The 50,268-nt window shown below is 59.5% G+C and carries 59 protein-coding genes, 2 tRNA genes and 2 pseudogenes; 47 read left to right on the forward strand and 16 right to left on the reverse strand.

Going from position 1 to position 50,268, the window contains the following annotated elements:
- The first annotated feature begins 137 nt into the window (after positions 1-137).
- The 32 genes and pseudogenes from rpsJ (at position 138) to mazG (ending at position 18,438) form a co-directional block, all read left to right on the forward strand.
- Positions 138-446 carry a 30S ribosomal protein S10 gene (gene rpsJ, locus V7116_RS10755; RefSeq protein ID WP_324391925.1) on the forward strand — a complete coding sequence of 103 codons (309 nt, stop codon included), beginning with the start codon at positions 138-140 and terminating at the stop codon, positions 444-446.
- A 149-nt stretch (positions 447-595) separates the two neighbouring features.
- Entirely contained in the window at positions 596-1,249 is a 654-nt protein-coding gene (rplC, locus tag V7116_RS10760; protein WP_324391926.1) for a 50S ribosomal protein L3, read from the forward strand.
- Between the two features lie 30 nt (positions 1,250-1,279).
- Positions 1,280-1,930, forward strand: a complete 651-nt coding sequence (rplD, locus tag V7116_RS10765; RefSeq protein ID WP_324391927.1) for a 50S ribosomal protein L4 — start codon at positions 1,280-1,282, stop codon at positions 1,928-1,930.
- A complete protein-coding gene (rplW, locus tag V7116_RS10770) occupies positions 1,927-2,226 on the forward strand; it encodes a 50S ribosomal protein L23 (protein ID WP_324391928.1) in 300 nt (99 codons plus the stop codon). Before rplD ends, rplW begins: the two co-directional genes overlap by 4 nt.
- An 81-nt stretch (positions 2,227-2,307) precedes the next feature.
- Complete coding sequence (rplB, locus tag V7116_RS10775; protein ID WP_324391929.1) at positions 2,308-3,141, forward strand: 50S ribosomal protein L2; 834 nt, start codon at positions 2,308-2,310, stop codon at positions 3,139-3,141.
- A gap of 17 nt (positions 3,142-3,158) precedes the next feature.
- On the forward strand, positions 3,159-3,434 hold the full coding sequence (rpsS, locus tag V7116_RS10780; protein WP_324391930.1) for a 30S ribosomal protein S19: 276 nt from the start codon (positions 3,159-3,161) through the stop codon (positions 3,432-3,434).
- Positions 3,435-3,458: 24 nt separating this feature from the next.
- Positions 3,459-3,806, forward strand: coding sequence for a 50S ribosomal protein L22 (gene rplV / locus V7116_RS10785; RefSeq protein WP_324391931.1), 348 nt, complete (start codon positions 3,459-3,461; stop codon positions 3,804-3,806).
- Positions 3,806-4,480: a 30S ribosomal protein S3 gene (gene rpsC, locus V7116_RS10790; RefSeq protein WP_324391932.1), complete on the forward strand. Its 675-nt coding sequence runs from the start codon at positions 3,806-3,808 to the stop codon at positions 4,478-4,480. Before rplV ends, rpsC begins: the two co-directional genes overlap by 1 nt.
- A gap of 63 nt (positions 4,481-4,543) precedes the next feature.
- Positions 4,544-4,978 (forward strand): 50S ribosomal protein L16, encoded by a 435-nt coding sequence (gene rplP / locus V7116_RS10795; protein WP_324391933.1) that lies wholly within the window; start codon positions 4,544-4,546, stop codon positions 4,976-4,978.
- 3 nt (positions 4,979-4,981) lie between these two features.
- Complete coding sequence (gene rpmC, locus V7116_RS10800) at positions 4,982-5,212, forward strand: 50S ribosomal protein L29 (protein ID WP_324391934.1); 231 nt, start codon at positions 4,982-4,984, stop codon at positions 5,210-5,212.
- Complete coding sequence (gene rpsQ / locus V7116_RS10805; RefSeq protein ID WP_324391935.1) at positions 5,205-5,465, forward strand: 30S ribosomal protein S17; 261 nt, start codon at positions 5,205-5,207, stop codon at positions 5,463-5,465. Before rpmC ends, rpsQ begins: the two co-directional genes overlap by 8 nt.
- A 32-nt stretch (positions 5,466-5,497) precedes the next feature.
- The gene (gene rplN, locus V7116_RS10810) at positions 5,498-5,869 is read left to right on the forward strand and encodes a 50S ribosomal protein L14 (RefSeq protein ID WP_324391936.1); all 372 of its coding nucleotides are present in this window, start codon (positions 5,498-5,500) and stop codon (positions 5,867-5,869) included.
- A 37-nt stretch (positions 5,870-5,906) separates the two neighbouring features.
- The gene (rplX, locus tag V7116_RS10815; RefSeq protein WP_324391937.1) at positions 5,907-6,230 is read left to right on the forward strand and encodes a 50S ribosomal protein L24; all 324 of its coding nucleotides are present in this window, start codon (positions 5,907-5,909) and stop codon (positions 6,228-6,230) included.
- A gap of 28 nt (positions 6,231-6,258) precedes the next feature.
- Positions 6,259-6,807 carry a 50S ribosomal protein L5 gene (gene rplE / locus V7116_RS10820; protein ID WP_349258499.1) on the forward strand — a complete coding sequence of 183 codons (549 nt, stop codon included), beginning with the start codon at positions 6,259-6,261 and terminating at the stop codon, positions 6,805-6,807.
- 43 nt (positions 6,808-6,850) lie between these two features.
- The gene (locus V7116_RS10825; RefSeq protein ID WP_324391938.1) at positions 6,851-7,057 is read left to right on the forward strand and encodes a type Z 30S ribosomal protein S14; all 207 of its coding nucleotides are present in this window, start codon (positions 6,851-6,853) and stop codon (positions 7,055-7,057) included.
- A gap of 16 nt (positions 7,058-7,073) precedes the next feature.
- A complete protein-coding gene (gene rpsH, locus V7116_RS10830) occupies positions 7,074-7,478 on the forward strand; it encodes a 30S ribosomal protein S8 (protein ID WP_442891826.1) in 405 nt (134 codons plus the stop codon).
- A 191-nt stretch (positions 7,479-7,669) separates the two neighbouring features.
- Positions 7,670-8,212 (forward strand): 50S ribosomal protein L6, encoded by a 543-nt coding sequence (gene rplF, locus V7116_RS10835; RefSeq protein ID WP_324391939.1) that lies wholly within the window; start codon positions 7,670-7,672, stop codon positions 8,210-8,212.
- 25 nt (positions 8,213-8,237) lie between these two features.
- Entirely contained in the window at positions 8,238-8,600 is a 363-nt protein-coding gene (rplR, locus tag V7116_RS10840) for a 50S ribosomal protein L18 (RefSeq protein ID WP_324391940.1), read from the forward strand.
- Positions 8,601-8,683: 83 nt separating this feature from the next.
- Positions 8,684-9,226, forward strand: a complete 543-nt coding sequence (gene rpsE / locus V7116_RS10845; protein WP_324391941.1) for a 30S ribosomal protein S5 — start codon at positions 8,684-8,686, stop codon at positions 9,224-9,226.
- The gene (gene rpmD / locus V7116_RS10850; RefSeq protein ID WP_324391942.1) at positions 9,219-9,404 is read left to right on the forward strand and encodes a 50S ribosomal protein L30; all 186 of its coding nucleotides are present in this window, start codon (positions 9,219-9,221) and stop codon (positions 9,402-9,404) included. The genes rpsE and rpmD overlap by 8 nt, the downstream gene beginning before the upstream one ends.
- Positions 9,405-9,842, forward strand: a pseudogene (rplO, locus tag V7116_RS10855) (50S ribosomal protein L15); the annotation flags it as partial.
- Between the two features lie 190 nt (positions 9,843-10,032).
- A complete protein-coding gene (gene secY, locus V7116_RS10860; protein ID WP_324391943.1) occupies positions 10,033-11,358 on the forward strand; it encodes a preprotein translocase subunit SecY in 1,326 nt (441 codons plus the stop codon).
- A 135-nt stretch (positions 11,359-11,493) separates the two neighbouring features.
- Entirely contained in the window at positions 11,494-12,294 is an 801-nt protein-coding gene (gene map / locus V7116_RS10865; protein WP_324391944.1) for a type I methionyl aminopeptidase, read from the forward strand.
- A gap of 139 nt (positions 12,295-12,433) precedes the next feature.
- Positions 12,434-12,820: a 30S ribosomal protein S13 gene (gene rpsM, locus V7116_RS10870; RefSeq protein WP_324391945.1), complete on the forward strand. Its 387-nt coding sequence runs from the start codon at positions 12,434-12,436 to the stop codon at positions 12,818-12,820.
- Positions 12,821-12,989: 169 nt separating this feature from the next.
- Positions 12,990-13,391 carry a 30S ribosomal protein S11 gene (gene rpsK / locus V7116_RS10875; protein WP_324391946.1) on the forward strand — a complete coding sequence of 134 codons (402 nt, stop codon included), beginning with the start codon at positions 12,990-12,992 and terminating at the stop codon, positions 13,389-13,391.
- A 67-nt stretch (positions 13,392-13,458) separates the two neighbouring features.
- Positions 13,459-14,100, forward strand: a complete 642-nt coding sequence (gene rpsD, locus V7116_RS10880; RefSeq protein ID WP_324391947.1) for a 30S ribosomal protein S4 — start codon at positions 13,459-13,461, stop codon at positions 14,098-14,100.
- Positions 14,101-14,154: 54 nt separating this feature from the next.
- A complete protein-coding gene (locus tag V7116_RS10885) occupies positions 14,155-15,129 on the forward strand; it encodes a DNA-directed RNA polymerase subunit alpha (RefSeq protein WP_324391948.1) in 975 nt (324 codons plus the stop codon).
- Positions 15,130-15,158: 29 nt separating this feature from the next.
- Complete coding sequence (gene rplQ, locus V7116_RS10890) at positions 15,159-15,548, forward strand: 50S ribosomal protein L17 (RefSeq protein WP_324391949.1); 390 nt, start codon at positions 15,159-15,161, stop codon at positions 15,546-15,548.
- A 6-nt stretch (positions 15,549-15,554) separates the two neighbouring features.
- The gene (gene truA, locus V7116_RS10895) at positions 15,555-16,316 is read left to right on the forward strand and encodes a tRNA pseudouridine(38-40) synthase TruA (protein ID WP_324391982.1); all 762 of its coding nucleotides are present in this window, start codon (positions 15,555-15,557) and stop codon (positions 16,314-16,316) included.
- 40 nt (positions 16,317-16,356) lie between these two features.
- Entirely contained in the window at positions 16,357-16,785 is a 429-nt protein-coding gene (gene rplM / locus V7116_RS10900; protein ID WP_349258503.1) for a 50S ribosomal protein L13, read from the forward strand.
- 23 nt (positions 16,786-16,808) lie between these two features.
- Complete coding sequence (gene rpsI / locus V7116_RS10905) at positions 16,809-17,204, forward strand: 30S ribosomal protein S9 (RefSeq protein WP_324391951.1); 396 nt, start codon at positions 16,809-16,811, stop codon at positions 17,202-17,204.
- Positions 17,205-17,328: 124 nt separating this feature from the next.
- Positions 17,329-18,438 (forward strand): nucleoside triphosphate pyrophosphohydrolase, encoded by a 1,110-nt coding sequence (mazG, locus tag V7116_RS10910; RefSeq protein WP_324391952.1) that lies wholly within the window; start codon positions 17,329-17,331, stop codon positions 18,436-18,438.
- Between the two features lie 35 nt (positions 18,439-18,473).
- On the opposite strand, the gene V7116_RS10915 is transcribed toward mazG, so the two are convergent.
- A tRNA-Pro gene (locus V7116_RS10915) sits at positions 18,474-18,548 on the reverse strand.
- 92 nt (positions 18,549-18,640) lie between these two features.
- Between V7116_RS10915 and V7116_RS10920 the strand changes: the two genes are divergently transcribed.
- The 9 genes from V7116_RS10920 to V7116_RS10960 all read left to right on the forward strand — a co-directional run bounded on the left by V7116_RS10920 (position 18,641) and on the right by V7116_RS10960 (position 29,089).
- Positions 18,641-19,267 (forward strand): CDP-alcohol phosphatidyltransferase family protein, encoded by a 627-nt coding sequence (locus V7116_RS10920; RefSeq protein ID WP_324391953.1) that lies wholly within the window; start codon positions 18,641-18,643, stop codon positions 19,265-19,267.
- Positions 19,264-20,157, forward strand: coding sequence for a prolipoprotein diacylglyceryl transferase (gene lgt, locus V7116_RS10925; RefSeq protein WP_324391954.1), 894 nt, complete (start codon positions 19,264-19,266; stop codon positions 20,155-20,157). The genes V7116_RS10920 and lgt overlap by 4 nt, the downstream gene beginning before the upstream one ends.
- 86 nt (positions 20,158-20,243) lie before the next feature.
- Positions 20,244-21,188 carry an ABC transporter ATP-binding protein gene (locus V7116_RS10930; RefSeq protein ID WP_324391955.1) on the forward strand — a complete coding sequence of 315 codons (945 nt, stop codon included), beginning with the start codon at positions 20,244-20,246 and terminating at the stop codon, positions 21,186-21,188.
- Complete coding sequence (locus V7116_RS10935) at positions 21,172-22,689, forward strand: stage II sporulation protein M (protein WP_324391956.1); 1,518 nt, start codon at positions 21,172-21,174, stop codon at positions 22,687-22,689. The genes V7116_RS10930 and V7116_RS10935 overlap by 17 nt, the downstream gene beginning before the upstream one ends.
- A 67-nt stretch (positions 22,690-22,756) precedes the next feature.
- Positions 22,757-23,518, forward strand: a complete 762-nt coding sequence (locus V7116_RS10940) for an MBL fold metallo-hydrolase (protein WP_324391957.1) — start codon at positions 22,757-22,759, stop codon at positions 23,516-23,518.
- Between the two features lie 240 nt (positions 23,519-23,758).
- The gene (locus tag V7116_RS10945) at positions 23,759-24,175 is read left to right on the forward strand and encodes an Hsp20/alpha crystallin family protein (RefSeq protein WP_324391958.1); all 417 of its coding nucleotides are present in this window, start codon (positions 23,759-23,761) and stop codon (positions 24,173-24,175) included.
- Between the two features lie 13 nt (positions 24,176-24,188).
- Positions 24,189-26,807, forward strand: coding sequence for an endopeptidase La (lon, locus tag V7116_RS10950; protein ID WP_324391959.1), 2,619 nt, complete (start codon positions 24,189-24,191; stop codon positions 26,805-26,807).
- A 63-nt stretch (positions 26,808-26,870) separates the two neighbouring features.
- On the forward strand, positions 26,871-27,224 hold the full coding sequence (locus V7116_RS10955; RefSeq protein WP_324391960.1) for a response regulator: 354 nt from the start codon (positions 26,871-26,873) through the stop codon (positions 27,222-27,224).
- Between the two features lie 170 nt (positions 27,225-27,394).
- The gene (locus V7116_RS10960; RefSeq protein ID WP_324391961.1) at positions 27,395-29,089 is read left to right on the forward strand and encodes an RNA-binding domain-containing protein; all 1,695 of its coding nucleotides are present in this window, start codon (positions 27,395-27,397) and stop codon (positions 29,087-29,089) included.
- A 36-nt stretch (positions 29,090-29,125) separates the two neighbouring features.
- Here V7116_RS10960 and V7116_RS10965 read toward each other — a convergent pair whose 3' ends face one another.
- From V7116_RS10965 to V7116_RS11005, 9 genes are all read right to left on the reverse strand, one after another.
- Positions 29,126-29,683: a hypothetical protein gene (locus V7116_RS10965; RefSeq protein WP_324391962.1), complete on the reverse strand. Its 558-nt coding sequence runs from the start codon at positions 29,681-29,683 to the stop codon at positions 29,126-29,128.
- A gap of 15 nt (positions 29,684-29,698) precedes the next feature.
- The gene (locus tag V7116_RS10970; RefSeq protein ID WP_324391963.1) at positions 29,699-30,535 is read right to left on the reverse strand and encodes a hypothetical protein; all 837 of its coding nucleotides are present in this window, start codon (positions 30,533-30,535) and stop codon (positions 29,699-29,701) included.
- 13 nt (positions 30,536-30,548) lie between these two features.
- Complete coding sequence (locus V7116_RS10975) at positions 30,549-31,454, reverse strand: isoaspartyl peptidase/L-asparaginase (RefSeq protein WP_324391964.1); 906 nt, start codon at positions 31,452-31,454, stop codon at positions 30,549-30,551.
- Between the two features lie 221 nt (positions 31,455-31,675).
- Positions 31,676-33,004: a cyclic 2,3-diphosphoglycerate synthase gene (locus V7116_RS10980; RefSeq protein WP_324391965.1), complete on the reverse strand. Its 1,329-nt coding sequence runs from the start codon at positions 33,002-33,004 to the stop codon at positions 31,676-31,678.
- Positions 33,005-33,061: 57 nt separating this feature from the next.
- The gene (gene tatC / locus V7116_RS10985; RefSeq protein ID WP_324391966.1) at positions 33,062-33,853 is read right to left on the reverse strand and encodes a twin-arginine translocase subunit TatC; all 792 of its coding nucleotides are present in this window, start codon (positions 33,851-33,853) and stop codon (positions 33,062-33,064) included.
- A gap of 25 nt (positions 33,854-33,878) precedes the next feature.
- Positions 33,879-34,349 (reverse strand): transcription antitermination factor NusB, encoded by a 471-nt coding sequence (nusB, locus tag V7116_RS10990; RefSeq protein ID WP_324391967.1) that lies wholly within the window; start codon positions 34,347-34,349, stop codon positions 33,879-33,881.
- Between the two features lie 12 nt (positions 34,350-34,361).
- Entirely contained in the window at positions 34,362-34,730 is a 369-nt protein-coding gene (locus V7116_RS10995) for an Asp23/Gls24 family envelope stress response protein (RefSeq protein ID WP_324391968.1), read from the reverse strand.
- Between the two features lie 47 nt (positions 34,731-34,777).
- The gene (gene fabG, locus V7116_RS11000; RefSeq protein ID WP_324391969.1) at positions 34,778-35,524 is read right to left on the reverse strand and encodes a 3-oxoacyl-[acyl-carrier-protein] reductase; all 747 of its coding nucleotides are present in this window, start codon (positions 35,522-35,524) and stop codon (positions 34,778-34,780) included.
- 84 nt (positions 35,525-35,608) lie between these two features.
- The gene (locus V7116_RS11005; RefSeq protein ID WP_324391970.1) at positions 35,609-36,037 is read right to left on the reverse strand and encodes a MaoC family dehydratase; all 429 of its coding nucleotides are present in this window, start codon (positions 36,035-36,037) and stop codon (positions 35,609-35,611) included.
- 302 nt (positions 36,038-36,339) lie between these two features.
- Here V7116_RS11005 and pyrF point away from each other — a divergent pair, with 302 nt between their 5' ends.
- Positions 36,340-37,158, forward strand: a complete 819-nt coding sequence (gene pyrF / locus V7116_RS11010) for an orotidine-5'-phosphate decarboxylase (protein ID WP_324391971.1) — start codon at positions 36,340-36,342, stop codon at positions 37,156-37,158.
- Between the two features lie 19 nt (positions 37,159-37,177).
- Here the strand turns inward: pyrF and V7116_RS11015 are convergent, their stop codons facing one another.
- Complete coding sequence (locus V7116_RS11015; protein WP_324391972.1) at positions 37,178-39,043, reverse strand: sensor histidine kinase; 1,866 nt, start codon at positions 39,041-39,043, stop codon at positions 37,178-37,180.
- 257 nt (positions 39,044-39,300) lie between these two features.
- Here V7116_RS11015 and V7116_RS11020 point away from each other — a divergent pair.
- Positions 39,301-39,373, forward strand: a tRNA-Glu gene (locus V7116_RS11020).
- A gap of 369 nt (positions 39,374-39,742) precedes the next feature.
- Positions 39,743-40,096, forward strand: coding sequence for a hypothetical protein (locus V7116_RS11025; RefSeq protein WP_324391973.1), 354 nt, complete (start codon positions 39,743-39,745; stop codon positions 40,094-40,096).
- 603 nt (positions 40,097-40,699) lie between these two features.
- Here V7116_RS11025 and V7116_RS25775 read toward each other — a convergent pair.
- From V7116_RS25775 to V7116_RS11040, 4 genes and pseudogenes are all read right to left on the reverse strand, one after another.
- Positions 40,700-41,182, reverse strand: a pseudogene (locus V7116_RS25775) (recombinase family protein); the annotation flags it as partial.
- Between the two features lie 165 nt (positions 41,183-41,347).
- Positions 41,348-41,548 carry a hypothetical protein gene (locus V7116_RS11030; protein WP_324391974.1) on the reverse strand — a complete coding sequence of 67 codons (201 nt, stop codon included), beginning with the start codon at positions 41,546-41,548 and terminating at the stop codon, positions 41,348-41,350.
- The gene (locus V7116_RS11035; protein ID WP_324391975.1) at positions 41,541-42,758 is read right to left on the reverse strand and encodes a hypothetical protein; all 1,218 of its coding nucleotides are present in this window, start codon (positions 42,756-42,758) and stop codon (positions 41,541-41,543) included. Before V7116_RS11035 ends, V7116_RS11030 begins: the two co-directional genes overlap by 8 nt.
- A gap of 130 nt (positions 42,759-42,888) precedes the next feature.
- A complete protein-coding gene (locus V7116_RS11040) occupies positions 42,889-43,158 on the reverse strand; it encodes a hypothetical protein (RefSeq protein WP_324391976.1) in 270 nt (89 codons plus the stop codon).
- Between the two features lie 420 nt (positions 43,159-43,578).
- Between V7116_RS11040 and V7116_RS11045 the strand changes: the two genes are divergently transcribed.
- The 3 genes from V7116_RS11045 (at position 43,579) to V7116_RS11055 (ending at position 49,878) form a co-directional block, all read left to right on the forward strand.
- Positions 43,579-44,013, forward strand: a complete 435-nt coding sequence (locus tag V7116_RS11045; protein WP_324391977.1) for a helix-turn-helix domain-containing protein — start codon at positions 43,579-43,581, stop codon at positions 44,011-44,013.
- 205 nt (positions 44,014-44,218) lie between these two features.
- Positions 44,219-48,739, forward strand: a complete 4,521-nt coding sequence (locus tag V7116_RS11050) for an NB-ARC domain-containing protein (protein ID WP_324391978.1) — start codon at positions 44,219-44,221, stop codon at positions 48,737-48,739.
- 44 nt (positions 48,740-48,783) lie between these two features.
- The gene (locus V7116_RS11055) at positions 48,784-49,878 is read left to right on the forward strand and encodes a toll/interleukin-1 receptor domain-containing protein (protein WP_324391979.1); all 1,095 of its coding nucleotides are present in this window, start codon (positions 48,784-48,786) and stop codon (positions 49,876-49,878) included.
- Position 49,879: 1 nt separating this feature from the next.
- On the opposite strand, the gene V7116_RS25780 is transcribed toward V7116_RS11055, so the two are convergent.
- On the reverse strand, positions 49,880-50,176 hold the full coding sequence (locus V7116_RS25780) for a sigma factor-like helix-turn-helix DNA-binding protein (RefSeq protein ID WP_442891829.1): 297 nt from the start codon (positions 50,174-50,176) through the stop codon (positions 49,880-49,882).
- Positions 50,177-50,268: the final 92 nt, after the last annotated feature.

A 50,268-nucleotide genomic window follows, 5' to 3' on the forward strand; every position in this document is an offset into this window, starting at 1 on the left:
CCGTGAAGGCGGCCTGACCGTCGGCGCGGGTGTCATCACCGAAATCCTGGAATAAAGGAAACGATTGGTGGGCTGGTCGAACGTTGACCAGCCCCCATAGTGACTTCCTTGTAATTACTGAAGTCTGAGGAATCTATATGGCGAAGCAAAAGATCCGCATCCGGCTCAAGGCGTACGACCATCGCGTGCTGGACCAGTCGGCCCAACGCATTGTCGAGACGGCAGAACGTACCGGCGCTCGCGTTGTTGGCCCGGTTCCACTGCCTACCCGCATCGAGCGTTTTACTGTGCGGCGGTCTCCCTTCATCGATAAGGACTCGCAGGAACACTTCGAGATCCGCACGCACAAGCGTCTTATCGATGTGCTGGACCCCGATGCAAAGACCATTGACACGCTGATGCGGTTGAACCTGCCGGCTGGCGTGGACATCGAGATCAAAATCTGACCGCTGCACATCCGGGACGCCGTAGAGGACATCCGTCCAGGGCGCGGTAGACCGGGGCTGTCTGGTCAACTCTATAACAGACAAGTCAGGCGAAGCAGGGATGATGCGTGGCGTGCGGTTCTTGCACGTACCAGTCCCTTGGAGGCAGTATGAAGGGCATCATTGGGAAAAAGGTTGGCATGACCCAGATATTTGACACGGATGGCAAAGTCATTCCGGTGACTGTCATCCAGGCTGGGCCCTGCTATGTGACTCAAATTCGGACGGCGGAGAACGACGGTTACACTGCTGTTCAGCTTGGCTTCGACGAGCTGCCGCCCAAGCGGAACGGCTCGTCGCGGCTGAATAAGCCGAAGCAGGGACACCTCAAGCGTAGCGGCTTGAACCTGCCCGATCTTCGCGTCCTGCGCGAGTTCCGCGTCAAGACTCTTGACGTGGAAGAAGGCCAGCAGTTGAATGCTGCTATTTTTGAGCGCGGCGACCGCATTGACGTGATTGGTACGTCCAAGGGTCGTGGGTTTGCCGGTACGATTAAGCGTCACAACTTCAATCGTGGACCGAAGACCCACGGCCAGTCCGACCGCGAGCGCGCGCCGGGTTCGATTGGCTCGACGACAACCCCCGGTCGTGTCCTGAAGGGCACGCGCATGGGTGGCCGTATGGGTGGCGATCGTGTTACCGTCCAAAATCTCGAAGTGGTCGAAGTGGATGCGGATAAGAATCTGCTTGCCGTGCGCGGGTCTGTGCCGGGCGCTCGGGGGGGCATCCTCCTGATCAGAGAAGCGCGCAAGACCCACCGCTAGAGCGGGTCCGCACCAGAGGAGTCGTGAATCATGGAAGTCCCTATTCGAAACATGGCCGGTGACCAGGTCGGCACGCTTGAACTGCCCGCCGATATCTTCGAGGTTGAGGTCAATACCGGTCTGATGCACCAGGCCTACGTTCGCCAGATGGCGAATGGCCGCCTGGGTACGCATAACACCAAGGACCGCAGCGATATCGATCGCACCAAAGCGAAGTGGTATCGCCAAAAGGGAACCGGTCGCGCCCGTCACGGTGCTCGCTCGGCCCCCATTTTTGTCGGCGGCGGCGTGGCCCACGGCCCGCACCCGCGCAGGTACACCCAGTCCATGCCGCGCAAGATGCGGCGCCAGGCCCTGCGTTCGGCTCTGTCGGCGCTGGCGGCGGACCAGCAGATCGTCGTTGTGGACGAGCTGGCGATGGATGCACCCAAGACCCAGGCCATGCGCGACACGCTGCGCCAGCTGGTAGGCGAAAGCACTGCCCTGGTGCTGGTGGCGGACCGCAACGAGCCGGTGGAACGCAGCATTCGTAATCTGTCGAACGCGCGCTCGCTTCGGGCGTCCTACCTGAACATCCGCGATCTGCTGGCGTACGATTACGTCATCATCCCGCAGGCCGCCCTGGACGTGATCGTGAGCCTGCTGGGCAACCAGAAGGCCGCCGAAGGAGCGGAAGCATGAGCAACGAACTGCACCTGTATGACATTCTCCGTCGCCCGGTGATCACTGAGAAGTCGCAGAACATGGCCGACCGGAGCAACCAGTACGTCTTCGAAGTCGATATGCGCGCCAACAAGATCCAGGTCAAGGACGCGATTGAGCGCATCTTCGATGTGGACGTGCTGAAGGTCAGTACGATGGTGATGCCCGCCAAGCGGGGACAGCGTGGCCGCGTGAAATACACCCGCCGTTCGGGGTGGAAGAAGGCCGTTGTAACGGTTGCTCCTGGTCAGGAAATCAGCCTGTTTAATGCCTAGTAAGCTGTTGGGGCCGGGTTCAGAAATCCGCACCTCACGGGGCTAATGAACACCGGACCGCGTTTAGATTGAGGTTAACCAATGCCAGTCAAGAAGTATAAGCCTACATCGCCCGGTCGCCGGGACATGACAGGCAACTCCTTTGAGGAGATCACCCGTTCGACCCCGGAGCGGTCGCTGCTGGGCGAACGGCGTGGCCGTGGCGGTCGCAATAATGCGGGCCGCGTTACCGTTCGCCATCGTGGCGGCGGGCACAAGCGTCGTTACCGTCTGATTGACTTCAAGCGGGATAAGGCCGGGATCGCTGCGCGCGTGGATTCGATCGAGTACGATCCGAACCGCTCCGCGCGTATCGCCTTGCTGATCTACGCTGACGGTGAGAAGCGCTATATCATCGCGCCGCTGGATCTGCGCGTGGGTGACACCGTCGTGAGCGGCCCGACCGCCGACGTGCGCACCGGTAACACGCTGCCGATCCGCAACATCCCGGTCGGCTCGCTGATCCACAACGTCGAGCTGGAGCCCGGTCGTGGCGGCCAGCTGGCGCGCGCTGCCGGTACGTCGGCGCAGTTGTTGGGCCGTGAAGGCAAGTATGCCACCGTCCGTCTGCCCAGTGGTGAAGTTCGCCGCATTCACGAAGATTGCATGGCGACCATCGGTCAGGTTGGCAACACGGATCACGGTAACGTAAAGCTTGGCAAGGCTGGTCGCAAGCGCTGGATGGGCTGGCGGCCTACGGTGCGCGGTACCGCGATGGATCCCAACAGCCACCCGCACGGTGGTGGTGAAGGTCGTTCGCCGGTCGGCATGGCCGGGCCTAAGACACCCTGGGGGAAGCCGGCGCTGGGCAAGAAGACCCGCCGTAATAAGCGCACGGATCGCTATATTGTGCGTCGTCGCGGTAAGCGTCGGTAGTTTGTTCGGAGGCAGGAATGTCACGTTCGCTTAAGAAGGGGCCCTATATCGAGCCCAAACTGCTGCGCAAGGTCGAAGGTATGTCCGAGCGCGGCGAAAAGAAGGTTATCCGCACGTGGAGCCGGGCCTCGACGATCTTCCCGCAGATGGTCGGGTTTACGATTGCCGTCCACGATGGCCGTCGCCACGTGCCGATTTACGTCACCGAAAATATGGTTGGCCACAAGCTCGGTGAATTTGCGCCTACGCGCACGTACCGCGGCCACCTCGTCGAACGCAAGAAGAAGAAGTAGGCCGGGACGGGAAGGAATTAAGCCATGGAAGTTCGTGCAGTTGCCCGTTACTTGCCGATCTCTGCTCAGAAGATCCGGTTGGTGTGTGACCAGGTTCGCGGTATGGACGCCGACCAGGCGCTGACCGTGCTGCGGTTCATGCCGCACAAGGGAGCCGAGTTCGCATACAAGCTGATCGAGTCCGCCGTTGCGAACGGCGAAATGAACCTGGAACTGAACCGCCAGGACCTGTACATTTCATCGTTGATGGCAGACGAGGGGCCGAGCCTAAAGCGAGTGAAGGCCGGCGCGCGTGGGCGGTACAAGCCACGCACGAAGCGTACGTCTCACCTCACCGTCGTTCTGCGTGAGCGTGAGGAGGAGAGAGTTTAATGGGACGGAAGATTCATCCTGTCGGTTTCCGCCTCAAGATCAACCGCGACTGGTCTGCGCGGTGGTTCGCTGAGGGCGATCGTTACCGCAGCTTGCTTCAGGAAGACTTCGAAATCCGCCGCTTCGTTGAGAAGGAAGCGGATCGCGCTGGTATCGCGAGCGTCGAGATCGAACGTTATCCGAACCAGGTCCAGGTCACGCTGTTCACCGCCAAGCCCGGCATCGTCATTGGGCGCAAAGGTGAAAGCGTCAAGAAGCTGCGCCAGGGTCTCGAAGAAGTCACCGGCAAGAAGGTGAAGGTCGAGGTCGAGGAAGTTGACAAGCCGGACCTCAGCGCCCGTCTGGTGGCTCTGAACATCGCCGGGCAGCTTGAGCGCCGTATCGGCCACAGCCGCGCCATGAAGCGCGCGATCAGCCAGGCCATGCGCCAGGGCGCCAAGGGCATCAAGATCCAGGTCAGCGGTCGTCTGGCCGGTGCCGAAATGGCTCGTCGCGAATGGCAGATGGAAGGCCAGGTCCCGCGTAACACGCTGCGCTCGGTGATCGACTATGGCACGGCTGAAGCGCTGACTACCTTCGGGCGGATCGGCATCAAGGTCTGGATCTACAAGGGCGAAGCGGCTCACGAAGAGACGCGCCCCGTGGAGCAGACTGACGTCTACGTGAGCCAGTAACAGCGGGCCTTTTCTCCCTCTTCGATCGAAGAGGGTGGGCCTGGCTTTTAGGAGTGAACCATTATGTTGATGCCAAAGCGGGTTAAATACCGCAAAACGTTCCGTGGTCGTATGCGGGGCAAGGCAACGCGCGGCAATGTCGTGCAGTTTGGCGATTATGGCCTCCAGGCGCTCGAACCGGCCTGGATCACCAGCCGCCAGATCGAGGCCGCCCGCCGTACGATCATGCGCTCCATCAAACGTCGTGGCCGCGTGTGGATTCGCGTCTTCCCCGATAAGCCCGTGACCAAGCGTGCGGCGGAAAGCCGTATGGGTAAGGGTAAGGGGTCGGTGGATCATTACGTGGCTGTGGTTCGCCCGGGTCTGGTGCTGTTCGAAATGGCGGGGATCGAAGAAGAAATCGCGCGTGAGGCGCTGCGCCTGGCCGCGTTCAAGCTCCCGATCAACGTCAAGTTCGTGAAGCGCTCCGACCCGATTTCGGGCGAGGAGGTCGAGTAAGTCATGGCCACAACCAAAACGCGTGAAATCCGCCAGCTGACGGATGAAGAGATCTACCAGGCCATTCACGACGCCAAGGAAGAAATGTTCAACCTGCGTTTCCAGTGGGCGTCGGGCCAGCTCGAAGACTATACGCGCATTCGTCAGCTCAAGAAGGCGGTTGCGCGCTACCTGACGATCCTGCGCGAGCGTGATCTGGCCGCCGAGGTGGTGCAGGAGGAGAACAATGCCTAACAATCGTCGCCGGCTTCAGGGCCGCGTAGTGCGCAATCAGATGGACAAGACGGTGGTCGTCGCGGTCGAAACGACCAAGCGTCACCCGCTGTACAAGAAGGTCATTCGGACGACCAAGAACTTCATGGCCCATGACGAAAGCAACCAGATCCCCGTGGGCGCGCTGGTTCAGATCGTCGAGAGCCGCCCGATCAGCAAGACTAAGACCTGGGTGGTCGAGAGCGTGCTGGCTCTGCCCGAAGCTGAGGCCTAACCAGTACACACCGGAAACGAGGCGAAGGTAATATGATCCAGCACGAGACACGATTGAAGGTTGCCGATAACACCGGCGCGCGTGAACTGCTCGTGATTCACATCTACGGCGGCTCGACGCGTAAGACCGCGACCGTAGGCGACATCGTGGTGGCTGCCGTGAAGTCGGCAACGCCGCAGGGCTCAGTGAAGAAGAGCGATGTCGTGCGGGCCGTGATTGTGCGGACTGCGAAGGAATATCGCCGCGACGACGGGTCGTACATCAAGTTCGACGACAACGCAGCGGTGATTCTGCAGGGCGAAACGAAAGACCCGCGCGGTACGCGTATTTTTGGCCCGGTCGCACGCGAGCTGCGTGAGCGGGGCTTCATGAAGATCGTCTCCCTGGCGCCTGAGACGCTGTAACCGCCCAGGCGCGGTGTGAGAGTGGAGTAGCGCAAACATGCAACGGATTAAGAAGGGCGATACGGTCGAAGTGATCGCCGGTTCCGACAAGGGCGCGCGCGGTGAAGTGCTCAACGTGCTGCCCAAGGAAGATCGCGTGGTCATCGAGCGGGTGAACATCGTGAAGAAGCATCAGCGTCCGGTGAGCGCAGGCCGCCAGCAGGTCCAGCCGGGTATCATCGAATACGAGGCGCCGATTCACCTCTCGAACGTAATGTTGGTGTGCCCGCAGTGCGACAAGCCGACCCGCGTTGGCTATCGCGTCAACGAAGATGGTACGAAGGTCCGTGTCTGCCGCGCTTGCGCGAGCGACATCGACTAGCCGTCTTCAGAAGTGAGGGTGAAGTCAGATGGCAACGAATAATATGTTGGAGCGCTATCGCAATGATGTCGCGCCGGCATTGATGGAAGAGTTCGGTTACGCCAGCTCGATGCAGATTCCGCGCATCAAGAAGGTGACCGTGAACATCGGGGTGGGCGAGGCGTTGGACAATGCTAAGGCGCTCGATGCGGCGGTCGAAGACCTGCGCAAGATCTGCGGGCAGCAGCCGGTCATCACCAAGGCGCGTGTCAGCATCGCGGCGTTCAAGCTGCGTGAAGGCCGCTCCATCGGAGTGAAGGTTGACCTGCGGGGTGAGCGTATGTGGTCGCTGCTCGACCGGTTGGTGAACATTGCGCTGCCGCGTACGCGTGACTTCAGCGGCATCAGCGCGGACGCGTTCGACGGGCGAGGGAACTACACCCTCGGCATGCGCGAGCAAATTCTGTTCCCCGAGATTGAGTACGATAAAATTGACAAAGTGCGTGGTATGGAAATCACCATCGTCACCACCGCGCAGACGGATGAAGAGGGACGCCGCCTACTCAAACTGATGGGCATGCCGTTCCGCCAGCAGTAGTGGTTGTCTTGTAGGGCTTAGGTATCAGGGAAGGTTTTACCCTATGGCAAAAAAGTCCATGGTAGCGCGCGAAAAGCATCGTAAGTATAAGGTGCGCGTCCGCAACCGCTGCCAGTACGTTGACCCGGATTCGGGGAAGGTCTGCGGACGGCCTCGGGGCTACATGCGTCGTTTCGGCCTGTGCCGTATCCACTTCCGCGAACTGGCGCTTGAGGGCAAGATCCCCGGCGTCGTCAAGTCAAGCTGGTAACCGGAGAAACTGAATCATGACTAACGATCCGATTTCCGATATGCTGACCCGCATTCGTAACGCCGTGATGGTCGGTCACACGACCGTCTCCATGCCCAATACCAAGGTGTTGGTGGCAGTGGCGAAGATCCTGAAGGCGGAAGGCTATATCGAAGACTTCTCGGTGGGCGATGAAACGCCCGCTCCGATCCTGACCATCCAGCTGAAGTACTGGGGCAAGCGCCGCGAGCGCCGCCCGGTCGTCAGCCACCTGGAGCGCGTCAGCAAGCCGGGCCGCCGTGTGTACGTCAGCCGCAAGGAAATCCCGTGGGTGATGAGCGGTCTGGGAATCGCGGTTTTGTCCACGCCACAGGGCGTGATGACTGGTCATCAAGCGTATCGCCGGGGCATCGGTGGCGAGGTGCTCTGCTACGTCTGGTAATTCACCGGGCGAGCAGAGCGCCGATAGACGCCTGATCTGAGTGACTCGGGTCATGGTAAAGGCTCAGGGCGAGATGGTCGAACTTCAGTTGATCGTGATCGCCCAGACGCTTTACGACCGGCCCACATTCAGACAGTTGCCTCTGGCCTCTGATTGTAACATGAGTGAAGAAGTGAAGAGAGGATAGAACCGTGTCACGAATTGGAAAAAAACCGGTTCCGATCCCGGCCAAGGTGCAAGTCAACATCGACGGCACGGAAGTGACCGTCAAGGGTCCAAAGGGCCAACTGTTCCATAAGTTCCCGGCAGACGTGACGATTGCGCAGGAAGAAGGCGTGGTAGTTGTGACGCGCCCCTCCGATCTCCCGAAGCACCGTGCGCTGCACGGCATGACCCGCGCGCTGATCGCAAACATGGTCAGCGGCGTGAGCGAAGGCTTCGAGCGCGTGCTGGAAATCGAAGGTGTGGGTTACCGCGCCGAGATGGATGGCAAGACCCTGGTGTTGTACTTGGGCTATTCGCACCCTATCCGGGTCGAGCCGCCGGCGGATGTCGAGTTTGCGGCGGAAGAACGCGGACGTCTCATCCGCATTCGTGGGATCGATAAGCAGGTCGTTGGCGAACTGGCAGCCGAGATCCGGAAAATGCGTCCGCCGGAGCCCTACAAGGGCAAGGGCGTGCGCTACCAGGGTGAGCGGATTCGCCGCAAGGCCGGTAAGACGGGCAAGGCATAATTGCCGTCGCCAAGAGGTGAATGCTATGGGCGAAAAAGAACGTATTGCACGTAAGCGCCGGCAACGTCGGGTGCGCGCCAAGATTTCTGGCACGCCTGCACGTCCGCGCCTGAACGTATTTCGCAGCCTGGGCAATATCTACGCCCAGGTGATCGATGACACAGCGGGCTTCACGCTCGCTTCGGCCTCGACGGTGGACCGCGAACTGCGCGACCAGGTCGAAGGTAAGTCGAAGACGGAAGCCGCCAAGCTGGTGGGTGAACTGGTCGCCAAGCGCGCGCAGAGCGCCGGGGTGACGCAGGTCGTCTTCGACCGCGGTGGGTACCGCTTCCACGGTCGCGTCAAGGCTCTGGCCGATGGCGCCCGCGAAGCCGGGCTCCAATTCTAGACAGCACACGTTTGTCACAAGAACCGGGGAGCAACTGCCGATGGGCGGCTCCCCGGCGAGAGCGCTAGCTACTGGAGATGAACATGGGAAGACGACAACCGCGGCGTGAGGAAGACCGCGAAGAACTCGATGAGCGCGTCATTGACATCACCCGTGTGGCCAAGGTGGTCAAGGGTGGTCGTCGGTTTGCTTTCCGCGCCGTCGTGGTCGTGGGCGACAACCAGGGCCGCGTAGGTATCGGCGTTGGTAAGGCGCGCGGCGTGCCGGATTCGATCCGCAAGGCGTCGGATCGCGCGCGTCGCAATATGACGAGCGTTTCTCTGTCGGGCCGCACGATCCCGCATCCTATCACCACCAAGCATGGTGGCGCGGTCGTGATGCTCAAGCCTGCGTCGCCCGGTACGGGTGTTATTGCGGGTGGTGGTGTGCGTGCCGTGCTCGAAGCAGCCGGTGTGCAGGACATTCTGAGCAAGAGTCAGGGCAGCGCGAACACGCTCAACGTGGCGCACGCGACCCTCGATGCTCTGCGCTCCCTGCGCGATGTGGACCAGTTGGCGCGGATGCGCGGCAAGTCCCTTGCCGAAGTCCAGCCCTTCTGGAAGCGAGGGGCGAAGAGCAATGGCTGAGAAACAGATCCGGGTCACGCTGGTGAAAAGCCCCATCGGCTACACCGTGCGCCAGAAGGCGACAGTGCATGCCCTGGGACTGCGCAAACTGAATGACAGCGTTACGCACAACGACACACCGCCGGTTCGTGGCATGATCAACAAGGTCAGCCACCTGGTTACGGTGGAGGAACTTTAAATGAAGCTGCACGATCTGCGCCCGGACGAAGGGGCGAAGAAGAACCGGAAGCGCGTTGGTCGCGGTATCTCGGCGGGTCAGGGTAAAACCTCCGGTCGCGGTACGAAGGGCCAGGGCGCACGTTCCGGCGGCGGCAAGGGTGCATACTTCGAAGGTGGGCAGCTCCCACTGGTGCGCCGTTTGCCGTTCAAGCGTGGTTTTACGAATATTTTCCGCGTTGAATATCAAGAAGTGAACCTCGACGATCTGACCCGTGTGTTCGGTAAGGGTGACGAGGCGACGCCGGAAAGCATGGCGGCTAAGGGCCTGATTCGCAAGGGCGACCAGCCGGTGGTGATCCTGGGCCGGGGCGAGATTGAAGTCGCCCTGACCGTCAAGGCACACCGGTTCTCGGGCAGCGCGCGCGAGAAGATCGAAAAGGCCGGCGGATCGGTTCAGGAGCTTGAAGTCTTCCTGACCGGGCCGTTTGCGACGGTCAAGAAGCTCCGCAAGGAGCAGCTTGAAGAGCTTCGCGCTCGCCGGGCCGCCGAGGCAGAATGATCATAGACGGGCCGGGGCAGTTGCGGCTGCGCCCGGCCCTTCCGTTAAAGCAAGAGCTGAGTTTTAACAGTCAAAAGGGAACCTCACGATGATTGAAGCGCTGCAAAATGCATTTCGGTTGCCGGATCTCCGGCGGAAAATGCTATATACCGCGCTGATCCTGATCGTCTACCAGTTCGCCGCGCACGTTACCGTTCCGGGCGTTGACCGGACCGTGCTCGACAACCTGTTCAACAGCGACGAATCGGGTTTTCTGAGTGTGCTTAACCTGCTCTCAGGCGGCGCTGTTTCAAACTTTAGCGTCATCGCGAACGGTGTCTACCCGTACATCACGGCCTCGATTATTCTTCAGCTTCTGGTCCCGATCATCCCGGCGCTCGAACAGTTGTCGAAGGAACCGGGCGGGATGGAGAAAATCAACGGGCAGTATACCTACTACCTGGCGATTCCGATGGCCGCGCTTCAGTCTATCGGGCAGATCAATATCTTCCAGAGCCAGATCGATCAGGTTCAGGGTGGTACGCTCATCCCCGGCTTCGGGTTTGGCGCGGGTAGCGACTTGCTGACGACGCTTTCGGTGATTGTGACGATGACCGCCGGTACGATGTTTGCGATCTGGCTGGGTGAGCTGATCACCGAGCAGGGCATCGGCAACGGTATCTCGATCATCATCTTCGCGGGAATCGTGGCCCGTGTGCCGTCGAATCTCTACAGCCTGCTTGAGACGCACTTCATCTTCAACCTGCTCGCGTTCGTCCTGCTGACGATCGTGACGGTGGTGGTGATCGTCGTCATCCAGGAAGGGACGCGGCGTATCCCGGTCCAGTACGGCAAGCGCGTTCGTGGCCGCAAGATGTACGGCGGCGGCACGACGCACATCCCGCTGAAGGTCAACACGGCAGGCATGATCCCGCTGATCTTCGCGCAGTCCATCGTGACCTTCCCCGCGATCATCGCTGGTTTCTTCAGCGGCAGCGCGGCGGTCAAGATCCAGGACATCTTCGGCAATCAGCAGGGGTTCATCTACTGGTTCCTGTACTTCTGGCTGGTGGTAGGCTTCACCTACTTCTACACCGGCGTGATGATCCAGAACCAGAACCTGGGTGAAAACCTGCAGAAGAATGGCGGCTTCATCCCCGGTATCCGTCCGGGTCGCCGCACGCAGGAATACATCAACCGTATCGTGAACCGGATTACGCTGGTCGGTGCGGTCTTCCTCGGCGCGGTCGCCATTCTGCCCGGCATCATGCGCGTGGTCCAGACCCTGGTTCTGGGGCAGGCGGCCACCAACCGTAACCCGGCGTTGGTCATCAGCAGCGCGGGCCTGATCATCGTGGTCGGTGTTGTCATCGACACGATGCGCCAGCTCGAAGCGCAGTTGATGATGCGTAATTACGACGGGTTCATGCGCTAAACCAGCGCGGCACATCACGATAAACAATTCATGTGAAGGGGCTGCTCGTACAGGGTCCCTTCACAAACGAATGCAAACAGTCACCCAACACGGTTGTGTCGGGCGGCAGCAGAAAGCCGGTACGTTCAAAGCATCATGCAGCGATCAGCAGTAATCCCGAAAACGGCGGAAGAACTCATCATCATGCGCGAAGCCGGGCGCATCACGGCCATGGCGCTGCACGCCATGCGCGAGGCGATCCGCCCCGGCATCAGCACGCACGAACTGGATGAGCTCGCGGCGGACGTAATCCGTAAGCATCACGCGACGCCCGCTTTTCTGGGGTATCCGCCGGGCAGCGCTCACCCGTTCCCGGCTACGGCTACCATCTCGATCAATGAGGAATTGGTGCACGGTATTCCTTCGCGCGAACGCTTTTTGCAGGAGGGCGATATCGTCAGCCTGGACTGCGGCGCGATCTATAAGGGATACGTGGGCGATTCGGCCCTGTCGGTTGGCGTGGGGGCGATTTCCGAAGAGGCGCAGAAGCTCCTCAACGTGACGGAAGAAGCGCTCCGCGTTGGGCTGGATCAGGCCCGTGCCGGAAATGAAACGAGCGACATCTCGCGCGCGGTGCAGGCGTATGTCGAGGATCATGGATATAGCGTTGTGCGCGAATACACCGGTCACGGGGTAGGGCGCACGATGCACGAGCCGCCGCAGGTCCCCAACTGGTGGCCGCGCGGACGGCAGCGGGTACGCGGCTGGCAGAGCGTCCGGCTGGAGCCGGGCATCACGTTCGCCGTCGAGCCGATGGTCAACGTCGGGCGGCCCGAAACGCGGACACTGGGCGATCACTGGACAGTCGTCACGCGAGATGGCTCGTTGTGCGCTCACTTCGAGCACACAATCGCCATCGCACCGAGCGGTCCGCCGCTGATTTTGACGGCACTATAGGCGCGCGCCGGGCTTACCTGGACGTGTGGCCCGCCGGTTAACGACAAGTTAACCCTGGTCAAAGCCTTCGTTTTTCGCTAGAATTACCGTTCCGTCCGGCGTAGACCGGAGGACGGAGTATATAGGGAGTTGCATCCATATGGCACGTATTGAAGGTGTGGACCTCCCGCGCAATAAGCGCGTCGAAGTGGCACTCACCTACATCTACGGCATTGGCCCCACCCGCAGCCAGGGTATCCTGGGCGCGACCGGGATCAGCCCCGATACGCGCGTCAAGGACCTGACCGAAGCGGAGATTCAGTCTCTGCGTGAAGCGGTCGCCAATTTTCGCGTAGAAGGTGAACTGCGCCGCGAGGTTCAGCTCAACATCAAGCGACTGATCGAAATCGGCAGCTACCGTGGCCTGCGTCATCGCCGCAATTTGCCGGTGCATGGGCAGCGCACCAAGACCAACGCGCGCACGCGCAAGGGTCCCAAGAAGACGGTTGCCGGTCGTGGTCGTCGTCGCGGCGCGAAGAAGAAGTAAGTCCGCTACGCAACGCCAGGCAGTCATGCTCCGCACCCAGGGCAGGTGGTCGGCGCTTTGCGCTGTCCGTCGCCCTGTTCACCGCGAACGGTGCGGCGCGGGATCGCGGCCTGAAATGTTTGTTGGGCTGCGGGTGAACATCCGCATGATGAGGAGATAGCGAGGATCAATGGGACGTACACGGAGAGGGCCACGCCGCGGCGGGCCGAAGAAGGTAAGAAAGAATATACCGTACGGACAGGCACACATTCAGGCCACGTTCAACAACACGATCGTCTCGATGAGCGATCAGCAGGGCAACGTGGTCGCGTGGGCCAGTGCGGGAACCGCCGGCTTCAAGGGCAGCCGCAAGAGCACGCCCTATGCCGCGCGTATGGTCGCGCAGCAGGCCGCTGAAAACGCCAAAGAACACGGCATGCAGGAAGTGGACGTGTTCGTGAAGGGGCCTGGCCCCGGTCGTGAATCTGCGATTCGCGCCATCCAGGCGAGCGGGGTGAAGGTTCGTTCGATCACGGACGTCACGCCTATCCCGCACAACGGGGTGCGCCCGCCCAAGAAGCGGCGTGTCTAGCAGCATGTTTTTTCGTATCTATACCGGTGTAAACACACCAGCGTAGTGTGGAGGAAGCCAAACATCAATGGCACGTTATACTGGACCTGTTTGTAAGCTCTGCCGCCGCGATGGCGAAAAGCTCTTCCTGAAGGGTGCACGTTGCCTCTCTGCGAAGTGCTCCGTAGAGCGCCGCACCTACCCCCCTGGCCAGCATGGTAAGGACGCCCAGTTCCGCCGTGGCCGTGGCTCCGACTATTCGCTCCAGCTGCGTGAAAAGCAGAAGGCCCGCCGCATTTATGGCGTCCTTGAGCGCCAGTTCCGCCGCTATTTCAGTGAAGCCCTGCGCCGTCCGGGCCTGACCGGCTCGAACTTGCTGACGATCCTGGAAAGCCGCCTGGACAATGTTGTGTACCGTCTCGGCTGGGCCGATTCTCGCGCGCATGCGCGCCAGATCGTGCAGCACGGCCACATCACGATCAACGGTCGCCGGACGAATATTCCGTCCTACCTGGTGCGCCCCAACGATGTGGTGGCTATTCGTGACGAAAGCCGGAGCCGCCAGTATTTCAAAGAACTGCGCGCCTACATGGAAGACCGTCCGCAGGCCCCTGAATGGCTGAGTGTCAATATGGGCGCTATGGCGGGCACAGTGCTGCGCGTGCCGGAACGTCGTGATGTCGATCTTCCGCTCAACGAGCAGCTCATCGTCGAATACTATTCGCGCTAAACATGTTGGCCGTACGACCCGACCGGTTAGTAAGTCCCGAATGAAGGAGGGGGCGTGGTCACAAACAACATGGTATTGCCCAAAATCGAAGGGGATGCGACGTCCCAGCGGTACGGTCGCTTCATCATCAGCCCCCTTGAAAATGGCTATGGGATCACAGTGGGCAATGCACTGCGGCGCGTGCTGTTGTCGTCACTACCCGGCGCAGCCGTAACGTCGATCCGTGTTTCGGGCGTTCCTCATGAGTTCTCCGCCATTCCGAATGTGCGCGAGGACATGACCCAGCTGATCTTGCAGGTCAAGCAGTTGCGCCTGAAGCTCTACGATGCGGAATCGGCTCGCTTGCGCCTGGAGGTGCATGGCGAGGGGACTGTGACGGCGGCGGATATCATCTGCCCCGCCGAAGTTGAGATCATCAACCCGGACCTGTACCTGTTCACTGCTGACTCGGATGATGCTCAGCTTGAGATCGAGTTTACCGTCCAGAGCGGGCGCGGTTATTCGCCTGCCGAGGAGCGGGGCCGTCTGCCCATCGGTGAGCTGCCGATTGATGCGATCTTCAGCCCGATCAAGCGCGTGAACTATGACGTAGAACGTGCGCGCGTTGGTCAGCGCACGAACTATGACAAGCTGATCCTGGAAATCTGGACCGACGGAACCATTCGCCCCGAAGAAGCGATGAGCCAGTCGGCGGAAATGCTGATGAAGCATCTCATCATCATCGCGGGTGTCAGCGAGGAATCGCTTATGCCTGCGGCTGAGGAACAGCCGGAACCCGATCCGAATGCGCTCCCGCCGGAGACGTATGAGACGCCGATCGAAACGCTGGACCTGAGTGTGCGTGTGTTCAACTCGTTGAAGCGCACGGGCATCACCAACGTTGGCGAAGTGCTCGAAATGCTCGACCGGGGGCCGGACGCGATGCTCGCCATTCGTAACTTTGGCGAGAAATCGCTGGATGAACTGGTCAGCCGGCTGAAGGAAAAGAACTACCTGAGTCCCGAGCACGACATCTTCTCCGGCAGCTAAGCCGCTGAGATCTACGAGGAACGACTGTTATGCGACATCGAGTAGCTGGAAAACACCTGGGTCGGAGCGCCGACCAGCGTCGTGCCCTTCGCCGTGGCCTGATGACGGAGCTGTTCCGTCACGAGCGCATCACCACGACCGAAGCGAAGGCCCGCGCGATTCGCGCCGAGGCCGAAAAACTGATCACGATCGCCAAGCGGTCGCTGGCGCACGAGGATAAGTCCCGTGCCGTGCACGCGCGCCGTATCGTGATGTCTCGCCTGAACAGCCAGGAAGCGGTTGCCAAGATCTTCGATGAGCTGGCACCCCGCTACGAGGCGCGTCCCGGTGGTTATACCCGCGTGTACAAGCTCGGCTTGCGCAAGGGCGATGCCTCCCAGATGGCGCTGATCGAACTGGTGGACCGCGAGGAAGCGTAAGGATTGGTGGAAGGGCTGCGCTATCGGGCGGTGGTCGCCTATGATGGCACCGACTACTTCGGGTTCCAGCGCCAGGCCAGCGCCCCCACCATTCAAGGAACGATAGAAGCGGCTCTGCTCCAGGTGACTCGACAACCGGCAACTATCCTTGGAGCAGGCCGCACTGATGCAGGAGTACATGCAACCGGGCAGGTGATTGCGTTCGACGTAGAGTGGAAACATCCCCCGCGCGATCTTGAGCGGGCGCTGAATGCCACTCTTCCCAACGCCATCGCCGTCCGAACCCTCGAAGTGGCGGACCGGGCGTTTCATCCGCGCTTCGACGCCCGGAGCAGACTCTACGAATACACGCTGTATGCCGCGCCGGTGCGGCAGCCGTTACGCGAGCGGTTTGGGTGGCACCTGTACACCCGCGAGGCGCTCGATATCGAGGCGATGCAGCGTGCGGCGAGCAGCTTGATGGGTGTGCACGACTTCGCAACCTTTGGCCGCCCGCCGCAGGGAGAAAGCACGACACGGGAAGTGCTGCGATCTGAGCTTAGTCTCATGGCGCAGCCGGACCCGGAAACGCAAGTCGTCCGGTACGTTATCGAAGCCAACGCTTTTTTGTACCGGATGGTTCGGCGGATTGTCGGGGCTTTGGCCCAGGTAGGCGGTGGGAAACTCTCGCCGGAAGCGTTCGAAGCAGCGTTACAAGCCGCGGATGAAACCTGTTTGAACCATATGGCGTCCGCGAGCGGGCTGTGTTTAGCCAAGGTAAGCTATTAAAGTGAGCGGGGAGACGCCCGCTGGAGTATAAAGCATGAGGATCAAGACCTACACCCCCACGCCGGAAGATATCCAGCGCGAGTGGTACGTGGTAGATGCCAAGGACAAAACCCTCGGGCGTCTCGCCACCGAGGTCGCGCGGATTCTGCGCGGCAAACATAAGCCGATCTTCGCCCCCCACATGGACACGGGCGACTACGTGATCATCATCAACTGCGAGAAGATCCGGGTCACCGGCGACAAGCTGGACTCGAAGGTCTACTACCGTCACTCGGGCTACCCGGGCGGGATTAAGTCCGTGACGTTGCGTCAGCAGCTCGACAAGTTCCCGGACCGCGTCCTTCATGAAGCCGTTCGTGGAATGCTGCCCAAGAACAAGCTGGGCCGTGCAATGATCAAGAAGCTCAAGATCTATTCGGGCGACAAGCACCCGCACCAGGCCCAGCAGCCCAAGGTGCTCGATCTTTAAGCGCTAAGAGGAAGAAGTAAATCATGGCGAACCAGTATTACGAAGGCATTGGGCGGCGCAAGCGTTCGACGGCGCGTGTCCGGCTGTGGACCGGCGGCAACGGCAGTGTCGTGATTAACGACAAGCCGGGTGAAGACTTCCTGTCGCGCGAGGGCGATCTCGCCCTGGCGACGGCTCCGCTGCGGGCGGTGGCCCAGGAAGCGGCTTACAACATAACCGTGAAGGTCAACGGCGGCGGTGTGACCGGCCAGCGTGACGCGATCCAGCTTGGTATTGCTCGCGCACTCGTCGAGATTGAGCCGGAATGGCGTTCTACGCTGCGCCAGGGCGACTTCCTGTCGCGCGACCCGCGCATCAAGGAACGCAAGAAGCCCGGTCTCAAGCGTGCCCGTAAGGCCCCGACCTACACCAAGCGTTAAGCTCGCGGCCCGTACCGGCAGCATGACCTTTTCAGGCAAAACCCCCAGGGGAATCCGTGGGGATTTTGCCTGTTTGCGTTTATAACAGACAGAGCGCACGAATAGTACAGGTAGGGAGATGGGTATGTCTTCTCAGTTGGATTTGCGCCGGGCCGAGCAGGCTCTGGCGGCGCTGAATCTGGACCCACTGAACGGTCTGCAACTGCTGGATGCGACGCGCTTTTCCGGGCAGCATCACCCGCCGCTAAACCCCGATCTGCCCGCTCTGATTCTGAACGTTATGGGCGACGATGTGGCCCTGATCCGCCACGTTCTGCTGAACCAATACCCCGAACTGCATGAGGTCTCGGTGATCTCCTTTGGCCGCGACGACCAGCCTGTTGTGGACCCGTTCCAACTGGTCCGGCTGCAAGCCGACAGCACGTGCTGGGGGTCGCTAGTTGTGTTGTACGTCCCCGCGCTGCCCGAGCCGGGCAGCTTCGAGCGGTTCCAGGAGACGATCGCGCATCTGCGTGCGCCGGAGGGCTGCCCGTGGGATCGCAAGCAGACGCACAGCTCGCTGCGGCCCTACGTGCTGGAGGAGACGTACGAAGTTCTTGACGCGCTCGACGCGGGCGATATGGACGCTCTGCGCGAGGAGCTGGGCGACCTGCTGCTCCAGATCGTGCTCCACAGCCAGATCGCGGTCGAGGCAGGTGAGTTCCGCATGGCCGATGTGATCGCTGCCGTGAACGAAAAGCTGATCCGCCGCCATCCGCACGTCTGGGGCGATGTGAACGTCAACAACGACGAAGACGTAAAGGTCAACTGGGACAAGCTCAAGCAGGTGGAGAAGGCCGAAACGCGCGATTCGCGGCTGGACGGGGTGCCGAAGGCGCAGCCCGCGCTGTCGCAGGCATTCAGCTACCAGACGCGCGCAGCGCGTGTGAAATTCGACTGGGACACCGTCGAGCCGGTGATCGCCAAGATCTACGAGGAACTCGACGAATTGAAGATGGCCCAGACCGACGACGACCGCGCAGCGGAGGCGGGTGACGTGTTGTTCGCTACGGTGAACTGGCTGCGCTGGCTGGATATCGATCCCGAGTCGGCGCTGCGGGGTGCGAACCGCCGGTTTTACGAGCGTTTCCATTACATCGAGCAGCAGGCGGCGGCGCGCGGCGTGGATGTGGATGCGCTGTCGTTCGAGGAAATGGATGCCCTGTGGGACGCCGCGAAGGAACATGGCCTTTAAAACACAAAACTCCCAACCGTATGATTGGGAGTTTGTCGGGGCGCCCGGATTTGAACCGGGGACCTCACCGACCCGAACGGTGCGCGCTAGCCAAGCTGCGCTACGCCCCGAATGCGACGTGTAGTGTACACCCTGGGCGATGAGTTGGCAAGGGTGAATTGAAACTTTCGCTTCCGTTTTGCATCGATCTGGATGGCTGAAAATGTCAACCGAAAAACCAGCACCGCACTTCAATACGCTTTCCGACCGCGCGCGTTACTATACGTCTGGCCTGACGTCGCGCCTGGGTCATGCGCTGTGGCAGCGGGGGATTCATCCCGACTGGCTCACCGCCGCCGGACTGGTCATCGTCGCCCTGGCCGGATTGGTCGCGTCGCAGGGACACTTTTTCTGGGCGGGGATCATCGTGATCCTCGGCTCGCCGCTGGACGCGCTGGATGGGGCGGTCGCGCGGGCGATGCAGCGCAAGGGCAAGTTCGGCGCGTTTTTCGATTCCACGCTGGATCGCTACGCGGACGGCTTCCTGTTCATGGGGTTGGCGTATTATTTCAGCGAGCGCGGCAACCAGACCGGCGTGCTGCTCAGCATCCTGGCGCTGCTGGGATCGCTGCTGGTCAGCTACACTCGCGCGCGCGCCGAGGGACTTGACCTCGACTGCAAGATCGGCCTGTTCACGCGCATGGAACGCATCGCGGTGCTGCTGATCATGCTGCTGACAGGGTGGGTGCTGCCGGGCCTGTGGATTATGGTCATCGGCACGCACGTCACCGTGATACAGCGCATAGTCTACGTGTACCAGCAACTCAAGGAAAGGGAGAACGCCTCATGAATGTCGATCAGCGAGGACTTGAGATCGGCCCGTTCGATATCTTCGGTATCACGCTGCACCCGGTTTTTCACTGGTATGGGCTGATTATCGTCCTCGGGATCGCGCTGGCCGCGCTGCTGGCAGCGTGGATGGCGAAGCGTGACGACAAAGATCCCGACGTGGTGTGGGATGCGCTGATCTGGGTCGTGATTTTGGGCGTCGTGTTCGCGCGGGCATGGCATGTGCTGTTTCCGTCGATCTCGATGATCGAGTCGGGGCGCGACACAGGCTGGTACATGAGCCACTTCTTCGATCTCAATGAAGGTCCGCTGGTGATCTGGAGCGGGGGGCTTTCGATCTTCGGCGCGGTGATCGGCGGCGCGCTGGGCGTGCTGCTCTATACGTGGCGGCACAAGCTCGATATCCTCTCGTGGCTGGATATCGCTGCGGTGGCTGTGCCGCTGGGGCAGGCCATCGGGCGTTGGGGAAACTACGTCAACCAGGAACTCTACGGCAAGCCGACCGATCTGCCGTGGGGCATCAAGATCGATAATCCTCCGCTGGAATATTCCGAAGCCACGCGCTTTCACCCGCTGTTCCTGTACGAATCGCTGTGGAACCTGTTCACGGTAGGCATCCTGCTGGTGGTGTGGCTGAAGTTCCGCGACCGCCTGAAAAAAGGCGACATCCTGCTGATGTACCTTGTGATGTATCCCACGGCGCGCGCGCTGCTTGAATTCCTGCGCATCGAAGTGGCGATGTCGGGCGGGCTCAACGTGTCGCAGGTGTTCAGCGCGCTGGTTGCTGTGGCCGCGACGCTGGCGCTGATCGTGCGCCACCGGCATGACATCGCGCGGCGGCTGCGCGGTGAGGGGGCAGAAACGCACGCCCCTATGCCGAAAAATTCATGAATTTTGCCGGAGCACGCGTTCAAGGCTGCGAGTTGGGCGCTACAATCACAGTTGATGCCGGATAAATCGGGTGGGCCGCACCGCACATGATTGAAACGCACGAGCTTACGAAGCGTTATGGCGATTTTCTCGCCGTGGATCGCGTCACCCTCTCGGTTGAGGCGGGCGCGATTTTTGCGATTCTGGGACCGAACGGCGCGGGCAAAACCACGACCGTGCGCATGCTGACTTCGATCCTCCAGCCGACCTCCGGGTGGGCACGTGTGGCAGGGTACGACGTCGCGCAGGACCCCATCAAAGTGCGCTCCATCGTCGGCGTGCTGACCGAGCAGCACGGCCTCTATGAGCGCATGAAGGGCATCGAATACCTCGACTTTTTCGCCCAGGTATACCATCTGCCGGACGACGTGCGCCGCACGCGCCCCTACGAGCTGATGGAGTACTTCGGGCTGGGCGACGCGCTCGACCGGCGTCTGGGTGCGTATTCCAAGGGCATGAAACAGAAGCTGGCGCTGGTGCGTGCCATGCTGCACGACCCGACCGTGCTGCTGCTGGACGAACCGACCTCCGCGATGGACCCGCAGAGCGCCAAGCTGGTGCGCGACGCGATCCGCGAGCTGCGGCGCGAGGAACGCACGGTTGCCATCACCACGCACAATCTGGCCGAAGCGCAGACTCTGGCCGATCGTATTGCGGTGATGCGTCGCGGGCGGATCATCGCCAACGGCACCTTCCGCGAACTGTCGCAGCGCTTCGCTGGTTTGCCGCTGATGGAAGTGCGCCTCGACCAGGCATTGAACGGCGCACTAGGCGAGCTGCGCGGCATGGTCGAGGTGTCCGATCAGGGTGACACATGGCTGCGTTACCGCACGCCGCAGCCTGACACGGATAATCCGGACGTGGTGCGCCGCCTGACCGGGTTGGGGTTTGGCATCGTGACGCTCAGCGAAGTTAGCCGCACGCTCGAAGATGTCTACTTGCAGATCGTCCACGAAGACGAAGGGCACGAACACGATGCTCAAAGCGACTGATCCGGCGAAGTTCGACGCCGTAGGCGGGCTGGCCGTGCCGTCTACCATTCCGCAGGACGAGCGTACGCCGGTTACCCGTACGCTTTCCAACGCGCTGATTGTGACGCGGCGCGAGGTGCGCGACAGCTTCCGCGATTGGCGCATCGTCACGCCGATTTTTCTGCTGACGCTGGTCTTCCCGCTGCTGGCGAACGTGATGACCAACGCCTTCGTCGGCTTTTTCGTCGAACACGGCGCGGATCCGCTGCTGCCGTCGCTGCTGCCACTTATGCCGATGATCGTCGGTTTCTTTCCCGTGTCGATCTCGCTAGTGATCGCGCTGGAAACGTTTGTGGGCGAAAAAGAACGCCTCAGCCTGGAGCCGCTGCTCTCCACGCCGCTGACCAACACCGAGCTGTACCTGGGCAAAGCCTTTGCTGCCATGCTGCCGCCGCTGCTGGCGAGTTACACCGGGGTGATTGTGTACATCAGCGGGCTGATGTTGGGATCGCAGCAATGGCGCCCCCCGGCGATCCTGATCGTGCAGATTTTGGTGCTGACCACCGTGCAGGCGCTGGTGATGGTCACCGGGGCGGTGGTCGTCTCCAGCCAGACCACGTCCACCCGTGCCGCGAACCTGCTGGCGAGCTTCATCGTGATTCCCGTCTCGCTGCTGGTGATGGGCGAAAGCGTGATCATGGTCCAGCCCTACCGCCGCTTCCTGCTGTGGTACGTGTCGTTGGGTTTGCTGGTCGTGGTCGTGCTGCTGGTGCGTATGGGGGCGCGCATCTTCAACCGCGAGGAGCTGTTAGGGCGCTCGCTGGACCAGATCAACATCCGCCACGGGTTCCAGGTGCTGTGGAGCCAGATTAAGGGCGTCGAGGGCCGGTTTTCGCTGCCGAAGTGGTATCGCCAGAGCATCTTTCCCGCGATCGGCAGTTTGAAGGACAGCGCTGCCGTCGTGGCGGTATGCATCGTCGCGGCGCTGGTGCTGGGCGCGATCATGGGCGCACACTGGCGTCTGCCGCTGGATCAGGCCCAGACCGACGAACAGTCGATGGCGGAAAACATGCAGCGGTTCTTCGATCTGGGGCAGGGCAGCCCACACCTGATCCTGGCCGTCGTGATGCAGAACGTGCGCGTGCTTGCGCTAGGAACGCTCCTGGCGATGATTAGCTTCGGCGTCGCGCCGCTGGTGCTGGTCATGCTGCCGTTTGGCATCATCGGCTATCTGGCGGTGCAAATTGCCGGATCGGGCATCGATCCGATCATCGTGCTGGCGGGTGTCGCGCCGCACGGCCTGTTCGAGATCCCTGCGATTTTGCTGTCGGGGGCGGCGGCGCTGCGCCTGGGCAGCATCCTCACCAAACCGCCGCGCGGCATGGTCGCCAGCGAAGTGTGGCTGCGCGCGCTAGGCGACGCGCTGAAACTGGGCGTGGGCGTGGTGCTGCCACTGCTGATCGTGGCCGGTGTGATGGAGGTGCTGGTGACGCCCCACGTGATCGAACTTGTGTTGAAATAGCGGTTGTGGTGTATCCTCTTTGCGAGGAGTGCATCGTACTTCAGAGTGGGGTTAGCGGGGGATCGCTATGGCGCGTCTCATCGTCCTGGGTTCGGCAGCGGCTGTATCTGACGCGGCACACGATAATACGCATTTTGTGCTGCAAGGGGATCACGGAAGCGTGGTGCTGGTGGACTGCGGCTCGAACCCGCTGATCCGGCTCAAGCACTGCGGCGTGCCCCTGGACGATATGAGCGATGTCATCCTCGCGCACTTCCACCCCGACCACGTCGGCAGTCTGCCTCTGATGCTCATGCAGTTGTGGCTGATGGGTCGTAAAAGCTCCCTCCATATCTACGGCCTGCCTCACTGTATTCGCGGCGTTGAAAATATGATGGCCGGTTTTGAATGGGAAAGCTGGCCGGAGTTCTTTCTGGTCGCGTTCCATCGCGTGCCGGAACGCGACGGCGTGCTGCTGCTCGACAACGACGATTTCCGCATCATCTCGTGGCCGACGCGCCACTTCCTGCCGACCATCGGATTTCGCGTCGAGGTCAAGACGTCGGGTAAAGTGATCGGCTATTCGTGCGATACCGAACCCGTGCCCGCGATCACCGCGCTGGCGCAGAACGTCGATCTGCTGCTGCACGAAGCATCGGGCGAAGGAGCGGGGCATTCCAGCGCAGCCCAGGCAGGGCAGGTTGCCTCGAAGGCGAATGCTAAACGTCTTGAGCTGATTCACTACTCGGTCAGCGATACGTTTGATCCGGCGGCGTTGGCTGCGGAGGCGCGAACCACATACAGCGGGCCGATCGGTGTGGCGCAAGATTTCACCGTTTATGAAATCTGAAGCGGCCTGCCATCGCTGCGACTGGAATCATGCGTCTGGATGCCGGACCTAACTGTCTGTTTCCTCGTATTTCGCTGCGCAATATTCTATCGTGACTCTTATTGAGGCTCATGCAGCGCCATGCTATGATCGGGGCATAGGCTGGCATTGTAGCTTATGTGTCGGCGCGCTGCCGAATGTGAGCGCGCTAAAAATACGCATCCGGCGAGATCGCCGGAGAGTTGAAACGGGATCTGAGGAATGGTACAGCGTTGGGTGATTGTGCGCCACGCATCAAGCTGGTATCCACCAACAGATGTCTATGAGCAGGGCGATCACCTGGTCGTGGTGGTCGAGGTGGCGGGCATGCGCGACAGTGATTTCAGTGTCGTGCTGCATGGTGATCAGCTCGTGATCAGCGGCGCGCGCCAGCGGACCAATACGGGCGACTGCGCTTTCCACCAGCTTGAGATCCCATTTGGCGAATTTCGAACCGAAGTTACGCTGCCGTGGACCGTCGAACGCAACGAGGTGACGGCAACGTATCGTGATGGCTTCCTGCGCATCGAAATGCCGCGCATCCGCGCGCAGCATATCCAGATCGTGAATACCGAGCTGGAAGAAGTTGAAAGCGCGGGCAGCAGCCCTACGGACCCTGAACAGCCGCTCGAACAGTAGAAGAAGCTGACCTATGGCCAACAAAAAGAAGACCGTGGACGAGCAGCAGCAGCTTGCACTGCCCGAAGACGAAGAACAGACCATCGATACGACGACTCAGGATGATGCCCCGCGCGACGTCGATGTCGCCGGAGCCGAGTTGCCTGCCGAAGCGCAAGAATCTGCCGGGAGCGGAAGTAACCCCGCGCAGGAGATCGAGGTGCATCTGCCGGACGAGCTTCCCATCTTGCCGCTGCGCGGGCTGGTAGTCTATCCGCAGACAACGATCCCACTCAACGTGGGCCAGCCGCGTTCGATCCGGCTGGTGGATGAGACCGTCGCGGGGGATCGTCTGGTGGGGTTGATCGCGTCGAAAGATCCCGATCTCGAGACGCCCAGCCCGGATGATATTTATGAATATGGCACGCTGGCGCAGATTCACCGCCTGTTCCGCGCGCCCGATGGCACGATCCGGTTGCTGGTGCAGGGCGTCGCACGTATCCGCGTGACCGGCTACACCTCGACCGAGCCGTACCTGCGTGCGCATGTGGAGATGGTCCCCGAAGAGGTCGAGGAGTCGCTCGAAGTGCAGGCGCTGATGCGCAGTGTGGTCGAGATGTTCGGGCGCATGGCGGATCTCGCGCCGAGCATCCCCAGCGAACTGCTGAACGCCGCGCTGAGCGTGGAGGACCCGCTTCAGCTCGTTTACGCGCTGGCGACGTATACGCGCCTGGACCTGGACGCCCAGCAGAACCTGCTGCGGCTGGATTCGACGCTGGAAAAGCTGCGTACGCTGATGTCGGTGCTTACCAAGGAGCTTGAAGTCCTTGAGCTGGGGCACAAGATCCAGACCGAAGCACAGTCCGAAATGGAGAAAATGCAGCGCGAATACTTCCTGCGCGAGCAGCTCAAGGCCATCCAGCGCGAACTGGGCGAGGGCGACGAGCAGCTGGTCGAGGTGGAAGAGTTCCGGCGCAAGATCGAAGAAGCGCACATGCCCGAAGAGGCCGAGCGCGAAGCACGCCGCGAGCTGGACCGGCTCCAGCGGCTGCCCACCGCCGCCGCCGAATACGGCGTGATCCGCACCTACCTGGACTGGCTGGTCAACCTGCCGTGGGACGTGCGCACCGATGATAATCTCGACATTGCCCATGCCCGCGAAGTGCTCGAAGAAGATCACTACGGGCTGAAGGACGTCAAGGCGCGCATTCTCGAGTATCTGGCGGTGCGCAAGCTGCGCCAGGAGCGCGTGGGCGAGCGTGAGGAGCGCCCACAGAGCGACCTCGTGCGGCGCGAGCGCGAAGGCGCGATCCTGTGCTTCGTGGGACCGCCCGGCGTGGGTAAAACGTCGCTGGGTATTTCTATCGCGCGGGCGATGGGCCGCAAGTTCACGCGGCTGAGCCTGGGCGGCGTGCGCGACGAGGCCGAGATTCGCGGCTTCCGCCGGACGTACATCGGCGCGATGCCGGGCCGCATGATCCAGACCCTGCGCCGCGTGGAGAGCCGCAACCCGGTCATCATGCTGGACGAGGTGGACAAGCTGGGGCGCGACTTCCGGGGCGATCCGGCGTCGGCGCTGCTGGAAGTGCTCGACCCGGAGCAGAATCACGAGTTCCGCGATCATTACCTGGACGTACCATTCGATCTGTCCGAGGTGATGTTCATCACCACGGCGAACACGCTGGAGACGATCCCCGAGCCGCTGCTCGACCGCATGGAGATCATCATGCTCAGCGGTTACACCGAGCGCGAAAAGGTGCAGATCGCTAAGCAGTACCTTGTGCCGCGCCAGATCCGCGAGAACGGCCTGCGTCCCGACGAGCTAACGCTGACCGACGAAGCGCTGGCGCAGATCATCCGCGACTACACGCGCGAAGCGGGTGTGCGCGGTCTGGAACGTGAAATCGGGCGAGTGGCGCGCAAGGTCGTGACGCGCATCGCGGAAGGTCGCGACGGCCATGCCGAAATCGAGGCGAAGGAAATTCCCGACCTGCTCGATCACCCGCGCTTCCGGTATCAGAACGAAATCGCGGAGCGCACCAGCGATACGCCGGGCGTGGCCGTGGGTCTGTCGGTGACGGCGGCGGGTGGTGATATCCTGTTCATTGAAGCCGCGCAAATGCCCGGCAGCAAGGGGTTCCAGTACACCGGCCAGTTGGGGCAGGTGATGCAGGAAAGTGCGCGCGCGGCCTTCAGCTACGTGCGCAGCAAGGCAAAGGATCTCGGCTTGCCCGAAGATTACTTCGAGCACCGCGACGTGCATCTGCACGTTCCGGCGGGCGCGATTCCCAAAGACGGCCCTTCGGCGGGCGTGACGATGGCAACGGCGCTGGCGTCGCTGTTCACGGGGCGGCCCGTGCGCGGCAACGTGGCGATGACGGGCGAGATCACGCTGCGCGGTCAAGTGATGCCGGTGGGCGGGATCAAGGACAAGGTGCTGGCGGCGCATCGTGCCGGACTTGACACAGTTATACTCCCAAGGCACAATGAAGTGGATCTTGATGACGTTCCCGACGATGTGCGCCAATCCATGACGTTCATTCCGGTGGACAGCGTCGACAAGGCGCTTGACGCGGCACTGGTTCCCGCTGATCGGGCTGTGCCGGATGCGCAACCCAATGCGGAAGATAAGGTACCAATGGGCGAGGTCTAACAAGACCTCTGCCCAGCATTATTGTGGGGGATGTTCTCATTCTATCACCTGAGGAAGTCTGCCTTGCCCAAAATTCTGATCGTCGATGATGACCGTAACACAGCCAAGCTATTGCAGACATTGCTCGAATTAGATGGCTTCGAAGTGTCGACGGCGTCACGCGGCGAAACGGCGCTCGAGATGGCTCAGGAGATTAAGCCTGACGTGTTCCTGGTGGATTATCACCTCACCGACATGGAAGGTATTGACCTGGTGGTAGCGCTTCGCGACAGCCCATTATTTGCGACGACGCCAATTGTGATGGCTTCGGGGTTGAACGTTGAAGACAGTGCCCTGGGAGCAGGCGCGAACAAGTTTTTGTTCAAACCATTTGAGCCAGGTAAGCTTGCCGACCTATTCTATGAGCTGATTGGGTAACGCAGTCTTCTCCTCAAAGTCACCATTATATAGGCCACCTCTGTGGCCCTGACGGAGAGAGAGACTACGTGGCAGGGAAATCACGCCGATCTTCCAGTTCGAAGATGCAGTGGTTCCGAATGGACCTGCATGTTCACACACCGGGGTCAATTGACTACCAGGAACCTGGTGTGACGTATCTTGATATTCTGCGACAGGCGGAGCTGCGCGGCCTGGATATCGTCGCGTTTACCGACCACAACACGATGGCCGGGTACCGGACGATGCGCGACGAAGTGAACAAGCTGGAATATCTCGAACAGCTTGGGCGCATGCAGGCCGAGGAAAAGCGCAATCTGGCCGAATACCGGCGGCTGCTGGATAAAATCCTGGTGCTGCCGGGGTTCGAATTTACGGCGACTTTTGGCTTTCACATCCTCGGCATTTTCTCGCCCGATGTGCCGGTGCGCCAGCTTGAGCACATTTTGCTGAGCCTGAATATCCCCGCGTCTGCTCTGGACGAAGGATCTTCGATCGTTGGCGCGTCGGCGGACGTGCTCACCGCCTACCGCATGATCAACGAGGCGGGAGGCATCGTCATCGCAGCGCACGCCAATTCCAGCCACGGCGTCGCTATGCGCGGCTTCGACTTCGGCGGGCAGACGAAAATCGCTTACACGCAGGACGGCAATCTGCACGCCCTCGAAGTGACCGATCTCGACCGCCCCGGACGCAAGAGCACGGCGCGGTTTTTTGATGGGACCAAGCCCGAATATCCGCGCCGGATGCGCATCGTGCAGGGATCGGATGCGCACCGGCTGGTGATGGACCCGCGTAATCAGAAAAATCTGGGCATCGGTGAGCGCGTGACCGAAGTGCAGCTTCCCGAACGGAGCTTCGAGGCGCTGCGCGAGGTGTTCCTGAGCAACGATTTCGCGCGCACGCGCCCGTACCGCAGCACGCCCGAACAGTACGATCACGTGCAGAACGCCCGCGAAGAGGGCGCGAACATCGTGCAGACGTTCCACGAGAGCATGACGCACCGGGGCGGGCGGCTGTATGCCGTGATCGCGGACGTGTGTGCGATGGCGAATACCAACGGCGGTACGATTTATGTGGGCGTGACGAACAAGCCTAAAGAGCCGCCAATCGGGATCCGCAGCGCGACCGAATCGATCGAGACGCTGCGTACGGAAATCGAGCGCAAGCTGACGCCGCCGCTGGACATCGAGATCGACGTGCTTGAAACCGTGGGCAAGCAGGTGATCCGGCTGCAGGTGCCGCGTGGCGGCGATCCGCCCTATGCCATTGACGACAATAAGATCTACGTGCGGGATGAAGCGGACACGAGTCTGGCCGTGCGCGACGAGATCGTGCAGTTGGTGATGCAAGGGCTGAAGCTCAGCCCGTCTGCAGCGACACCCGCAGCTTCGCCGGAATCGCCCGCGCAGGCTGCTGAGATCGAAACACCGTCGAGCAACGAACAGCTTTCGAGCCCGAAGGCCGAGGCGCCGCGTACCGGTGTGGAGATTATCGCCACCGAGCAGCGTAAGGGCGTGCGTTATCACGTCATGCGCGACCTGCGCAACGGCAGCGTGGTCAAAAATGTGACGCGCTCCTCGGCGCGCCGCCTGTGGCACTACGCGATCAGCCAGAAGGAATCGAACGCGGTCAAGCCCGATCAAGTCGAATGGCAGGGCGAGATCGGCCTGTGGAAGCGCTACAAGCGCGGCGGCACGATCCGGTACGATCTGATCCAGCGTGACGAGGACAGCCTGCACGTCTACTATGGCGTGACCGAAGACGGGATGCACGGCCCGTGGCAGGCCTTTGTCGTGGAGGACGACGCGCTCGAAGAAGCGCAGTCGCAGCCGACGGCAGAATGAACTACAATGGCCAGGGTGACACGCCCTGGCCGTTTTTTATGTCTTAACTTCGATCAGCAGGTGCCCCAGGTTAGCCCACTCGCGCCGGAATTGATCCTGCCCCCGCGCCGCCAGCGGATCGGTGCGCGCCGAATCGACAAACCAGTAAGCGCGTGCGCTGGGGTCCCATCCGGCCAGGACGGCCACATGGGACCAGCCGGTCCATCGCAGCCCTCGCCGCCGGAACGGCTCCCCGAAAATCGGCAGCGGGATGCGATCCGCTGCCAGGGCGTGCTGTAAGTCGGCTTCGCTGGCGCGGAACCGCCACGACGCGCGCAGTCCATGGGCGCGCAAGACGTCCGCGATGCCCCACGGTAGGGTCGCCCAGTTTGGAATGCGCCGGATCATGATTGGCGGGAAGTACAGCCCGATCCGGGGTTGGTTCAGCTCGCGGATTATATCCTTCACCGCGGCAGGGATGCCCGTGCTGAAGCCCAGCGTGACCGCCGTTGCGTGGGGGCCGCAGTCGTTGGTGCTCCCCTGGGCCAGATGGTAGTCTTCGATTGGGTGACCGTGACGCTGGTCGAGCCATAAACTGCCGTCGTCCCGCTGCATGGCCCTTCCTTTCGCCTATCGTACCGTCCACGTGCCGGGTGCACCCGTGACGAATACAAACGTCTGTCCGAGCTGGGTGAGAGCGAGCATTTCCCCGCGCTCAAAAAGCTGCACCTGCGCGGCGCTGGCGATTTCGCCAGAGGATGCCCAGCCGATGCCCTCGCGCACGCCCGGCGTATCGCGCCAGACCTTGCCGAAGCCGCGCACCGGCTCGCTGAAGCCTTCGGGCGGCGTCTGGCCCGTGCTGCTGGGATCGACGCCATCCACGAACGTGTCGGACAGGCGCTGGTACGTGCCGTTGTTGAACAAGACGTAGATGACGGGCTGCGGCGGGCTGCCCAACGACTGCACCCAGATCATCAGCCCATTCTGGTAGGTCTGGTAGGCGCTGCTGACGGGCGATGACGCGCTGAGCGGGCAGCCGACAGCCGTCTGGATCTGTGGATCGTTTGAGTATACTGTGGCGAATGATCCATCCGGCGGTGTGGCGCACGTTCCCGTGCTTTCGCCGGGAGCCGCGCCTACGGGTGCATACAGAATCGCGTTGGGCGTGACAGGCGTATCGGTCGGGCTGGGTGTGAAGCTCGGCGTCATCGTGATCGGCGGTGGCGGCGTGCTGGTCTGCGTACGCTCGGCGGCGGTGGGGAGGATGCTAACCGCGTCCGTGGGTTGAATCACGGATGTTGCTGCCGGGGTTTCGGTGGCAACGATGGGCACCACGGGCAGCGCGCCGGTGGGGGAGGCCGGGATCGGGGTGACGGTCGCCGGCGCGGGATTTAGCGCGCCGCAGCCGGACACGATCAAGGCCAGCACTACCATACTCGCCGTTCGCCATGATGCCCGTTTGATCATCGGAAGTCCCCGCCTACTCTTTGATCCGCGCCCGGATCGTGCCGTCCGCCTCAACCCAGGCTGCCGCCATGTGAGGCGTATTGTACGCGAAGGCGACCTGCCCGCGAAAGTCCACCAGGATGATGCCGCCATAGCCGCCAACGCGCTCGTGCATCGTGCGGACGGCAAAGTCCGCGGCGTCCTGCGCGCTCATGCCGCGCTCGATGGCATCGGTGGCCGTTTTGGACAGCAGCACGCGCATGATGCTCTCGCCGTGTCCCGTGGCTGACGCCGCCCCTGTGCGGTTGTCGGCATAGGCACCTGCGCCAACCAGTGGCGAATCGCCGACGCGGCCCGGCATCTTGAAGTGCACGCCGCCGGTCGAGGTCGAGGCGGCGACATTGCCGTTGACGTCGATGGCGACCGCGCCCACGGTGTCCATTGGATCGGGCGTGAACCCGTCGGAGAGGTGGTAATCCGGCGTTTGCTGGAGCACACGGAAACGATCGACCTCGCGTGGGACGGTCAGCTCGGCCTGCGCGCACAGGCGCATCCCCTTCATTTCCGCGAAGCGCCGCGCGCCGTCACCGACGAGCAGGCTGTGATCGGTGTCTTCCATGATCAGGCGGGCCAAGCGTACGGGGTTGGTGATGCCACGCACAGCGGCTACCGCGCCCAACGCCAGCGTCCGCCCGTCCATGATCATCGCGTCTAGCTCGATTTCACCCACGCGGTTGAGCACGCTGCCAATGCCTGCGTCGAAGGTCGGATCGTCCTCCATCAGTGCGACCGCCGCTTCGACGGCATCCAGCGCCGATCCGCCGCGTGTCAGGATATCCCAGCCCGCCTGCGCGGCGGCGCGCGTCCCTTCGATATGCGCGGCGTGGGTATCTTCCGCGATCTTCCACGCCCCGCCATGAACCATAATCGTTGGCTTCAATGCAAAAGCTCCTTTGTGCCGCACGCCGACTGCTGTGGCGCGCGGTGATCTGTCGTCTGGCGGCAGCCGGGCAGGGCGCGCATTGAGCCGCTGTGAGCGCGCGCTGGGTCCGGTTTGCTGTTCACGCCAGGACGGTGCAATAGAGAGGAAAGAGAGGTGCACATGAGAGGGCAGCGAAAAAAGAGGGCGTGCACCTCAGGGGACACACGCCCTCGGTTCGATCAGTCCTCTTTCCGCCCGAACTTCGACTTGAGGATTTCGGCGACTGTGGGCTGGCCGATTTCCTGAAGCTCGTAGCGCACGCGTTGGTGCGGCTTGTCGATGCGGATCACGCGCGTGAGGTCGATCGGCGTGGCGATCAGCACAATGTCGGCGGGCGTGTTGCGGATGGTTTCTTCGAGATCATCCTGCTGGCTCTCGCCGTAGCCCATCGCGGGCAGCAGGGTGCCGGTGGTCGGGTATTTCTCGTAGGTCTCGGTGATGCTCTTGACCGCGTAGGGGCGCGGATCGACGAGGCTGGCTGCGCCAAACCGCCGCGCCGCAACGACACCCGCGCCGTACGACATTTCGCCGTGGGTGAGGGTGGGGCCATCTTCTACCACCAGCACCTTCTTGCCGCGAATCGCCGCCGGGTCATCCACGAAGATCGGGGACGCGGCTTCGATCACGGTCGCGGTCGGGTTATAACGGCGGATGCTTTCGCGCACTTCGATCAGACCTTCCGGCGTCGCGCTGTCAACTTTGTTGATCACGATGACGTCGGCCATGCGCAGGTTCGTCTCGCCGGGGTGGTAGCGGTATTCGTGACCGGGACGCAGCGGATCGACCACGACGATCGCCAGATCGGGGCGGTAGAACGGGAAGTCGTTGTTGCCGCCGTCCCACAAGACGATGTCGGCTTCCTGTTCGGCGGCGCGCAGAATTTTCTCGTAGTCAACGCCCGCGTAAACCACAGTGCCACGGTCGAGATGCGGCTCGTATTCCTCGCGCTCCTCGATGGTGACCTTGTGCTTGTCCAGGTCTTCGTAGCTGCCAAAGCGCTGGACGGCCTGTTCGGCCAGATTGCCGTAAGGCATGGGGTGGCGGATGACGACGATCTTGTAGCCCAGGCTGCGCAGGGCATCGCTGACGGCGCGGGTGGTCTGGCTCTTGCCTGACCCGGTGCGCACCGCGCAGACCGATACCACCGGCTTGGTGCTTTTCAGCATACTGTGGTTGGGACCAAGCAGCTTGAAGTCCGCGCCCGCGGCCAGGGCCTGGCTCGCCTTGTGCATGACCGTTTCGTGCGAGACGTCCGAATAGGAGAACACCACTTCATCCACGTTGTGCTTGCGGATCAGGCGGTCCAGTTCCGTCTCGGCGTAGATGGGAATGCCTTCGGGGTAGAGCGATCCGGCCAGCTCGGCAGGATAGGTGCGCCCCTCGATATCGGGAATTTGCGTTGCCGTGAATGCCACAACGTCATAAGCATCGTTGTCACGATAAAAGACGTTGAAATTATGGAAGTCGCGCCCGGCGGCTCCCATAATCAAGACACGTGTTTTCGGCATACAGAAATGCTCCTCAGGTCGTCTAAAAGAAATTAGGTTGGTTTGCTCCTGAGCCGGTCAGTTCCGCAGGGAACGCGGATAGGCCAGCGCCGCCAGCCCGATGCTCACGATGTACAGCCCGAGCAAGGGGGCGATCACCAGCAGCATGTTGAATGGATCGACGGTCGGTGTGATGAGCGCAGCGGCGATGGTGATCAGCACCACGGCAAAACGCCAGTTGTGCAGCAAGGGACGCGGCCCCAGGATGCCCAGGCGTGCCAGGACGAACACCACGACCGGCATTTCAAACGCGACGCCGATCCAGAACAGCAGAGATGTAATAAAAGCAATATATCGCTCGGCGGTCCAGTCGGCTTCGAAGATGCCGCTTTCAAAGTCGCGCAGAAAGCCGAGTGCGGACGGGACCATGATGAACCATGCGAACGCCACACCGACCAGGAACAGGCCGGTGGTGGCGGGCAGGGCCATATATATCCAGCGCTTTTCCTTGCGATTCAGCCCTGGCGCGATGAACATGAAAAGCTGAAGCGTGATGTACGGGATCGCCAGAATCGCACCGGCCAGCAGGGCGACGCGAAAATACATCACCACGCTTTCGGTGGGGCCCAGGACTTTGAGTTCCGAGCCGTAAGGCTTAATCAGATACTTGAGGATCGAGCTGGTAAAGACGGCGGACGCCAGCACGCCGATGACCAGCGCGAGAATGGCGCGAAACAGGCGCGAACGCAGCTCGTTGAGATGCTCGAAGAGCGTCTGCGGTGTATCGTCCGCTTCGCCACTGATCGCGGTCCAGGTTTTATAGCGCTGGGGCTTGAGTTCGGGCGGCTGGGTGACAGGGTGTTGTGACATTGAGTACCGGCTTTATATAAATATTCTATTCCGGCTGTTCCTGGTTGCCGGAAGAAACCCGTTCTTCGTCGTTGAGGGTCGAGCTTGCCGTCCGCGCCGCCAGCGATCCCAACACGCCGTTGATGAAGCGCGGGGTGCTTTCGGTGCCGAACGTTTTTGCCAGCTCGACCGCTTCATTGATGGCAACCTTGAGCGGCGTGGAGCGGTCGATAGTCATTTCAAAAACGGCCATGCGCAGGATGTTGCGGTCAATGAGCGCAATTTGCTCCAGCGGCCATTCCGGTGCGTAACGGTGGATAACGGCGTCCAGTTCTTTCTTGTTGCCCAGCACGCCTTCAACCAGCCGGTTCGTGGACAGACGCAGCTCCGGCTGTTCGCGGTAGGGAGCGAGGTGCTCGGACAGCACATCCTCTACAGCGTGACGCGTCGAATCCAGCTCATACAGGATTTGCAGCGCGACACTGCGCGCGATGTGTCGGTAGTCTTGGTTTAGCACAGTTTCCGCACCCTATCCGCCGCTGCTGTCTTCCACGTGGCTGAAGTGGACATCCTCAACGTGCACGTTCACAGATTCAACTTTCATGCCGAGGATCTCTCGGATCGAGCGCGCGACGGACTTCTGAACGCTCATGCACATATCGCGCAGGTTCACCGTGGCGTCGGCGACCACATACAGGTGGGCGGTAACTGTGCCGTCGTTGATGGCAAGCTGTACGCCGTTGGCGGCGGGCACGCGGCGGAACAGACGATCGACGCCGCCGGGCGTGTTTCCCATCCGCACTACACCGGGAACTTCAAGGGATGCCAGGCGAGCAATCGTGAGCAGCACGCCTGGCGCAATGGTAACCGTGTCATTCGGATGTCGAGGGCTGACCATAGTATGTGCTGAGCCGCCTTCCAGATGAGGTCAGGATCGCCTCTACTTTACCCCATCACCAGGCCCCCGTCTACTGACAGGGTGTGTCCGGTGATATAACTCGATTCCTCGGCGGCCAGGAAAGCGACTGCGTTGGAGACATCTTCGACAGTTCCCCAGCGCCCCATCGGGATGCTGTTCACGAGGGTATCCAGAATGTCCTGGGGCAGATTTTCGGTGAGCTTGGTTTGGATGAAACCCGGCGCGACGGCGTTGACTGTAATTCCACGTGAAGCGACTTCGCGCGCGAGGGCTTTTGTCATACCGATGATGCCCGCTTTGCTGGCGCTGTAATTGGTCTGCCCGGCCTGCCCGGCGATCCCGCTGACGCTTGCCATGTTGATGATACGGCCATAGCGGGCGCGCATCATGGGGCGCAGCGCCGCCTTCGAGCACAGCCATGCGCTTTTCAGGTTCACGCGCAGGATGAGGTCCCAGTCTTCTTCGGGCATGCGCATCATCAGGTTGTCGCGCGTGGTTCCGGCGTTGTTGACCAGGATGTCGATCTTGCCGTAAGCGTCCAGGATCGATTTGATCATGGCTTCAACCTGCGCGGCATCGCTGACGTCGGCGGTAATAGCAAGCCCATCGCTGCCCAGCGCGCGGACTTCTTCGAGCGTATCGTCAGCGCAGCACCCGGAAATGTCGTTCGTGATCACCGTCGCGCCACGCTTCGCCAGATCCAACGCGACTTCGTGACCGATACCCTGGCCACTGCCGGTGACTAACGCGATGCGACCGCTGAGATTCGACATGAGCCTGTCTCCTTTATCCATCGGGCGGCATCGCCTGAGATGCCGCTGGCAAGCAGTAATATGATAGCCCTGCGATCGGGCGTGTCAAGAAACGGACTCGCCGCCTGGCTGCGCATTCGGGGGCAGCATCACGACTGCTTCGCCCTCCAACACGACCTCGCCATCCTGGTTGGTGCAGGTGGTGTCCAGTGTGATGATGCCGCGATCGGCGCGAATTTTGACGACTTCGACTGTGGCCGTCACGATATCCCCGAGGAACACGGGGGCCTTGAACTTGAGCGTCTGGCCCATGTAGAGCGTGCCGCGCCCCGGCAGCTCGTTGCCGAGCAGTTGGGAGATCAGCCCTGCCGTGAGGATGCCGTGCACGATGCGCCGCCCGAACCGCGAGCTGGCCGCGTATGATTCATCCAGGTGGATCGGGTTCTCATCCCCTGTGATCTGCGCGAACTGGCGTACGTCCTCATCGGTGAACGTTTTCGTGCAGCTCGCCCGCGCACCCATTTCAACGCCCATCTGGCCATCCTTTCGCCGTGGTGAACTTTACAGGTCGCGTGCCGATTTTACCATGCCCCTCATCCAGATGGATATACCCGCTGGTCCCGGGTGGACACTGCTTTGCGGGAGGGTTCGGGGAAGTTGGAAGGATGGGCCTAAAAGCGAGTATACTGAAGGGCATAGTTCTTTGAGAGTGTCAATAAAAGTGACTCATCCCCGGTCGCTGCTTCCGCGATGCGCCCCTGTTGGCGCGCGCAGATGCACCCGGCGAGGGGCAAGTTCTCCAATGCACTCTTATTAGTCGTTAGGATGGGGATGATATGGCGACCTTCTTTCAACGACTCCGTTCTGCGCAGCAGAAGCATGATTCATGGTTGTGCATAGGTCTCGATCCGACGGCCAATCGCATACCCGTGGGTATCGACGTTGAGACGTTTGGAAAAAAGATTGTAGATGCAACGGCTCCCTATGCCTGTGCTTATAAGATGAATCTGGCGTTTTATCTCGCATATGGGCCGGAAGGTATGCAGGCGCTGCAGTCGATTACTGCGCACGTTCCAGACGAGATTCCCGTCATTCTGGACGCGAAATTTGGGGACATCGACTATACGGCGATGCATTATGCGCGCGCTGCTTTCGAGGTGTTTGGAGCAGACGCGGTGACGGTCAGCCCATATGTGGGCATGGACGCGGTGAAGCCGCTCATCGACTATAAGGATAAAGGGGTGTTCGTTCTGGTGCGCTCGGCGAACACGACCAGTAATGACTTCCAGTTGTGGCCGAGTGAACAGTCGCCCCTGTTCCGCTACGTCACGGCACAACTGAATACGCTGGCGGATACGCACCCGGAGCAGATCGGCATCACGGTCGGCGCAACCCAGCCGCGTGACCTGACGCGCCTCCGCTGCTGGGCCCCTACGCTGCCATTCCTGATCCCCGGATTGGGCGAGCAGGAGGGGGATATCGCGCTGGCGGTGGAACACGGCATTACGGTCACCGGGATTGGCCCCACGATCAATGTGGGGCGCACGATTATTTATGCCAGTGACGACCCGGGCGATTTTGACCGTGCGGCGGCAGCGACCGCGCATAAGTGGGTTGACGATATTCGGGCTGAGCGAGAAAAACAACTGGCCTGAGATCGGCTGTGACGCAAGGCTAAAGAGGTTGATCCGGAAGGGCAGATAGCGCGTCGTTCGGCGTTTCGTCCGCTGCGGCAGGCAGCGTGAAGCTGAAGGTGCTGCCGCTTCCGGGTTGGCTATCTATGCCAACGGTTCCGCCGAGTTTTTCCACGATACGCTTGACTATGGAGAGTCCCAGGCCGTGCCCGCCTTTGCTGCCGTGCTTCGAGGGTAGGCGGGTGAACTCGGTGAACAGTTGGGCGCGTTCTTCGTCCAGCAGCCCGCTGCCGTTGTCGCGCACCCAGAAGCGCACGTGGCCGTTTTCACGCTGTGCGCCCAGTTCCACGCGGGGCGGGTGACCCCCATACTTGATCGCATTGCTGATATAGTTCGCCCAAATTTCTTCTATCCACGGGGCATAACCCTGCGCTGCAGGCCACGTATCGGGCATCAGTAGTTCTGCTTGCTGTTCGCTGATCTGGCGCGCCAGACGTGCCCGCACCTCGTTGATGACGATCCGCATGTCGATGATCTCGGGCGTCACCGTGTGCTGCCGCACCTGGGCCAGTAGGAGCAGTTCGTCAATGATACGGCCCATCTTATAGCCCATGCCGATCTGTTCGTTCCCCATCTGGATGATTGTTTCATCGCCGGTCGTGAGCAGAAATTCAAGAATATATTCCCCCAGCCCTGTAATCACCCACAGCGGGTTCTTGAGATCGTGCGCGACCGTGCGCGAGAATGCATCCAGTTCTGCGATAAGTTTTTCGCGCTCCTCTATTTCTTTTTGCAGCTCCACATTTTTCAGCCGGTAGATTTCGGCTTGCTGGCGGGCGGTTTCGGCTTCGTGCGTCGCGCGCAGGCCGTTGAGTCGCAGCGTGGACATTTCGTTGCTTGCGGCTTCTTGCAGCGTGTGGAACTGCTTGTAGTGGGTTAAGCTCGCGGTGATCTCGCCAGCCTGTTCGTAGATGTCCGCCAGCGCCCTGTGAATTTCGGCGAGCACGGGGTTGGTGCCGATATCGTCTGCAACCGCCTGCGCCTGCTTGAGGGTTGCTACGGCGAGGTCCGGTTTGCCTGATACGAGCTGCGCCTGGCTCAAGTCAAACAGGGTGGCCGCTTCGAACTGGCGATATCCGCGTGCCTGTGAGAGCACCAGGGACTGCTGAAAGTAGCTGATAGCGCGATCGACGTCTCCTGCCGCGATCCAGATTTTGCCAATATTGCCGAGCGCTTCGGTTTCTGCGCGGTGGTATTCGATCTTCCGGTCAAGCTCCAGGCTTTGCTGGGCGTAGTTCAGCGCCTGTTCGGTATCACCCAGAAGCAGGTAGGCTTTGCCAATGCTGTCCAAGGCTTGTGCTTCGCCGGATAGAGAGCCGACTTCCCGATGCATGGCTAAGCTGCGCATGAGTTGAGTCAACGCCGTTCGTGGGTTGCCCAGGTGCAGCATGGCATAGCCCGTGTCATTCAGGATGCTGGCCAGCAGGCTGGGCTGGTTGCATTGCTCTGCGAGTTGGAGCGCCGTAAAGCCATATTCGAGTGCCTGCGAAGTATTCCCCAAGAAATAATTGATGCCCGCGATATGGTTGAGCACTTCAGCTTGTTTGCAGATGTTGCCGAGGGTTTCGAACTGCTCAAGCGCTTGCAGCGCATGCGATAGCGCAGTCTGGTATTCGGATCGATCCCATTCGATGATGGATAGGATCTCCCAGCTCTCCGCAATGCCAAAAGGGTAGGGAGGATTTTCCCTGCTGGCTATTTCGAAGGCTTGTTTGGCGAGGACTTCGCTTTGGCGCGCGTTGTTATGAAGCAGCGCCCGCGCCCGTACAAGGAGTCTGTTGATCTGTTCCTCACGAGACTGGGGCGCGTCTGATGTGCTGCTCAACCCAGCGGTTTTGTTCGTCATACTTTACCGTTCAATTAATTTGTGTTCAATGTGTATTACTAAGATGCTCTTTACTAAATTTAGTATATCGTTTTTCCCTTTGGGGGCACAACTGTCAGATAGTTTCTGTTTCGCGGGGATTGATGGTGTGTATTATAGCCTTATCTGCGCGGAAGATCCGCGAGGTTGTGGGTTGGAGGCAGGGTGTTCTGAGCGCTGTTCGCGCCCTTGACGCGTGTCGCTTGGATTGGTACAATGACCCTCGTTCGCTGAATGATGCCCCATTCGTCTAGCGGCCCAGGACATTGCCCTCTCAAGGCAGAAACAGGGGTTCGAGTCCCCTATGGGGCATAAATCGCTCGTGGTCTTGAGACCCGAGCGATTGTCTTTCTCAGGGCTGTGTTCCCCGCTTACTCCGCCATCATCGTCGCTCGACTCATCGCCTGAATCGTCATCGTTGGGCGGAAGTGCTGCCCCATCGTCATCCCCATACAGCGCCGCGCGAAGCTCCAAAAATCGACTGGCCCAGGGTTTCAAGCTGAAGTCTACAATCTGCTGCTTGTCCAGGTCGTAAACGACATACTCGAACAACACGCGCGCCATTTCCTGTTTGTCTTCATCGTTGGCCGTGCCCCACAGACGCGCCAGGGCATCGAGCGATTCCATGCACATACGAAGCTCAATCGCGGCCTTTTCCGTTTCGGTGGTACGCGCTTCCCAATGGGCAATCTGGCGTTCGTTGTGTTCCTTGCGCTTGAGGTATTCCTCTTTAGTAATGTCCCCTTCCAACAGCAGGAAGCGCGCGTTTTCAATGCGCTGGCGACATTTGGCGATAGCGACCGCTTTTTGGGCTTCAAAATCATCATCTGCCGTTTGACCAGGGCCGCCATACTCGGATTGGATCGCCATCTCGACCAGCAGCGGGAAACGGTCTTCTCGAATGGTGAGCAGGTTAATCAGCCGCCCGAATTCCGCTTCAATCACATCCTTGAACACGGAGCGCCGCTTGCAGCCACACTTCACACCTTCCGCATGGCGATAGCGCAGCTTGCCGTTTTGGTCCACGCCGCTTAAGCGAGTACGCAGCCCAGGGTTGTTTTGGTCGCGTGCCTGCCGTTCGCATTCCGCGCAGAGTAGGAGCCGGGTGAGGGGATAAGGATGCGACGCCTTGACCGACCCGAACGGGCGCGTGGTGACGCTGCGCGACGTCTGCGTTTCGCCCACTTGCCGCAGCAGTTCGAGAGGAAACACCGCCCGCCCGGTATCGTAGAGCACGCCTACCGGGTCATCGATAAGGCTGGCGTTCATGTCCTTACCACGCCCTTCAGGGCTGAGACCCGCGTATTGCCGCCAGCTTGAGACGACCCGGCGAATATCATCCCGGTTGACCGGGCGCGGCTGGTGCTTACGATTGCGGAAGGCCCAGCCTTCATCGGTTATGTGGTAGGCGATGCGTTCAATGCCGTGGCTGTTCTCCGCGTACAGTTCCAGAATACGCTGCGCACACTCGTAGTATCCGCGCCAGAGCGCGCCGTTTGCAGGCGCTTGTTCGCTTACCGTGCCCGCCATGTAACGCCCGTCAGGAAGCAGCCATGCGCCTTCAGGAGAGGGTATCAGGTAGCCCTTTTCATCGCGCATCGTTCCGAACGGGGGCATGCCAATCGTTTTGCCCTGTGATTTGCGGTACAGAATACTGTCTTTGGACTTGGCCGCAATATCCGCCGCGTATGCTTCATCTTGCATTGCCATGAAGTTAATCATCATGCGGCCCCAATGGGTCGAGGTATCCATTTCGCGGCCAGGCGCAGCGAAGACCAGGCGCACGCCGTATTCATCCAACAGTTCGAGCAGGTAGCCGACGCGCCAGAATTTGCGGTGCATGCGGCTGGAATCGTTGGCAACCAGGGCGATAACGTCAGGGTCTTTGAGGCGCTTTTCCAACGCCAGCCAGCCAGGGCGGTTATTGACCTTTGTGCCCGACTTATGGCCTTCCGCATCGGTGTACCATTCGGGAATCCAGCCCTCACGGTCGCAGACGGCTTGGATATTGGCCTGCTGGCGTACAGGGCTGTTGGTGTCGCTTTCGTCGCGGGTGTAGGACTGGCGGACGTAACAAAGCGCGATCTTGCGAGGAATACGAACGGAAAGATTCTGAGACACGACAGACTCCTACAGGTGTGCGCAAGTATAAGGGTAGTAGCGCCGGACCACCGAGTAAGATAGAGTCTGTCGGCGGACGGTGCGCTAGACACAGTAGTGCATCGGCCAGAGCACCGAGGTATTGCAGTACTTCGGTGCTCATCTTCCAATGCACGTAGAGTATCCCTACTCGATTCTGTTGTCAAACTCACTTTGCTGGCGGTTCAGGTCATTGGCGAGAATACGCGCAATGACTTTAGTGAGGCTGGCAAGCCCGCGTTCAACTTCCGGTTGGGCATCGTCGCCGCCAAGCTCCGAACACACCGCATGCGCGAAGTGTTCGATTACATCAGGGGAGGGCGGTTGGTAGGTGATGTTTTTATTCATCGCTCCGCACCCCGTTCAAGCGTGCCGCGACTTCCCACTTTTGACGCGCTTTGTGCTCAATCATCGCCATCGGATAGCCCATTTCATCGAGGTAACGTAGCGCCTGATTGAGCGTTGCAGGCTGGTCAAGGTGTTGTTCCAGCCCAACGCGCACTTGCAACCCTGCCAGCCAGCCGATGATAGAGCGCAGGTAGTGGTGATTGACTTCAATGCTGAAGTCGTACTCGCGTTGCGCCAGCCCATCGCAGTTGTAGCTCCAATAGTCGATGAACCCGCGTAGGTCAGCCCACAGGGGAGCCATTTTCCAGCGTGTTTTGGTTGGATCATCGGGATTTGGAATGCGCAGTTGGCCCCACTTGAGCGTGACGTAATTTAGCAGTTCGAGGAAGCCGTCATAGCTCAGGTCGGAGAGGTAGCGCAGCCCGGCGAACTTGCCTTCGTAGCAGCGGATAGACCATTCAAAGCGCGTGACAGGTAAGGTGCAATCCTCATCCATTGCCCACACGGAGCGCCAGAAGCCGCCCGAATTGCGCCGCACCGTGTCCGCTATCTTGTCATAGACTTTGAAACGCACCACGCCTTCCGATGAGCCGATAGCGAAGCCTTCCAGGTCGCCGTTTTCGTCGGAATCATAGAAGTGTTTGCGCTTGGCATAGCCGACCCACTGTTGACGCCATTCTTCAATGGATTGCTCTTTGACATCCATGCCCACGATATCGAGCGCAATGTCAGCCCGATTGATGCGCATGAGGTACAGTTCGGGCGTCTCCAAGCCAAACCACTTCAGTTGTTCGAAGATGTTTGTGCGCAGCGCACGAATAGCGGTAACGTCGCCAAACATGCGCAGCCACTTGGGACCGAGTTGGAGCATCAAGCCCATCCCCTGTCCGGCTTGAGGTGTATCTGCTAGTTCGTCGTTTACGCGAGGGGTCAGGAACAGACGCGCATCCTCGTCCCACAGCGAGAGGCGATACCCGTTCGCGCCAAAGCGCAGCACCTTGTCTTCCCGCAAGATGCCATTTTTCAATCGTGGGTCTTTCAGGTCGATGCCATACGACCAGTAGTCGAACATATCCCGACGAGGGTATTCAATCATCAGGTAAAGACTATCCAGCCCCAGGAATCCCAATTGCATTTTCGCCCCCCGTGATACAAGACGGGGGGATGCTACCGACTTATCCCCTTCAACCGACCCGCTACCAACTGCCATTTACTGTTCATTGCTCCTTTGCTTTACAGGGTCAGCGCCACCCCGTACAATGGAGCAGGCTGACCAATCCGAGAGAGATTGTTTGCCACTGCCGGGACGTGTTACCGCACATCCCGGCCTTTGCGTTTGCCTATGCTGTCGTTTCTGCTGTTTCTTCCAGTCTTTCGAGCATACGTCGCCGTTTTTGTTTGATGTGGTCTCCGATGTAGTCGGGACAGTCCACCGAGTTGATGCGCGCCCGAATGGTGGCCGCATCCCGCTCAGAGTAGGGTGGGCCGCCCCATACGACGAACGACGCGAACGAGCACCGCACATCCAACCACTTGCGGTCGCCTAGGTGTTTGCACAGAGCGCAGTTATCGTGCAGCCACTGTTGCAGGGGCGTTTGCGAAACCGTCATGTGTTCTCACCTCCTTTCTTCGTCACTCCGCGCGGGCCTTTGCCAGTGTAGCGGCAGCAGGGACCCCGGCTGTCAAGGGACAGCGACCGTTGTGTGAGCAGGGAGCGCCGCCAGTCTGCCCTTGACAGCCACCCCGCGCCGCTTGGCAAAGGGATGCCCCGGCGGAGTGGACTGGCAGACTGGCCGACCGGGGGGCGGGACGTTAGCGACCTATTCCCCGCCGCTGTTTGTGCTCCGTTCCTCACTTGGGGGCGTTGCCCCCAAACCCCCAGGCAGACCTGATTGGGCAGAACGTTAGCCAAAAACCGTTTTTGCAGGTCGTATGGAATGAGCGTATAATTCAACGTATTGCCGTATAACAGATAGTCTATACGCTAGTCCGTTAACTTGTCAAGGTGGATTTTTCAGGGAGTGTGTACAATGAGTGAAGAGCAAGAAAACGCTATTGATTTGCTTGCGCCATTTATTCGCAAAGAAGTGGGGCTTTTGATACGTCAGGCGCGTGAGGAGGCTGGATTAAGCCAAACTGAACTGTCAGAACGAATGCATCGCCGTCAAGCCTACATCTCAGAGCTTGAGACAGGCAAGACAGAACCGAATCTTACTGTGCTTTATCATCTGGCTATCGTGCTGGAAAAACCGATGACCTACTTTATTCCCATGCCTTACCGGGACCCCTCGAACCAGTTACGCAGTCTGGACGAACTGACACCTGAGGAAAGCGAGTTGATTAACAAGATGCGACAAATTGAACCGGACTATGATGCTGGTTTGGCCCGTTTTATTGTCAATACGATTATTGACTACCATATCAAGGTGGATAATGAGATGTTTGGCGAAGATAGTGACAAATAACCGGAGACAGGCGCGGGTCCCCCCTGGCCCCCACCCCGCGCGTTCCCGCGCGGGTCCCCACCCAGGGTCCTCCCGCGCCAAGTAACTAAGATGTTTGTGGGGGTAGCTGTCACATATAGTTGGATTAACTTAATTGCATAAATAATACGTACTAACTATACTGTGAATAGGAGGTACGCCAGCAAATATTGCCGGGAGACAGCTTATGAGTAACCCCTCTCTACGTGCTAAATTGCGTGCATTTGTTGCCGCCCCCGATGCGCAGGCGATTAGAGATGTAGTTGACAGATCTGCCGAGGTTTTGTTCACCGATAAGGCCGAGGTTGAGTTCGAGCTATGGATTCAGGAGGAACATGCAAAACACAAATCGGTGACTTTGTTAAGGTCTCGTGCCGACTTGCTCAAACAGCTTCGCGCCCTAGAATACATTCGTGCGTCGGAGGCTATATTCCTGGACTTTATGAGTGTGCCAAACCGCGATGAACTGAGACAATTTGCGCAACAACTGTCTGACAAAGCACTGGATGCACTCGAGCAACTGGCTGAGCAAAAGTCTAATAGTGCCCGCACTTCAGGCAACCACACCATCGCTCGAGCGATACGCGAACGCCTTAACGACCTGAAAATTCTTCATCAATCAGAAGCTGAAGTAAACCCTCTTGTAATGCAACTAGAAGCTTTTGTTACTGCACACACAGAGGAAGACGCACGCCTGCTATTGTTAGCGCAACCTGACCTAATGCTCTCTCTTGATGCCGAACTTGCCCTTGCGCGATTTCGAGCCTCGGACGATCACAGTAAACAACAACTTGAGATGCGACGAGCACTATGGCGTCAAGTCCGATATGGTCGCTCCTTATCAATCACGCAACCTTCAGCCGCCTCTTCGCTTTCCACCCGACGCACAACACAATCAGAGCTATTTCCCTTGTCTGGAGAGTACGGCTCAACCGCAGCCGATTTTGTCGTGCTCAACCCGACGAACTGCGCGATAGGTCCTAGTGCGATGGTGATTAACCACAGTACGCACATTCCCCTGCAATGGAAACAACCACACGAAGTGCGTGCTGATGTGAGCGGGAATGCAGTGGGACGAGAAACCGATTTGAACAGGTTGCATGAAAGATTAAAGCAAGGATCGGCCCAAACTGTGCTCGGGATACGAGGAATGCCCGGTATCGGTAAAACAGTTGTTGCGGCACTGTACTCGATGCACTACGGAGCGGCGTATCCCGGCGGTGTGATCTGGATACAGTTGAGTCCCAGTATGCGAACGACCGAAAGCATCAATCCGGAACTCAACCGCATTGCGAGCTATGCCTATGGTGCAGATGCGCAGGTACAAGAGACACTTCACAGTACACAGTTCTCCCCTGAAGTAGTTCAGATGCTGCTGGATGGGCATGGACGGATGCTTTGGATTGTAGATGATGTGTGGGATGCAGCTGTGCTGGAGCCAATCAAACGTGCAGCCCCACATGACGCCACTATTGTGGTCACAACCCGTGACCTTGATGTAGCGTTTTCAACTGCTGGAACTGAGCAGGGAGTAATAACGCTGAACGCATTGACGCAAGAGGACGCGCGCTTGTTGATGCAGAACAAGGTGCCAGCATTGAGCGACGTATTGGCGAATAATCTGGCGGACGGATTGGAACGACATCCGCAAGCACTTACCATTGCCGCTAGCACGCTTGCACGCCGCGGCCATTCTCGCTACAAAGCTGCAGTCGACGAGATTATTCGTCGCGTCCATAATGGAGAAGGTTTTGGAGACCTTCCACGTATGGATAAGGAGGATCGGATAAATCCAGTCGAAGTAGCATTGCGATATAGCTACGATTACTTGGGTGAGCACGCTAAAGGAACTAGATTTCAGCGCTGTTTCCGGGCTTTGGGTGCACTCGCAGCAGGTGCAGCCTTTGATTCGACAGGGGTGAACGCCGTATTGGAGGAAGAGGCAGAAACCGAAGAGATTCTTCTGATGTTCAACGGATTATCTCTTCTTTCCGAGGTGCAACCACCGCAGGCGCAAATGTCAGCTCGATGGGAGCAGCATATGATACTTCGTGCCTATGCATTGGGTATGCAAACGGCAGATGAGCGACTGACCTTTTCGCATCGTCATGCCCGACATTATCTGGCGCGTTTGCAACAAGCAGATAGATCTCAATATTATCACGAGATAATCCCGGAGCTACCAAATCTCAAGCATGCATTCAGGTGGGCCGTGCATGAAAGCCTAGAACTCGCCCATGACTTAGTAGCATATGGTGCGAACTTGCTTCGCGGCCAGAATCTCGGCCATGAGTATTTGGAATGGGCTGAACAAGTTCTAGCTCGGGCTAAGTCCGTAGGTGGGTTACAGGCACAAGGCCGCGCGTGGGATTCTTATGGCAGTGCCCTGCAAGCTGTGTCCACTCTCCTTCTAGGTGAGGATCGCAGTATCCGCTTGCGTCAAGCCCTAGCCGCATACAATGAAGCGCTGAAACTAATGATGGATATGTCCCAGGATTACGCCACCGCATTGCATAACAAGGCCAACCTTCTGAGCGAGTTGGGGAATTTACCGGGTGAGGACCGAGCTGCACGCCTGAGAGGTGCACTAGCTACATATGACTCTGCGCTGGAATTGCGTAGGGGTGTGCCACTTGCGTATGCTTCCACGCAGAGCAACAAGGCGGTGGTGCTTATGAAGATAGCGGGTCTTCCTGGCGAAGACCGGGCTTCGCGCTTGCGGGAAGCGCTAGTTGCTATCGACGCTGCACTGGAAGTGCAGAAGCCCGTGCCACTCGCCTACGCTAATGCACAGAGCATAAGGGCCGACCTGCTGAGAGGGCTTGCCTCTCTTCCCGGTGAAGACCGAGCTGCGCTCTTGCGGGAAGCATTGGCTGCTATTGATACAGGATTGGATGTGCAAAGGGATCTGCCCCTGGCTTATGCAGGTGCGCAGAATAGCAGGGCAAGTCTGCTGCGAGAACTGGCCTCGCTGCCAAGCGAGGATCGCGTCGCCCGCCTGCGGGAAGCCCTGGCTGCTGTCGAAGTAGCGTTGGAACACCGAAAAGCTGTGCCGCTAGACTTTGCGCACAGCCAGGGAATAAAAGCAACGCTACTTACAGACCTTGCTTCTGTACCCGACGAAGATCGCCCTTCCCGCCTGCGGGAAGCACACGCTACCCTTAGCGATGCAATGAAAATACTGAAAGATGTACCACTTGATTACGCAACCGCGCTGAACAATCTGGGGAATGTACTTAGGGAACTGGCGACCCTGCCGGGCGAAGACAGGGCTGCGCGCCTAAAGGAAGCGCTGACTGCCTATGATGCTGCCCTGGACCTGCGCAAGTATGCTCCACTGGAGTATGCTAGCACGCAGAACAACAAGGCGGTAGTACTGATGGAACTGGCATCGATCGCAGGCGAAGACCGGACCCTTCGCTTACAGCAAGCACTTTCTGAAACTGAAGGTGCTCTGAAGCTACAGACGGAGGCGCCACTGGAGTACGCCCAGACCCAGAACAGTAAGGCTGTTGTGCTAATTGAAATTGCGACCCTACCCGACGAAGATCGGGCCTCTCGTCTGTATGAGGCAATGGTCGCTCTTGATACTGCACTGGAACTGCAAGATGAGGTGCCACTTAGCTATGCAACGACCCAGAACAACAGGGTTGGTCTCTTACTGCTACTAGCGGCTTTGCCGGGCGAAGACAGGGCTGCGCGCCTAAAGGAAGCGCTGGCCGCCCTTAATGCCACAATAGGGCTGCGTAAGAATGTGCCGCTGGAGCACGCCCGGACTTACAACAATAAGGCGGCGCTTCTCCTTGAACTGGCAACCCTAACAGGTGAAGACCGGGTGGCACGTACGCAAGAAGCTCTGGAGGCACTTGACGTAGCTCTCGAACTTCAACAGGATTCGTCATTGGAGTATGGTCAGACGCAGAGCACCAGAGCGATAGTATTGTCGAAACTTGCGGCGTTCTCAAGCGAAGATCGCGCCGCCTGCCTCCAGAAAGCTTTGGTTGCTGTCGATAGTGCGCTGAAGCTACAGCAAGGCATGCTGCTTCCCAGTGCGAATGCGCAGGGTATCAAGGCATGCATACTCACGGAAATCGCTACCCTCCCGGGTGAAGACCGAGCTGCACGTCTTTGGGAAGCCCTTGCCGCATTCGACAGCACACTCGAACTGCAGCGGGATGTGCCCCTGGATTACGCCCAAACGCAAACCAACAAAGCGAATCTGCTTCGAGAATTAGCAACTCTAGCAGGCGAGAATCATGCTGCTCGCCTCCATGAAGCGATGTTAGCGTATGACGCTGCGTTGGCACGACTACGTGAAGTACCCCTGGACTACGCTGCTACACTATTCAATAAAGCCGCTCTACTGATGGAACTGGCGATCTTACCTGGCGAAGATAGGATTGACCATCTAGGGAAAGCGCTACAAAATATCCTGTTAGCCCTCCGTATCTTTGAATCTCGTCAAGAGTCCTATAGCTTGGAGGTGTCCTATCACCTCTTTTCCAGCCTATTAAGCGCATTCGGATTAGACGATTTGAGTGTCATCCAGAAACGAATTGTATCCGACGAACCAATATTGCCACTGCTACCTGAAGAACTTGTAACTGTATTGCACGATCAGCCTTGTATCTTTTCGGACCTTGAATTCGAAAATAGGTTGGAGGCACTTATCTTCTCCAACAAGTATCCAGATAAGTCGATGGAATAGGATTTTGAATCGCGCATTGCTCTACATCACCAGGGGAACACTCAATGTCGCAACTACTAATTTCCTATGCGCATGCCGACAGTTCAAAGGCGGCAACAGAATTGAATTGGCGACTACGGCAGATTGGATATAAGGTCTGGCGAGACATTGAGAGCTTGCGGGCCGGGCGCACCTGGCAACAACAGCTTGGCGACGCTATTCGAACATCTGATGTCCTGCTGGTGCTCTTAAGTCCTGCAGCAGTATTATCGAAATACGTAGAGTGGGAATGGACAACTGCTTTGTTCGTTTTTAGAAAACCTGTTATTCCGATACTGATATTGCAATGCGACATTCCTGCGGAACTCTCCCGATTACAGTACCGCGACTTTAGCCAAGCAGACAAGCAGAACGATGAATACGACTTGCTAATTCGCGATTTGAATGATTTGCAGACACCAACAGAGACAGCCACACCTCCTACAGCCAAGTACACGGTAGTAGGTGGACAGCGGGTTGTGATAGGGGATCGCGCATTAGGCATATTCGGCTCAAGTATTGACACGGTAAACAATCTTACATCCGAAAAACTGCAACGCTTGCGGCAGCTGAGACAGCAGATTGATTCCGAGAAGGGTGGAGCCACATACGATGTGCGAGAAGTCAGGGAAGCTGTCATCGGAGATAATGCTGTAGGCGTTTACGAGGCCCAGGCGCTCGACAAAGCCATATTATTGAGCGAGATGCGTAGCTTGCTGGAAGACATCGAACAACGCCTCTTGATACAGATACTCTCCCGCATTGACACGCTGGAACCACAGGTTGTTGCCGAAATTCGGGACGCAATTGCTGCTATCGAGTACAACACTGTCTCCGAGAACGAACTCCGCGAGGTTCTTGCAGAGCTGCAGTGCCAATTAATTGAAATGGTGACTCAGAAGGCTCTCTACGAAGACATTGCCCTTGCACAGTACGCTCAAGATGCTGTTGAGGACATCACTGCCCCCGGAACGGACGTGCGCTATCGTTTAAAGGTCACTGTGCCGATTTTGTTTCCCTTACTCGCGTATGAAGGTGAGATCGAACTGAATATTCGTGCCAATCTGGAAGCCCTTTGGGAGCGCATCAAGGGATGGAAGCCCTCGGGTGATACCGATTGACCTAGCGTTGCTTGTCCCTGACAATCTGGTGCACACGCTGATATGAAATTTCGAACCGCCGCGCAAGTTCAGCTTGTGAAACGCCTGCGGCATATCGAGCGCGGATGATGTTGTTTCTTTCGTGTGTGGTTAGGGTAGGGCTAGGCTGCGAGGGAACTGCATTAAGCTGCGCGAGGATTTTGACGACTGGTGAAGATATACCGCTCAATTGACGAGCGTTTTTGGCCCCGACAGCCCCTATGGGGCACAGGCTGCCACATGCCTTCAGAGCAGATGGCAGCTTTATTTTCCCCCTCAAAGACGCGATCGCTCTCCTTGTTTTCCAGCTCTATCAGTGACCTGCCCCCCAAAACCTAATCCAGATGGTATGTTAGGATGGGACACATCAAG

The sequence above is a fragment of the Aggregatilinea sp. genome, from assembly GCF_036822615.1.
Lineage (GTDB): Bacteria > Chloroflexota > Anaerolineae > Aggregatilineales > Aggregatilineaceae > Aggregatilinea.

Excerpts from the sequence above, each read along its gene's own strand:
- rpsJ (WP_324391925.1), top strand. The coding sequence starts at position 138 with ATGGCGAAGCAAAAGATCCGCATCCGGCTCAAGGCGTACGACCATCGC.
- rplC (WP_324391926.1), top strand. The coding sequence starts at position 596 with ATGAAGGGCATCATTGGGAAAAAGGTTGGCATGACCCAGATATTTGAC.
- rplD (WP_324391927.1), top strand. The coding sequence starts at position 1,280 with ATGGAAGTCCCTATTCGAAACATGGCCGGTGACCAGGTCGGCACGCTT.
- rplW (WP_324391928.1), top strand. The coding sequence starts at position 1,927 with ATGAGCAACGAACTGCACCTGTATGACATTCTCCGTCGCCCGGTGATC.
- rplB (WP_324391929.1), top strand. The coding sequence starts at position 2,308 with ATGCCAGTCAAGAAGTATAAGCCTACATCGCCCGGTCGCCGGGACATG.
- rpsS (WP_324391930.1), top strand. The coding sequence starts at position 3,159 with ATGTCACGTTCGCTTAAGAAGGGGCCCTATATCGAGCCCAAACTGCTG.
- rplV (WP_324391931.1), top strand. The coding sequence starts at position 3,459 with ATGGAAGTTCGTGCAGTTGCCCGTTACTTGCCGATCTCTGCTCAGAAG.
- rpsC (WP_324391932.1), top strand. The coding sequence starts at position 3,806 with ATGGGACGGAAGATTCATCCTGTCGGTTTCCGCCTCAAGATCAACCGC.
- rplP (WP_324391933.1), top strand. The coding sequence starts at position 4,544 with ATGTTGATGCCAAAGCGGGTTAAATACCGCAAAACGTTCCGTGGTCGT.
- rpmC (WP_324391934.1), top strand. The coding sequence starts at position 4,982 with ATGGCCACAACCAAAACGCGTGAAATCCGCCAGCTGACGGATGAAGAG.
- rpsQ (WP_324391935.1), top strand. The coding sequence starts at position 5,205 with ATGCCTAACAATCGTCGCCGGCTTCAGGGCCGCGTAGTGCGCAATCAG.
- rplN (WP_324391936.1), top strand. The coding sequence starts at position 5,498 with ATGATCCAGCACGAGACACGATTGAAGGTTGCCGATAACACCGGCGCG.
- rplX (WP_324391937.1), top strand. The coding sequence starts at position 5,907 with ATGCAACGGATTAAGAAGGGCGATACGGTCGAAGTGATCGCCGGTTCC.
- rplE (WP_349258499.1), top strand. The coding sequence starts at position 6,259 with ATGGCAACGAATAATATGTTGGAGCGCTATCGCAATGATGTCGCGCCG.
- V7116_RS10825 (WP_324391938.1), top strand. The coding sequence starts at position 6,851 with ATGGCAAAAAAGTCCATGGTAGCGCGCGAAAAGCATCGTAAGTATAAG.
- rpsH (WP_442891826.1), top strand. The coding sequence starts at position 7,074 with ATGACTAACGATCCGATTTCCGATATGCTGACCCGCATTCGTAACGCC.
- rplR (WP_324391940.1), top strand. The coding sequence starts at position 8,238 with ATGGGCGAAAAAGAACGTATTGCACGTAAGCGCCGGCAACGTCGGGTG.
- rpsE (WP_324391941.1), top strand. The coding sequence starts at position 8,684 with ATGGGAAGACGACAACCGCGGCGTGAGGAAGACCGCGAAGAACTCGAT.
- rpmD (WP_324391942.1), top strand. The coding sequence starts at position 9,219 with ATGGCTGAGAAACAGATCCGGGTCACGCTGGTGAAAAGCCCCATCGGC.
- secY (WP_324391943.1), top strand. The coding sequence starts at position 10,033 with ATGATTGAAGCGCTGCAAAATGCATTTCGGTTGCCGGATCTCCGGCGG.
- map (WP_324391944.1), top strand. The coding sequence starts at position 11,494 with ATGCAGCGATCAGCAGTAATCCCGAAAACGGCGGAAGAACTCATCATC.
- rpsM (WP_324391945.1), top strand. The coding sequence starts at position 12,434 with ATGGCACGTATTGAAGGTGTGGACCTCCCGCGCAATAAGCGCGTCGAA.
- rpsK (WP_324391946.1), top strand. The coding sequence starts at position 12,990 with ATGGGACGTACACGGAGAGGGCCACGCCGCGGCGGGCCGAAGAAGGTA.
- rpsD (WP_324391947.1), top strand. The coding sequence starts at position 13,459 with ATGGCACGTTATACTGGACCTGTTTGTAAGCTCTGCCGCCGCGATGGC.
- rplQ (WP_324391949.1), top strand. The coding sequence starts at position 15,159 with ATGCGACATCGAGTAGCTGGAAAACACCTGGGTCGGAGCGCCGACCAG.
- rpsI (WP_324391951.1), top strand. The coding sequence starts at position 16,809 with ATGGCGAACCAGTATTACGAAGGCATTGGGCGGCGCAAGCGTTCGACG.
- mazG (WP_324391952.1), top strand. The coding sequence starts at position 17,329 with ATGTCTTCTCAGTTGGATTTGCGCCGGGCCGAGCAGGCTCTGGCGGCG.
- V7116_RS10920 (WP_324391953.1), top strand. The coding sequence starts at position 18,641 with ATGTCAACCGAAAAACCAGCACCGCACTTCAATACGCTTTCCGACCGC.
- lgt (WP_324391954.1), top strand. The coding sequence starts at position 19,264 with ATGAATGTCGATCAGCGAGGACTTGAGATCGGCCCGTTCGATATCTTC.
- V7116_RS10930 (WP_324391955.1), top strand. The coding sequence starts at position 20,244 with ATGATTGAAACGCACGAGCTTACGAAGCGTTATGGCGATTTTCTCGCC.
- V7116_RS10935 (WP_324391956.1), top strand. The coding sequence starts at position 21,172 with ATGCTCAAAGCGACTGATCCGGCGAAGTTCGACGCCGTAGGCGGGCTG.
- V7116_RS10940 (WP_324391957.1), top strand. The coding sequence starts at position 22,757 with ATGGCGCGTCTCATCGTCCTGGGTTCGGCAGCGGCTGTATCTGACGCG.
- V7116_RS10945 (WP_324391958.1), top strand. The coding sequence starts at position 23,759 with ATGGTACAGCGTTGGGTGATTGTGCGCCACGCATCAAGCTGGTATCCA.
- lon (WP_324391959.1), top strand. The coding sequence starts at position 24,189 with ATGGCCAACAAAAAGAAGACCGTGGACGAGCAGCAGCAGCTTGCACTG.
- V7116_RS10965 (WP_324391962.1), bottom strand. The coding sequence starts at position 29,683 with ATGCAGCGGGACGACGGCAGTTTATGGCTCGACCAGCGTCACGGTCAC.
- V7116_RS10970 (WP_324391963.1), bottom strand. The coding sequence starts at position 30,535 with ATGATCAAACGGGCATCATGGCGAACGGCGAGTATGGTAGTGCTGGCC.
- V7116_RS10980 (WP_324391965.1), bottom strand. The coding sequence starts at position 33,004 with ATGCCGAAAACACGTGTCTTGATTATGGGAGCCGCCGGGCGCGACTTC.
- tatC (WP_324391966.1), bottom strand. The coding sequence starts at position 33,853 with ATGTCACAACACCCTGTCACCCAGCCGCCCGAACTCAAGCCCCAGCGC.
- V7116_RS10995 (WP_324391968.1), bottom strand. The coding sequence starts at position 34,730 with ATGGTCAGCCCTCGACATCCGAATGACACGGTTACCATTGCGCCAGGC.
- fabG (WP_324391969.1), bottom strand. The coding sequence starts at position 35,524 with ATGTCGAATCTCAGCGGTCGCATCGCGTTAGTCACCGGCAGTGGCCAG.
- V7116_RS11005 (WP_324391970.1), bottom strand. The coding sequence starts at position 36,037 with ATGGGCGTTGAAATGGGTGCGCGGGCGAGCTGCACGAAAACGTTCACC.
- pyrF (WP_324391971.1), top strand. The coding sequence starts at position 36,340 with ATGGCGACCTTCTTTCAACGACTCCGTTCTGCGCAGCAGAAGCATGAT.
- V7116_RS11015 (WP_324391972.1), bottom strand. The coding sequence starts at position 39,043 with ATGACGAACAAAACCGCTGGGTTGAGCAGCACATCAGACGCGCCCCAG.
- V7116_RS11025 (WP_324391973.1), top strand. The coding sequence starts at position 39,743 with ATGGGCAATCTGGCGTTCGTTGTGTTCCTTGCGCTTGAGGTATTCCTC.
- V7116_RS11030 (WP_324391974.1), bottom strand. The coding sequence starts at position 41,548 with ATGAATAAAAACATCACCTACCAACCGCCCTCCCCTGATGTAATCGAA.
- V7116_RS11035 (WP_324391975.1), bottom strand. The coding sequence starts at position 42,758 with ATGGCAGTTGGTAGCGGGTCGGTTGAAGGGGATAAGTCGGTAGCATCC.
- V7116_RS11040 (WP_324391976.1), bottom strand. The coding sequence starts at position 43,158 with ATGACGGTTTCGCAAACGCCCCTGCAACAGTGGCTGCACGATAACTGC.
- V7116_RS11045 (WP_324391977.1), top strand. The coding sequence starts at position 43,579 with ATGAGTGAAGAGCAAGAAAACGCTATTGATTTGCTTGCGCCATTTATT.
- V7116_RS11050 (WP_324391978.1), top strand. The coding sequence starts at position 44,219 with ATGAGTAACCCCTCTCTACGTGCTAAATTGCGTGCATTTGTTGCCGCC.
- V7116_RS11055 (WP_324391979.1), top strand. The coding sequence starts at position 48,784 with ATGTCGCAACTACTAATTTCCTATGCGCATGCCGACAGTTCAAAGGCG.